The sequence below is a fragment of the Pseudohongiella sp. genome, from assembly GCF_040877505.1.
Lineage (GTDB): Bacteria > Pseudomonadota > Gammaproteobacteria > Pseudomonadales > Pseudohongiellaceae > Pseudohongiella.
Window position 1 is genome coordinate 81,243 of record NZ_JBBDNQ010000010.1, and the last position, 56,524, is coordinate 137,766.

Here is a 56,524-nt window from a genome sequence, read left to right on the forward strand (position 1 = left end):
GAGACCCGCGTGAAAGTGGTGAAGAACAAAGTGGCGCCGCCATTCCGCCAGACCGAGTTCCAGATTTTTTACGGCAAGGGTATTTATCGCATGGGCGAGATCATTGACCTGGGCGTGAAGCTTAATCTGATCGACAAGTCCGGTGCCTGGTATGCCTATCAGGGCGAAAAAATTGGCCAGGGCAAGAAAAACGTTGCTACCTATCTTGAAGAAAACCCTGCCATTGCCAAGGAGCTCGAAGAGCAAATCCGTTCGCAACTGCTGGGTGGCGTCGGGCCCGATGGTGTGGTCTCTGACCAGGACACCACCAGTGTGGCGGAACTGGATTAATACTCGAGCCGCTAATCTTGAGTAAAGGCGTGAGCAATAGATGTGAGCAGAAGGCGTGAGCAACAAACTTAAGAAAGTTGGTTCACAACAACAGCTCAGTGAAAAAGAACTGACAACGGCGTTGCGTCGGCGTGCCATGGATTACCTGGCACGTCGGGAACACAGTCGTTACGAGTTGCAGTGCAAATTAAGGGAGAAGTTCGAGCAGCCCGATGATGCCTTGATTGCCACGGTGCTTGATAAGCTGGAAGCCGACAATCTGCTCAGTGATGCGCGTTTTGCCGAATCATATGTTCGCTCCCGCATCAGCCGCGGATACGGTCCGCTCTATATTCGATTTCAGCTTCGGCAACGGCAAGTGGACGCTGTGCTGGTTGAGCAGAACCTGAGTCTTGATGATACGGACTGGATAGAGCTGCTCGGTGATGTACTGGCCAAAAAAACGGACGGTGTTCCGGAGCGGGGCAGCAAGCTGTGGCTGAAACTGCAACGCTTCAGTCAGTCGCGCGGTTTTACCGTTGAGCATTTTCTGCGCGCTACCAGGCGTGGTTTCTGACGTCAGCCGGTCCGCACGCTGTCAGTGCAGGTTGTCACAGTAGGCTGTCACAGGTCACATTAGGTTGCCACAACAGGCTGCCACAGTAAGTCATCAGATGCCCATGATTTCCGGCCGTAGCGCGGCAAGTCTCTCCAGCAATCGATTCTGCGCACTGACAGGTGTACCAGCCTTGTCCATTGCGTCAATCAGGTCTTCAACAACGGCATTGAATTCAGCCGAATTGATGTCCATGCCGCGATGGGTCAGCACCATGCTGTCGCCGGTATATTCGCAGGGTCCGTCAGCAATAAAACAGAAATGTTCAATTATTTTTTCGCGAAACCGCTCTACATTGGAATCGGCAAAGCGGTCGAACACACGCGGGTCGTAGGCTATCTCCATAATAAAGTTATCGGCGATCTGTTCTATGCCTTGTTGCGCGCCCAGCGCCTGGTAGAGGCTGCTGGGCGCGCCCGAGCCCTGTGGCATGGCGCAGGCACTCAGCGTCAGGACGGTGGCCAGGGCCAGGGCGGTTAACGTCGCTTTTGCCGTCATGATATTCAGTGGCTCCTTAGCTTTCATCACAGATTTGCCTGCAGGGATACATACACACCGCGTTGATCGGGTGCGCCGGCGATAGCGCCCAGGTCTACCCAGGCTGCAGTAAGCGACAGGCGTTTGTTGGGGAAGTACGCCAGGAACAGGTCTTTGGCATCATCTTCTACCAGGGCCGACAGGTTGTCGGGTTTCTGCCGCCACTCGAAACCGACAGCAACACTGCGGTTGAGGAAAACGGCGCCGGCAACTTCCAGATTGATTTTCTGGTCGGCATCATCACCCCCGTACCCCAGAATGCCGAACTGATTGGCATCGCCATAGCGCAGGTTGACGTTCAGTAGCGTTGTGCGATGCGCAATGCCGTTTAGCCAGGCTCTGGCCATACTGATGGTGTAGTCCGTGCCACGTGTTTCTTCAGCACCGACGGACAGCGCCACTGCCGGGTCGCGCAATTCGCCGTGCTCAACCCCGAGGGTTATCTGTGGCAGACGGTCATAAATGATGTCACCGGCCAGTTTGTAACGCAGCCCGATTTTATCCTGGCGAATCTGGACGTCAGCGGCTTTGATAAGGAAATCCTGCCGGGCGTATGACACCTCGATTTTATCGTGGAAATTGAACGCCCCCCCGTAGATGTCAAGCTGATAATCGTCCACGCGTGCCTGGCTGATGAACACGGTACCGCCCAGTTGGTCATCCTCGGCATAGGAGCTTAGCGTTGCCCATGGCGTCAGACCGCCACCACCGGCGCCACTGATGCTTGAAACACCACCAGTGCCTTTGATTTTGCCGAAACGTTCGGTTTGTGCCTCGTCGGCCAGGGCGATTGCTGGCAGCGCAAACGTGAGCAGCGAAGCAAAAACGGCAGGCAGTGCTGTGACAGAAAAACTGGCGGAATATCGTTTCATTGGCTACCACCGGGCAGCAGGGCGCGAAAGCCGAACTGTTGTTCGGGGTTGACCACGGGCAGTGTCAGCTCGATGCGATCACCGTCGGCATGCGCACTGACATCCAGTTCGTAGACATTGTCGGGGGTCTGCAGCCAGGGGTGCCAGATATACAGCGCAGGCGGTTGTTCAGCCATGCCGGTCAGTGTCACCTGGCCCGTATCGTCACTGAGGGCGGTGTCCTGCCAGGCGCTGACATAGACATAAGCGACCATGCTGTCATGAATATTGCATCCGAGCACCGCGATGCCCGGGGTGTCGAACTGCACCGGCTCTACATTTTCATCGGCATACAGGGGCGTCGAGAATTGTTTGATATCGGAGAAGGAATACACGTGATGGCGCACATTATCGCTGTTCGGGAAACTCACCTGTTGCCCGGGATTGATCCGCAACACCATGGGCACAAACTGGCGGTTGACCTGATCGACAATCGCGACCGGCGCCGATGTCTGCACGTCTGCGGGCGCCAGCCGGGCTTCAACAACGGCCATTGAAACAGGATTGCCGTCCTCGTCCTGCAGGCTCAGAGTGAGCTCGGAAGCGCTGAGCGGGCCTGCACACAGGGCGGTTATGGCACATGCGATGAGCTGTTTGAGGCGCATTGGGTGATTTCCGCATTTATCATGTCTAAGTACAGGATAATTCATCAAAAAAAGTCGCTAATTGTTGTCATTGAAGACGATTGTGCCTATCTTAGCGGCTGTGTACAAGCCAATGTTTGCTGGCAGAACTCCATAAATTCTATGACCGCCAAATCACCCTCACAACTCAGGTTTACCAGTATCCGAACGCGTCTGATCGTGTTCCTGCTTATGCTGTTATTGCCCGTGCTCGGCGCTATTTACTGGTTTGTTGATAGGGAGAATACGCTTTATACCGACGAAACGATCAATTCCTATCTGAATATCGGCGCTGATGTATTTGACTTTAGTCGGGAAGAGCACAAGAACACGCTGCTCACCATCAGTAACGCGCTCACCCGCGACTGGGGTTTCCGCAATGCGTTTGGCGCCTCAGACCAACGCACCATTGCCGATGCTGCACAGACACTGCTGACCCGCTCGTTTGGTGCGGCCGACATCATGATCATCACTGACATGTCGGGACAGATTATTGTGGATACCAGCGAGCCGGGGCTGGGAAGCCTGCCGCCTGCCTGGATCGACATGCTCAACCGGGCGGCCAGCACCGGGGACGGTGTTGCTGATGGCATTCTGACGTTGAACGATATTCCGTATCAGATGACCGTCATACCCTTGTTTCTGCCCACGCCGGTGGCATGGATTATTGCCGGGTTCCCGCTGGATAACAGTTTCGCCAATGTGATTAAGTCCAGTACCGCATCTGATGTGTCCATTGTCAGGTATCAGCGGCAGGGACCGGGGCAGGCTGTGGACAAAGAGGTTATTGCGTCGACGCTGCCGAGCGCCGATCTTGAGGCTCTGGCGCAGGGACTGGATGCCGATATTTACCGCGAAACCCAGCGCATCGCGATGAGCGATGCCGACTATGGCACGCTGGTGCGTTCACTCACCGGACGGACGGATGCGGGTGAAGAAATTGTGGCTGTCATTCAACGCTCATATCAGGAGAATCAGGCCAATCTGGCCGTCCTGCGGGAGCGGTTGTTTGATTTTTCCCTGGCTGTGATTTGCATCAGTCTGATTGCTGTGTTCATTCTTGCCAGAGGGTTTACCCGGCCGGTGTTGCAGTTGGCCGGTCGGGTGCAGCGCATTGAACGTGGTGACTATGGCGCCGCCTTGCCTCAGGAGCAGGTCAGGGGGCGCGACGAGGTCGCCGGTCTGGCAGAGTCCATCGACAACATGGCACTGGGCCTGGCTGAAAAGGAAAAGGTAAGGGATTTGCTGGGCAAGGTGGTTTCCCGCGAAATTGCTGATGAGCTATTGAACAACCGGATTGAGCTGGGCGGTGAAGAGCGGGTGGTGTCGGTATTGTTCGCCGATATTCGTGGCTTTACTGCCTTGAGTGAACAGCAGTCGCCTTCGCAGACGCTGTCCATGCTCAATATCTGCCTTGAGCTTGTCTGTTCAGCGATCGAAACGCATGGTGGTGTGGTGGACAAGTTTACCGGTGATGCTGTGATGGCGCTGTTTGGGGCGCCGATCGGGCATCAGGATGATACCGTGCGGGCGGCACGCGCGCTGCTGGCGGTGCAGGACGCGATGGGCGAGGTGAATCGACAACTGCTTGCCGACGCGGGCAATAATCACCCGGCATTGCAGCTGCGTCTTGGGGCCGGCCTGCATACCGGTCTGGTGGTGGCCGGTAATATGGGCTCGCGCAACCGTATGAACTACACGGTAATTGGTGACGCGGTAAATCTTGCGTCGCGTCTGGAGGGTCTGACCCGGTATTACAATGTTGACAACGTCATCAGTGAGGCCAGCCGCCTGGCCCTGGGCGAGCAGGCGCAGCAGTTTGCCTGGCGTGAGCTTGATCTGGTGCGGGTCAAAGGCAAACAGGCACCGGTCCGGATCTATGAGCTTGTGGGCCTGCGCGCTGACCTGAGCCCGGCTGCTGAGACAGAACTGGCACAGTTTGCGCAGGCTCTGCAGTGTTATCGAAGCAGGCAATGGGACGCGGCGCTTGATATACTTCGCGCTTTGTCGGATATCAGGCCCATGACCCTGTACCAGCTGTACAGCGACCGGATTGATGAGCTTCGTGACACCGCGCCCGCAGACTGGGATGGCGTATATGCCTTCAGCACCAAATAACCCGGAACACTGCTTGCCTGGGCGAATTGCACTGATCAACCCGACCAAGTTTCTGGGCAATCTGTTGTTGGCAGGCGGCCTGATGCAGAGCTTGTGCCGGAGTTGTCAGCAGCAGGGTGTGGAGCTGCTGATTGTGCTGGATGAATCTTTCCGCGACCTTTTTGCTGGGGCATTGCCGGGCGCCCGGCTGGTGTATTATCCGCGCCGGGCGCTGAGCCGGGGTTTCACGTTGACGGGTGCTCGTCGCTGGCTTGAGTGCGTCAGCCAGATCCGTGCCTTTGCTGCCGACCTGGCGTTTACCATCGAAGAGGATTCAGTTTGCCATCGCTTGACGCATTTGTCCGGCGCCCGTCGTAAAGTCAGCAGCACCGTGCATCGTTATCACTTCGGTTTCGATCAGGTGCTGGATATTCCACGCAGTGGCCGGACGCCGGGAGAGGGGAGTATCTGGTACAGTTTTCGTGATGTTTTTGCCGCCCTGAAATTGCCGGTCGATGCAAACAAAAGCGGGGAGCCGGGTTACGTAAGATTGTCGCCGCCAGCACCAGATCCGCAACTCCTCGCGCGATTGACCCTGTCGGGTTTCACTGCCACCGGCCGGGTAGCCGTGCTGCATGCCGGTGCCAGTAAAAACTATAAAAAGTGGCCGGAGCAGCACTTCGTGGCACTTGGCAGCGCCCTGATTCAGCAGGGTTATGAGGTGGTGCTGATTGGTGCCGGTGCGCTTGACGCCGAGGTGAACCAGCGTATCACACAGGCGCTGGCAAACAGTGCGCAGGTCTGCGTTGATCTGTGCAATAAAGTGAGCCTGGCGGAACTGGCATCCTTGCTGGGCTTGGTTGATATCATTATCGGCAATGACAGTGGTCCCTCGCATCTGGCATCCGCGCTGGGTGTGCGCGGTGTCGTGATCTTTGGTCCCACGGATCTGGCGATCTGGGGGCCACTCGGGGGGCAGACCACAGCGTTGCAACATAAACAGGCCTGCGCGCCCGATTGCTCCAGGCATCATTGTGACAGGCGATATGCCTGTCTGGATTCGATTACACCGCAGCAGGTGCTGGCAGTGCTTGCTTTGCAAACTACAGCCACCCATATAGATGCACAGACGGACAGACATACAGACAGGATAAAGAAATGAATGGAAACAAGGCCTCAGGGCAGGTATCAGCAAAGTCGGCAAAAGACAGTATTCGTATATTGGTGACCGGTGGCGCCGGGTTTATCGGGTCGGCGGTGGTGCGTCATATTATTCAGCACACCAACGACAGCGTGCTTAATGTTGATAAATTGACTTACGCGGGTAACCTCGACTCGCTGGCGGATGTCAGTGATGACCCGCGTTATGAGTTTGCGCAAATTGATATTTGTGATCGCGCGGCGCTGGATGCAGTATTGGCCCGCTACCAGCCAGCGGCGATAATGCACCTGGCCGCCGAGAGTCATGTGGACCGATCCATCGACGGGCCGGCAGCATTTATCGAAACCAATATTGTTGGCACCTATACGTTACTGGAAGCTGTACGCGCCTATTACGATGGACTGGCAGCAGATTCGCGGGCGGCGTTTCGTTTTCATCATATCTCCACTGACGAGGTGTTCGGCGATCTGAAAGGCCCCGATGAGTTGTTTACCGAAACCACGGCCTATGCGCCCAGTTCGCCTTATTCCGCCAGCAAGGCGAGTTCTGATCATCTGGTCAGGGCCTGGCGGCGAACCTATGGCCTGCCGGTACTGGTCACCAATTGCTCGAACAACTATGGTCCTTATCACTTCCCCGAGAAGCTGATTCCGCATGTGATTCTGAAAGCCATGCAGGGCGAGGCGCTGCCAGTTTACGGCGACGGCTCGCAGGTGCGCGACTGGCTGCATGTGGAAGATCACGCGCGCGCGCTGTACACCGTGCTGCGCAGCGGCAAGGTAGGGGAGACCTACAACATTGGCGGCCATAACGAAAAGCGCAACATCGATGTGGTCAGAGCGATCTGCGCCTTGCTTGATGAGTTGCACCCCCAATCGCCGGTGACGCCGCATGAGCAACTGATTACCTTTGTCAGGGACCGGCCCGGCCATGACTTGCGTTATGCCATTGATGCCAGCAAAATCGCCCGTGAGCTGGGTTGGACACCCACCGAGACTTTTGAATCAGGACTGCGCAAAACCGTGCAATGGTACCTGGACAATCCGCGCTGGTGGCAGCGCGTGCTGAATGGGGATTATCAATTACAACGGCTGGGGTCCTGAGCGCGGGTCCTGAGCGCGAGTGACAAGCATCCGGCACACAACTGGCGTATAATTCGCGCCTTCGCATGATTCAACAGACAGAAAACGACACGTCGTGGCCAATGCCGCGGCGCCGTAACAGGAGAAGAAATGAGCATGATCTACCAGGGTAAAGCGATCACAGTTGAGCAGTTGGAATCTGGTATTGCTCGTTTATGCTTCGATTTGCCGCAATCTCCTGTCAATGTGTTCAATCGTCTGATGCTGGACGAGTTGCGCGATGCCATCTCTGCGGTGGCGGCCAGTGAAGCACGTGGTCTGTTGTGCTGCAGCGCTAAACAGACCTTCCTGGTCGGCGCCGATATCAAGGAATTTACCGGTTACTTCAAACAGAGCGAAGCCGAGTTGCTGGACTGGTGTGAGCGCACCAATGCGGTCTTTAATGCGGTCGAAGATCTCGCGGTCCCCAGTGTCACTGCCATCAACGGTATGGCCCTGGGCGGCGGACTGGAGATGTGCCTGGCCACAGATTATAGGGTAGCGGCCGAATCGGCTGTGCTGGGCTTCCCCGAGGTCAACCTGGGTATCTGTCCCGGATTCGGCGGCACGGTGCGGGCGCCGCGCCTGATGGACGCAGACACGGCCATCGACTGGGTACGCAGCGGCAAGCCGGTGAAGGCGCATCAGGCCCTGAGCGATGGCGCCGTGGATTCGGTCGTCAGCGACGACATGCTGGAAGAGGCTGCGCTGGAAATGCTGGAGCAGGCCATCAGCGGGGAGCTGGACGTGGCTGATCGCCGTGCGCAAAAAACCGGCGCCCTGCCGTTGACGGCAGGCGAGATCAAAAAAATCTTTACCGAAGGCCTGGCGCGGGCCAAAAAAGATGCCGGTGACAACTATCCGGCAGCAGCCACGGCGGTAGAGGCCATGTGGAAAGCTGCAGACAACAATCGCGCCGTGGCACTGATGTTTGAACACAAAGCCTTTGTTACGCTGGCTCGCGGCACGGTTGCGGGTAATCTTGTACAGCTGTTCCTGAATGACCAGTTTCTTAAGAGCCGGGCCAAAAAACAGGCGGCAAGTGCGCAGCCGGTCAAACGCGCGGCAGTGATGGGTGCGGGTATCATGGGCGGTGGTATTGCCTATCAGTCCGCGCTGCGTGGCACGCCCATCATCATGAAAGATATTGCCCGGGAAGGTCTGGACCTGGGTCTTGGCGAAGCCGGAAAATTGCTGGACAAGCAGGTTGAGCGTGGACGCATGGTGCGCAGCAAGGCGGACAAGGTCCTGGAAGCCATCACCCCGACGCTGGATTACAAGGGTTTTGAACAGGTCGATATCATCGTCGAGGCTGTTGTTGAAAACCCGAAAATCAAAAAACTGGTATTGGCGGAAGTGGAACAGCTGGTGCCGGAAACCACGGTGCTGACGTCCAATACCTCAACCATCTCCATCAGTTTGCTGGCACAGGCCCTGAAGCGTCCGGAGAACTTTTGCGGCATGCACTTTTTTAATCCGGTGCCTCTGATGCCGCTGGTGGAAGTGATTCGCGGCGAAAAAACCGGTGACCAGGCTGTTGCGCAGACCGTGGCCTACGCCCTGGCCCTGGGCAAATCACCCATTGTGGTCAACGATTGCCCGGGCTTTCTGGTCAACCGCATTCTGTTCCCCTATTTTGGTGCGTTCTGCCAGTTGCTGCGCGATGGTGCTGATTTTCGTGTCATTGACAGGGTCATGGAAACCTTCGGTTGGCCCATGGGGCCAGCCTACCTGCTGGATGTTGTGGGTATCGATACGGCATCACACTGCATGGTGGTGATGGCGGAAGGGTTCCCGGATCGCATGCAGTATGACTTCACCACTGCCATTGATCACCTGTACGAAGCTGGCAGTTACGGACAGAAGAACGGCAAAGGTTTTTACCGTTACGAGCAGGGCGCCAGCGGTCGACCGACAAAGGTTTTTGACGAGAGTATTCTGACCACCCTGAAACCGCTGCAACTGGATCAGCAGGACATCAGTGAGCAGGCCATCTGTGAACGCATGATGGTGGCACTGTGTCTGGAAGCGGTGCGCTGTCTGGAAGACGGTATTGTCAGCTCCGCCGCCGAAGTCGATATGGGGCTGTTGATGGGCCTGGGTTACCCGCGCTTCCGTGGCGGGGCACTGCGCTACATTGATAACATGGGTGTGAAAGCGTTCTGCCAGATGGCGGACCAGTATGCTCACCTGGGTGCGCTGTATCACCCGACACCTGCGCTGCGCGAGATGGCAGAGCAGGGCAAAACGTTTTACTGAATTTTATCGTCTGGAGTCGTCACCTTGTTAGCTCAGAACGCGCAACCGCAGTCCATGCCAGATCCGTCAGTGCACAGCTCGTCACTGCAGGCCAGAACCGACGAGCAGCGCCTTAATCGCAGCCGCAAAAGCCTGCGCCGGGATGTCGGGCGGGCCATCGCTGACTTCAACATGATTGAAGACGGGGATCTGGTCATGGTGTGTCTGTCCGGCGGCAAGGACTCGTACACCATGCTTGATATTCTGTTGCATCTGCAAAAACATGCGCCGATTCATTTTGATATCAAGGCGGTCAATCTGGATCAGAAACAACCGGATTTTCCCGAGCATATTCTGCCTGAATATCTTCAAGGTCTGGGCGTGGATTACCATATCATCGAGCAGGATACGTTCTCCGTCGTCAAGGACAAAACACCGGAAGGTAAAACCTATTGCGGTCTGTGTTCACGCCTGCGGCGCGGCAGTCTCTACACCTATGCCCGGCAGATCGGCGCCAACAAGATCGCACTGGGACACCACCGTGATGACATCGTGGAAACTCTGTTCCTGAACATGTTTTTTGGTGGCAAGCTAAAAGCCATGCCGCCCAAGCTGCTGAGCGATGACAAACAGAATATTGTGATTCGCCCGCTGGCCTACTGCAGTGAAAAAGACGTGGCACGGTATGCCCGCCTGCGTGGTTTCCCGATCATCCCCTGCAACCTGTGTGGCACCCAGGACAACATGCAGCGGCAGGAAATGAAAGCCATGCTGCAAAGCTGGGAAAAGCAGTACCCGGGACGGATCGACAATATTTTCCGCAGCATCGCGCACATTGAACCGTCGCAGCTGGCGGACACAAAAATGTTCCCGTTTCGTGATTTGCGCCGCGACACTGAAGCACTCAAGCGTATCGGCGCGGTAAACGTAGCCTGATTGGGTTTTGAGGTGAGCATGCAAATACCCTGGCAGCGTTTATCGACAGAAGTGCTGGATGCAGTGATTGAAGAATTTGTCAGCCGCGAAGGCACCGAGTACGGTATGGAAGACTACTCACTGGCAGAAAAGGTTGCCCAGGTCCGTTTGCAATTGCAACGAGGGGAGGCAGTGATAGATTTTGATCCTGATACTGAAACCTGCCACCTGATCGCGGAGCGCTGACATGAATGGCAATGTAACTGGAAATGCCACGTTTGATACGGTCACGGCGGATATCGAGGTCGACGCAAGTGGCCTGTTTTGTCCGGAGCCGGTCATGCTGCTGCACAACAGGTTTCGTGACATGAGCACGGGCGATACCCTGTTGATGATGGCAACTGATCCTTCCACAACACGCGATGTGCCTAAATTCTGTTTGTTTCTGGGGCATGAACTGATCGCGCAGGACGAGCAGGGCGGCACCTATCGCTACCTGTTACGCAAAAACTGATCGTGGCATCGCCGGTTTACCTGATAGACGCGTCCATCTATATTTTTCAGGCGCACTTTTCTCCGCAGCTGCAAGTCTGGTCGCGGCGCTCGGAAGATCGCAGCGCCTTCGCCGGTTTTGCCCGTTTTCTGCTGCGCTTCCTGCAGGTCGCCAGGCCGGAGAAGCTGGCGGTGGCCTTTGATGAAAGCCTGTTCACCGGTTTCCGGCATACGCTGTATCCTGCCTACAAATCCAATCGTGTGTTGCCTGACGCCAATCTTGCTCACCAACTCAGCGCCTGCGCGCGTCTGTGTCACGCGCTTGGTATCGCCGCCTATGGAAGTCGTCAGTATGAGGCGGATGACATCATTGGCACCTTGAGCGCCTGTGTACAACAACAGCACGCAACTGAGCAATTATCGGAGAAAGCTGCCGAGCCGGTTGTCATCGTGACCCGCGACAAGGATCTGTCGCAATTGCTGTATCGAGATGTGGATTATGTGTGGGATTTTAATGCCGGTGCGCGGCGCTATCGACAGGACATTTTTAAGCATTACGGGATCTGGCCGGAACAGTTTCCCTGTTTTCAGGGCCTGACCGGGGACAGCATCGATTGTATTCCCGGTGTGCCCGGCATCGGTCCTGTTGCCGCTCGCCGCCTGCTGCAACATTTCACTGATCTGGACACCCTGTTTTCGCAACTGGGTGCGGTGCCGGGCCTCGGTTTCCGGGGCGCAATGCGCTGTGGCCAATTGCTGGCGGAACATCAGGGGCAGGCGTTGCTCAGCCGACAGCTGGCCCGGATCGCGACCTGTGATGATGCCTCTGAGTCTTTTGTGCTGAACCACAGTGATCAGCTGCTGACCCGGACCATTGATGCCAAGATGTTTTCAGCCCTGCTTGACGAAATGGCGTTGGCCGATGGCGATGTACAGCGCCTGAAAACAATGCTACATGCATTGCAGAAGGTCGAAACCGCATGAAGATGAGAACCGCATGAAGATGGAGAGCGCATGAAGATTGTGGCTGATGAAAACATCCTGGCCGTGGAAGGCTGGTTCGGTAAAAAAGTTGAGCTACTTATGCTGCCCGGGCGCGAGATTCGTGCGCAGCACGTTAAAGATGCCGACGCGCTGTTGGTGCGTTCAATCACGCGAGTAGATAAAGACCTGTTGCAGGGCTCAAATGTGCGATTTGTCGGCACCGCAACCAGCGGTACCGACCACATCGATCGCGACTGGCTTGAACAACAGGGTATCCGGGTTGCAGACGCCGCCGGTGCCAACGCCAACGCAGTGGTGGAATATGTCCTGGCAGCGCTGGCGTCGCTGATCAAAACCGAGGGTTTGCCATTGTGGCAGTGCCGGGTCGCTGTTGTAGGTGTTGGTCACGTTGGCGGTGCTTTGATCCGGCGTTTGCAGAGCATGGGCATTGAATGCGTGGCATGTGACCCTTTGCAGCAGACGCTTGCGACTGTTGAGTATGTGGATCTTGATGCGGCGCTGAAAGCTGACATCGTCTGCCTGCATACACCCTTGAGCCGGCAGGGTGAACATGCAAGCTGGCATATGCTGGACCATGGACGCCTGGCTGCACTGCGCCCGGAAACCGTGCTGATCAATGCCGGGCGTGGCGAGGTGATTGACAGCGTTGCGCTGATTGAGCGGCTGCGACAGGTGCCCGAGCAGAAAGTCATACTGGATGTGTGGGAAAATGAACCGTCACCGTCCATTGATCTGTTGCAGAGGGTGCATATTGCTACGCCGCATATCGCTGGCTACAGCGTCGAAGCCAAGCTGGCCGCAAGTCGCTGTGTGCTAAAAAGCCTGTGTGAGCACTTTGCCCTTAAAGTCCCGGAGATGTTACCGCCGACCAATCTGCCACTGATCGTGCATGATGAGCGTTATACAGCGGCACCGCGTTTTCCCGGTGACAACAAAAAAACCGATGAGCAGGCGTTTGCGGACATTGTGCTGGAGACGTTTTCACCTGCGCAGGTATCGCAACGTTTTGGCAAGCGCTATCGCAAGGCAACAGCAGACAATACGATTGCCGGGCAGGGCGGTGCCCGGGTATTTGACAAGCTGCGCCGTGAACTGGTCATGCGCCGTGAGTTCTCTGCCAGTCATCTGCACGCGGCCGCGTACAGCCCGCAACTGGCGGGCTGGTTACATGCGGCGGGGTTTGTGTTGCAGGCCTGACGCCGGTTCGCGCTCAGGCTCACGTTCAGGCTCACGTTCAGGCTCAGTAAGACGACTGCGCCCACTTGCCGAGAAAACGCTCCACCTTGCTGATGGCCTGCTGCAGGACGTCGGTGGTGGGCAGAAACACAATGCGCAGGTGCTGCGTGTCACTGATATTGAAGGCACTGCCCTGGACCAACAGGATTTTCTCACGCTCGAGCAGGTCCTTGATGAAACGCTGATCATCGGCGATCGGGTACATGTCCGGATCCAGGCGCGGAAACATGTAAATGGCGCCTTTGGGTTTGACACAGGTGACACCGGGGATCTGCGTCAACATGTCCCAGGCGATATCGCGCTGCTCGCGCAGGCGCCCGCCGGGCAGAATCAGTTCGTTGATGCTCTGATAGCCGCCCAATGCGGTCTGCACGGCAAACTGCGCGGGAACATTGGCGCACAAACGCATATTGGACAGAATTTCCAGGCCCTCGATGTAATTGCTGGCCTGTTCCTTGGCCCCACTCAGAATCATCCAGCCAGCGCGGAAACCAGCCAGGCGATACGATTTTGACAACCCATTGAAGGTGGCAATGAACAGGTCATCGCACAGGGACGCGATGGGGATGTGCACGGCGCCGTCATACAGGATCTTGCTGTAAATCTCATCGGCAAACACAATGAGTTTGTGTTTGCGGGCGACACGAATAATATCCAGCAGAAGCTCGGAACTGTACACCGAGCCGGTCGGGTTATTGGGGTTTATAATGACCAGGGCACGGGTTTTGGCGGTAATTTTCTGCTCGATGTCGCTGATGTCCGGAAACCAGTCCGCCTGTTCATCGCAGACATAATGGATGGGATTGCCCCCGCCCAGACTCACCGCTGCTGTCCACAGGGGGTAGTCGGGGGCCGGTACCAGCACTTCGTCGCCATTGTTGAGCAGGGCCTGCATTGCCATCACGATCAATTCGCTGACGCCGTTGCCCAGGTAAATATCGTCAATATCAACGCCATCAATGCCAATTTGCTGACACTCCTGCATAATGGCCTTGCGCGCGGAAAACAGACCTTTGGAATCACTGTAGCCTTGTGCATTGGGCAGGTTGCGAATCACGTCCTGAATGATTTCTTCAGGCGCTTCAAAACCGAACGCGGCCGGGTTGCCGATATTGAGCTTGAGAATGCGGTTGCCTTCTTCCTCAAGTCGTTTGGCTTCTTCCAGTACCGGGCCACGAATGTCGTAACAGACTTTCGCCAGTTTTTCCGACTGCCTGATTTTTTTCATAATGCAATTTCCGGGATGTACGTGTTGGGGCGATATTGTAAACTGACGGCAGAAAAATGATAGAGGAGACAATTGTGGCAAACGACAACTTGAGCCAGTGCAGCGTGCCTTCGGGCAATACGCACAAGATCAGCGACGAAGACAGGAACCGCTTGCGCGCCGAGCTGGACCCGGAGACTTACCACATTGTCTGCGAAGCCGGCACTGAGCGGGCTTTCAGCGGCAAGTACTGGGATTGCAAACTGCCTGGTGTTTACCACTGTGTTGTATGCAATGAGGCGCTGTTTGATTCTGAAACCAAGTACGACTCCGGTTCCGGTTGGCCCAGTTATTACCAGCCGGTCGCTGGTGCAGCGGTCACCGAAATTGAGGATACCAGCCACGGCATGGTGCGCACCGAAGTTGTGTGTGGCAAATGTGAAGCGCATCTTGGGCACGTGTTTAAAGACGGGCCGCCGCCGACAGGTTTGCGGTACTGTATCAATTCGGCCTCTGTCGTTCTGCACGAGAGGTGATGGCGGGCCTCAACAGGATTTACGTCAGCCGCCGGGGCGTCGGGCACTGTGCCGGACCATGGGCATGGGTGGTTTTGTTACTGCCGCTGACCGGTGCGGCGTCGGCGCAGCCGAGCGAGCAGACAGCGTCGACCGCCGCCACACACACCAGCGCGCTGGGGTTTTATTACAGCCGGGGTGGATACGGTGAAAGCAGTGAGACCCGCATTCGTTTTTTACCGTTCTCCCATGAAGTGGCCAGAGGCAGCTGGCGCTTCAAGGCCACTGTGCCAGTGCTTGAGATCAGCGGGCCCGCCAATGTGCTGGTCAATGTGGGCAGTGTCGGTGGTTTTTCCGACTCGCGTGTATCTGCCAGTGGCGCGGGTGATATCAGTTTCAATCTGACTTATGAAGTGCCAGCCTGGTCGGCAGATGCGCCTTTTATCGATATCAGCGCTGATTTCAAGGCACCCACGGCGGACCCGAAGCAGGGCCTGGGTAGTGGACGCATGGACGCGGGTTTACAGATAGATCTGTATCAACTGGCAGGTCCGCTGACAGTGTTCGCGTCGGCCGGTTATCGTTACCGGCGGCCATCACCGTTTTACCCCGGGCTGGAGAACTCGCTCTTCGGATCCGTGGGTGCCAGCGCCAACTGGGGCGATACACTGCAATACGGATTGATTTACGATTATCGCCAGGCGGCATCATCGTTTACCGGTGAAACCCATGAGCTGCTGCCATACCTGTCCTGGGCGATGTCTGCAGACTGGAGTGTGATGTTGTATACGGTGACCGGTTTTACCGAGGACAGCGCCGACTTTGCTGCGGGCATGCAACTGAGTCGACGCTGGTGAAGCGGGTTTAACCCCGGGGGCAGATCACAAACTGTTCAGATCTGCATGGGCCGTGGACGTGGCGGTGTGATGGAGGCCCGGTCAACGGCCGGACGCATGCGCTGGAAGGGCGGCAATTCGGGCCGCTGGATACGCTCAGGTATCAGAGGCCTGCTGCTGTCGCCTGCGTCCAGCTCTTGCAACTGCGCATCCGCCGCGGTATCCGTGTCATTTTCTGCGATTTCGTCGGCGTTCAGCTGTTCCAGCACCAGCGGCGCGTCAGCAGTTTCACGGGTATCGACACCTGAACTGTCCGTTTCAGCGGGCTCAGGCGCTGCCTGGTCGGCGACGTCCATACGATAACGCTCAATGGCATCAGTGCCGGTCGCTTCGGGTATCTGAACCTGAATTTCCAGTGTGGGCTCTTCAATAGTGCGATTGCTGCTCTCGGCCATCTCCAGCACGCGATGGGCATGCTCCGGCATCTCTTCACGCTCTGCGTCCAGAATATCCAGTCTGGGTGTGAGTGGCTGAAACTCCGGGCTTTGCGGTGAGTTGCGCTGCAGCTCTATCAGTGGCTGCATGTCATCGGGGATGCGGGCGGTTTCCTGTTGCTGCTGCAGGAAAGGCGCTATCAGGCTGTCAGGCGGGCTATCAGGGGCGCTGGTGTTGATATCATTGTTGTTTTCGCTGGCATCGTTGTTTTCAACTGCATCGTTGCTGCCCAGGAACGGACTCGGGCCGCCCGTGCCACCGAAGCCGCTGTCACCGTTAAAACCGCCGGTGCGACCAGTGCCGCCCATGCCGCTGCCCTGATCGTCACCACCGTTACCGATTGTGCCTATGCTGCTGGTGGCGATCAGAAAGCTGCACACAAACAATACCAGTGCCATCAAAATGGCGAGCGGGTAGCTGCGGAGTGCGAGTATGGCTTTAGGCATTATCCTGATCCTGCTGCGACTGAGCGCCGTCCTGGGTGTTCGCCTGCGTTTCGTAACGACTATTGTAGTGGAATATACCGAAATTCATACGAAAACGGTTGGGGTTTTTAGATGTTTTTGTTGATTTTGTGACGCTGGACGCTACCTTTTGCTCGTCAGCACGCTGCAAAGCCAGGGCTTCATTGTTCAGAGTGCGCAGTGCCTGCATGCCCAGTTCAGCCGCCAGCTCATTCAAAATCTGGAGAGATTCTTCACTGAGGCGATCGTAGTAGACGCTGCGATCGAAGAAAGCGGGCTTGTTGCCCAGCAGGTTATGGGTCCCGGCGCTGATGTGATCCTGAAGATTCTTGCCGAAGAAGAACACCTTCTCATCAAAGCCCTTGTCCGGCGTGAAGGCACCGGTATTGAGTACAACCCGGCCCTGTTCGTCCTGGTGTGCGACGCCCAGGTGTATCCATTCGTCCAGAATGACGCGGGGACGAATATCCTGACGACAGACCATTTCCACCAGATCATCAAAGCTCGGAGCCTGCTGTGCTCGCCCCGCCGGGGGTATTTGTGCTGAGCGCAAGGGCAGGGGCAGGGGGTCCCCGGCTTCATTCCTGAAACGGGCCGATCCGAGCCAGTTGGCGATTAGCTGGGCACCCACGGATACTGTGGCAGGTAAAACCGGCTCGTTGGTGTGTTCGGCGCGCAGACGCTTCACATCCTTCCGGTGCACGCCGGTGAGCAGGTTAATGCGACTGTCCGACTGACGCTTGCCATCAACGGAAAACTCACTGTCGGCAACCTCAACATAGACTGATTTGAGCAGCGCTGTCAGATACGGATAGCTGACCTGGAACGATAGCAACAGACGCACCAGCGGACGCAACAATTTGCGCAAGGCTGTGACCAGGGCGGCGGGGGGCTGGCCTGGTGATTGGCTGATGTTTTTATCACTCATGGTCATGGAGTATAGCCAGCAGTGGGAAAAAATCCCACAAATATTTTGTGACATGTGTTGACGTGGGAATAATTCCCACTTAATATCGAGTCTAACACAATCAATGACATGCCGAACTGTCCGTCCCGGGCTGGTTCCGGATGTCGCAAGGCCGTCTATGTTCGCACGCTTTAGGGATGACAGTTTCCACACCCCCGGACCGGTAGTAGCACCGGATACAGATGCGCCCCTGAATCAGTCCCCCGCTCGAGTTTTGCGCCTTGATGACGGACGCCGTCTGTCCTGGTGTGAAACAGGTCACCGTCATGGGTTTCCCCTGATTTACTTCCACAGCCAGGCCGGCTCCCGGCTGGAAGCCGAATTCCTGCATGATTCGGCGCTGGCGGCGGGTTTTCGTGTGATTGCGCTGGATCGCCCGGGTATTGGTAACTCTGATTTTAAAAAAATGCGCGGCCATAGCGATTTCGCCCCTGATGTAGCCGCGTTGTTGGCGCATCTGGACATAGCGCGCGCCGGCGTGCTGGGATGGGATGGCGGAGCCGCATTTGCCCTGGCTTTCAGCCATTGTTATCCGGAGCACGTGAAATTTGCCACGTTGCTGGCGCCGGTTGCCGGTCGTCCGGCGACCCGGCGCGGTCTGAGTGTGCGCATGCTGTCAGCCGTGGTGAGTGCGTTTGTCTACAGTCGGCATCGACTGCGCGGCTCGCGCATTGAGCAGTGTCTGGCGCGTCTGCGCGAGGGACTGTGTTATGCCGACCGTAAGCAATTTGATAACCCGTGGATCTATCGCCTGTTGGTCAGAGATGCCACCGAGGCAGTGCGACAGGGCGGACGTGGTGTCGCGCAGGACAGTGTGTTGAGTCTGACGGATTGGGATTTTGAGCCGGCGGAGATTACCGTGCCGGTAGATGTCTGGCGCGGAGGCGCAGACACCCTTAGCGCACTTTGTCATTCTCGCGTGCTGCAGGACACGTTGCCCAATGTCAGCCTGCATTCGGTACCCCGGCAAGGGCATTTCTTTTTTACCGGATCGGCTGCGGATATTTTCCGCCACGCCCGCGCCAGCCTTAATTTCTAGCAGCAACCTTAGACTACGTCACCAGACACTTTGTCAGGCACTTCACCAGACACTTCACCCGTCGTCTGATGGCTGGTATGAAGGCGGATGACCTCAGTTTGCGTGGCGCCGCCCGATTACGCCGCAGGTACGGAAGTGTAATTTGTGCGGCAGCATGGTGCTCTGCTGCAAACGGCCGGTTTCAGCGATGAAGCGGCCCAGCATGGCTTCGGCTTCGCAACGATAGCGGAACGGACCAACGTCCTTGCCTTCCCGGGTTCTGAAGTACCACAGGCCGGAAAGACTGAAGAGCCGGTCGGAACGCTCGTGATGGCGCATACCGGCATCAGTGAGGCGGGCAGTGTTTTGCTGGTTTTCGTCAGAGCGGGAATCAGGACGGGTACGGGTGCTGGTGTTTTGCATGGCGGCGTCTCGACTGTTTGCGCCAGGCTTCAGCGCAGGGTTGTTTTTATTATCGATCACCCAATAGTAGACCACTCTGTATTTGAATAATATCCCCGGGTGACAGAAAAATGTGATCTGTCGCAAATTTGGTGATAAAAGTCGTCGTGCGATTATTTATTGAATAAAACCGGGGCTTGTGGGACAATCGCGCTCTTCAAAATACCCTGATTTCCACTTAACTTGTTGAAATGGTTGATGGAAATTATTTTTGCTGACTTATAACAACTGTTTACACTGACCGTGCGTGAAGGGCGCGCCGGTTCGCGAGGAATTTTCATGCAAGTTTCGATTGAAACCACCACTGGATTAGAGCGCCGGATGACTATCGGCGTGCCTGCTGCTGAAGTAGAAAACGCTGTTGCCGCTCGTCTGAACGAGGCCGCCAGAACCATCAAGATCAACGGTTTCCGTAAAGGCAAAATTCCTCTTAAAGTCATCAAAAACCGTTTTGGTAAAGGTGTCCGGCAGGAAGTGCTCGGCGAGATCATGAGTCGCAGCTACTATGCGGCCGTGACTGAGCAGAAGCTCAAGCCGGCGGGTCAGCCGAAGATCGAGCCCAAGTCACTGGATGAAGGCAAGGATATCGAGTTTGTTGCCACTTTCGAGATCTACCCGGAAGTGACGCTGTCAGACTTCAGCAAGGTCAAGGCTGAAAGGCTCGTCGCTGAGGTTACCGACAAAGACATCGACACCATGATAGAAAATCTGCGCCAGCAGCGGCAGGAGTGGGATGAGGTTAAACGTCAGGCCAAGAATGACGATATGGTTAATATCGACTACGAAGGTACCATCGATGGCGAAGCGTTCGCTGGCGGTACCGGCAGCAACACTAATCTGGTGCTGGGTTCCGGACGTATGATTGAGGGTTTCGAGAAGGGCCTGCTGAAATCCAAGGCGGGTGATGAAGTCACTCTGGAGCTGACTTTCCCGGAAGCGTATCGAAACAAGGACCTGGCCGGTAAACCGGTTGTTTTCAAGGTCAAGGTCAATCAGGTGTCGGCGCCGAAGCTGCCGGAACTGAATGACGAGTTTTTTGCTGCCTTCGGCGTAACCGAAGGTGGTGAGGCGGGCTTCCGTAAGGAAGTGGCTGCCAATATGGAACGCGAACTGAAGAAGGCGAGCAAAAACCGCCTGAAGACCAACGTCATGGACGTGCTGCTTGAGCAGAATGAAGTCGATGTTCCGACGGCGCTGGTTGGCGCTGAAATAGACGTATTGCGACAGCAGGCCCTGCAGCAGTTCGGCGCTGGTGCGCAGAATCTGGATCCGAGCCTGCTGCCTGATGAGTTGTTCCGTGAGCAGGCCGAAAAACGAGTCAAGCTGGGTCTTATTCTGGGCGAGGTTATCAAGCAGAAAGGACTGCGCGCTGATGCAGCCAGGGTCCGTGAAGCCATTGAAGACATTGCGGCAACTTATGAAACGCCGGACGAAGTGGTTAATTATTACTACAGCAACAAAGAGCAACTCGACACGGTTGAGTCAGCTGTGCTGGAAGACCAGGTGTTTGATCTGATTGCCGAGCAGGCGCAGATCAAGGAGCGCAAGGTCAGCTATCAGGAATTGACCAATCCGAAGCAGGCGGCGGAAGAGAGCGCTGACAAGGACACCGGCAAGAGTAAAAGTAAAACCGGCAAAACAGCCACCAAAAAGACGGCAGCCAAGGCTGACGATGGCGAAGCCAAGCCGGCTGCCAAAAAAGCAGCAAAGAAGCCGGCGAAAAAAGCTGACAAAGAGTGATAAAGCGACAGACAAAAAGGCCTGATCATATGTCGAGTGAATCGATGCTTTCGATGATAGAAGCCAACCTGGTCCCCATGGTGGTTGAGCAGAATGCCCGTGGCGAGCGCGCTTATGACATCTATTCGCGCCTCCTCAAAGAGCGTGTCATCTTCCTGATTGGCCCGGTCGAAGACCACATGGCCAATCTGGTGGTGGCGCAATTGCTGTTTCTGGAGTCGGAAAATCCGGACAAGGATATCCACCTGTATATCAACTCGCCTGGTGGTGCAGTGACTGCCGGGCTGTCGATATATGACACCATGCAGTTCATCAAACCCGATGTCAGTACCATGTGCATCGGCCAGGCCGCCAGCATGGGCGCGTTTCTGCTCACCGGCGGCGCGGCCGGCAAGCGCCACGCGCTGCCCAACTCGCGGATGATGATTCATCAGCCCAGTGGCGGCGCGCATGGTCAGGCCTCGGATATCGAGATTCAGGCCACTGAAATTCTGAAGATGCGTCGGCAACTCAATGAAATCATGGCGCATCATACCGGCCGCTCGCTGGAAGAGATTGAGCGCGAGACGGAACGCGACCATTTCATGAATGCCGAAGAGGCAGTATCATACGGTTTGATTGATAAGGTTATTTCACGCAGAGCCGTGTAATATCGGAGCAGAAACGCGCAGTTGATCGCGCAGTCTGACCAGCTCCGATGCCAGATTGGCTGCGGTTACACGTTAGAGGAATTTGAATGTCTGATGATCGCTACAACAAGGGTGATGACAACGGCAAGCTGCTGTACTGCTCGTTTTGCGGTAAAAGCCAGCACGAAGTCCGTAAGCTGATCGCCGGCCCTTCTGTATTTGTTTGCGATGAATGTGTTGACCTCTGCAACGATATTATCCGCGAGGAGATACAGGAGAAAGAGGCGGAGTCCGGGAGCAAGAAGCTGCCGACCCCGGCTGAGATCAAACAAACGCTTGATGAATATGTTATCGGGCAGGAGAACGCCAAGAAAGTTCTGGCAGTGGCTGTGTACAACCACTACAAGCGTCTTGGCTACGACCACCGCAAAGGCGAGGTCGAGCTTGGCAAAAGCAATATCCTGATGATCGGGCCGACGGGTACCGGTAAGACCCTGTTGGCAGAAACGCTGGCGCGACTGCTGGATGTGCCCTTCACCATCGCCGACGCAACGACCCTGACCGAAGCCGGTTATGTGGGTGAGGACGTTGAGAACATCATCCAGAAGTTGCTGCAAAAATGCGATTATGATGTTGAAAAAGCACAAATTGGTATTGTCTATATCGACGAAATCGACAAAATTTCGCGTAAATCCGACAATCCTTCCATCACCCGTGATGTGTCGGGTGAAGGTGTGCAGCAGGCCCTGTTGAAACTGATTGAAGGTACCGTTGCGTCGGTACCACCGCAAGGTGGCCGCAAGCATCCACAGCAGGAATTCCTGCAGGTTGATACTGCCAATATCCTGTTTATCTGCGGCGGTGCGTTTGCGGGGCTGGACAAAATCATTCGCGATCGCTCGGAGAAAAGCGGCATTGGTTTCAGTGCCGAAGTGCGCAGCAAGGATGTTGACAAGATGATTGGCGAATCCCTGCGCAATGTCGAGCCGGAGGATCTGGTCAAATTTGGTCTTATCCCGGAATTTGTCGGTCGTCTGCCCATGATTGCGACGCTGGAAGAGCTCGACCTGGATGCGCTGGTGCGTATTCTCAAAGAGCCCAAAAACTCACTGGTCAAGCAGTACCAGAAGCTGTTTGAGATGGAAGACGTGGAAATCCAGTTTCGTGACGATGCGTTGCAGGCCGTTGCCACCAAGGCCAAATTACGCAAGACCGGCGCACGGGGTCTGCGTTCAATCATGGAAAACGTTCTGTTGGAGAGCATGTACAAAATTCCCTCCATGGAAAATGTTGCCAAAGTTGTTATCGATGCTGCCGTCATCAATGGTGAGTCCGAGCCGCTGTTGATGTACGAAACCGAGCAGCAGCCGTCACGCACGGCGGAATAAACATCTGAACTGCATCTGCACTGTCTGCACTGTCTGCACTAAGAGGACAGCTGAGTAGACAACTTGGTAGTCCGTTGCCCCGGCCGTATTCTTGCGCACCGGGGTTACAGCTCACCCGGTTGCCTGGCTTGCAGTTGCCGGATTCAAACCCGTCTGTCGTTCATTTGACGTGAATCAGCGCCTGCTGTTCATATACCCCTTGAAATCCCTCGCTGCAGGCCTCACATTAACAGGCAATAGCCACTACGATTACGATGAGTATTATTATGGGCGACGCTTCCGATACCCCGACTGACATCAGGTCAAGTCTTCCTTTATTACCCCTGCGCGATGTTGTTGTTTACCCGCAGATTGTGCAACCGCTGTTTGTCGGACGGCCACGATCGATCCGGTCGCTGGAAGTAGCCATGCACAGCCACAAGCAGGTGTTGCTGGTGGCACAAAAGAATGCGTCCGAGGATGACCCGGGGCTGAAGGACATTTTTTCAGTCGGCACTGTTGCCACCATCCTGCAATTGATTCGCTTGCCAGACGGCACCGTCAAGGTGCTGGTCGAGGGTGTGACGCGTGCGCGTATCCGCTCTGTCGAGCTGGAGGAAGATTACTTCCAGAGCGAAGTCATGCCGTTGTACTCCGACCCATTGCCCGACAAACAGTCCCAGTTACTGCTGCGGTCACTGCTGTCGCAATTTGATCAGTACGTGCAGCTCAGCCGCAAGATTCCGCCGGAAGTGATGAGTTCGATATCGGGCATTGATGAGCCTGGCCGCATGGTTGATACCATCGCGTCCCATATGTCACTGCAATTGCAGGAAAAACAGAACCTGCTGGAACTGGTGGGATTGCAGCCGCGTATTGAACATCTGATGGGATTGATTGAGGCGGAAATTGACCTGTTCCAGGTCGAAAAACGCATTCGCGGTCGTGTCAAAAAACAGATGGAAAAAAGCCAGCGTGAGTACTATCTGAACGAACAGATGAAAGCCATCCAGAAGGAAATGGGTGAGATGGAAGACGGCCCCAATGAGGCCGAAGAGCTTAAAAACAAGATCGAAAAAGCCGGCATGACCAAGGAAGCCAAAGACAAGTCACTGGCTGAGTGGAACAAACTCAAGATGATGTCGCCGATGTCGTCAGAAGCCTCCGTGGTGCGCACCTATCTGGACTGGATGGTGAACATCCCCTGGAAAAAGCGTAGCAAGGTGAGTCTGGAGCTGAACAAAGCCGAAGATATTCTTAATGCCGACCATTACGGGCTGGAAGAGGTGAAAGAGCGCATTCTGGAGTATCTGGCGGTACAGAAACGCGTGAAAAAACTCAAGGGCCCGATTCTGTGTCTGGTGGGACCTCCCGGGGTTGGTAAAACCTCGCTGGGGGAGTCCATCGCCAGAGCGACCAATCGCAAATTTATTCGTATGGCGCTGGGCGGGGTCCGCGACGAAGCCGAGATTCGTGGGCACCGGCGCACCTACATCGGTTCCCTGCCGGGCAAGCTGATGCAGAAGCTGTCCAAGGCCGGCGTCAGGAACCCGCTGTTTCTGCTCGATGAGATCGACAAAATGGGCATGGATCACCGCGGCGATCCGGCTTCTGCGCTGCTGGAAGTGCTGGATCCGGAGCAGAACAAGGCATTTAATGACCATTATCTGGAGGTCGATTACGACCTGTCCGAGGTGATGTTTGTGTGTACCTCCAATACCATGAATATTCCCGGGCCGCTGCTGGACCGTATGGAAGTGATTCGTCTGCCCGGATACACCGAGGCCGAGAAAACCAGTATCGCCTCCAAATACCTGCTACCCAAGCAGCTCGAGGCCAATGGCCTGGCCAAGGACGAGCTGGAAGTGCCCGAAGAAACCATCCGCGACCTGATCCGCTACTACAGCCGGGAAGCCGGTGTTCGCGGGCTCGAGCGGGAGATAGCAAAACTGTGCCGCAAGGTGGTCAAGGAAGCAGCGCTGCGCGATGATAAAGTGAAAGGCAAGGGCAAGGCGGAAACACAACAGCTCAAGCTGACCCCGGACCTGCTGGAGAACTATTCCGGGGTGCGCAAGTTCGACTATGGTGTCGCCGAAGAAAGCAACCGGGTAGGGCAGGTTAACGGCCTGGCCTGGACCCAGGTGGGCGGCGAACTGTTGACAATTGAATCGGTTGCCGTCGAAGGTAAAGGCAAAACGGTCAAGACCGGCTCTCTGGGCGATGTCATGCAGGAGTCCATTCAGGCGGCCCTGACGGTCGTCAGAAGCCGCGCTGCGATGCTGGGCCTGAAATCCAATTTCCATGAAAATATTGATTTGCATATACACGTGCCCGAAGGCGCTACGCCCAAGGACGGTCCCAGTGCGGGTGTTGGCATGTGCACGGCCATTGTGTCGGTGTTGACCAATATTCCGGTGAAAGCGGATGTGGCCATGACGGGTGAAATCACCTTGCGTGGACAGGTTTTGCGCATCGGCGGTTTGAAGGAAAAGCTGTTGGCAGCACATCGCGGCAACATCAAGACGGTGATAATTCCGGCTGATAACGAGCGCGATCTGAAAGAGATTCCGGACAATATCAAGGCTGACTTGTCCATCCATCCGGTCAAGTGGATTGATCAGGTGATGGAGCTGGCATTGGAACGCATGCCGCAGCCATTACCGCAGGGTGACGGTCCAATTAGCGGAAAAGACGCTGCAAAAGACGAAAATGCTGTCAGCACCCACTGATTACGGCGTTTTCTGTTGACATGCGTTTCAAGCGCTTGGTATAAAGTGGCGGTTGTTTGCGGCTCTGTGCCGCGCGCCGCCAGACTCATTGGAGTTCGGCGAGGTGGCATACAGCTCCGTCTGGTGGGAAGTAAACCAGATTAAAACCTACACTCCGACACATCATTAACAGGTATAGAAAAACAAGGGGATACTGTGAATAAATCAGAATTGATCGAAGCCGTTGCCGCCAGTGCAGATTTGCCAAAAGCGGCTGCTGCCCGCGTCGTTGATGCGATGATTGACACGATTACAGACTCACTGCAAAAAAGTGAGCCGGTGGTACTCGTCGGCTTTGGTACGTTTGGCACAAAAGACCGTGCTGCGCGCACTGGCCGTAACCCGCAGACAGGTGCAACTATCCAGATCAAAGCGGCGAAAGTGCCGAATTTCAAGCCGGGTAAAGCACTGAAAGATGCGGTAAACAGCTAAGCTGATCTGGCCGGCTATTGCATCCGGTATGCTGTCAGAACCGGATACTGATTAGCAGGAACGTGCGGATTGTGATCATCACGTCCAACTGGCCGATAATCAGAACCGGTAAAAGGGCGCATCATTGATGCGCCCTTTTAGTTTGACGATAACGATCGTGTATTACTGATACCGTGGATCCAACTCAAGATTTTCAGGAAATTGTATGCTGCAGACCATCAGAGATAACTCCCAGGGTGTTATCGCCAAAATCATCATCGGTTTTATTATCGGTATTTTTGCTTTGTTCGGTGCTGAATCGATAATCGGTGGTTTCCTGGGTGGCAATAATGTCGCCAGTGTTAACGGCGAAGACATCACCGAACAGGAGCTGGCCCTAAGTCTGCAGAATCTGATGGCACAAATGGGTGCCAATGTTCAGGATTTTGATGAAGAGTTGTTGCGCGAGATCGCCCTTGGGCAATTGGTCGAAGACCGTTTGCTGATGCAGGCGGCGCAAAACTCAGGCATGACTATTTCAGACGATTCGCTGGATCGTCAGATTGTGCGTACACCGCAGTTTCAGCTAGGCGGTGTGTTTGACGCAGACCTGGCACGTCGTACCATGGGCGCTCAGGGATTCAGTCCGCAGGCATACCGGGCATCGCTGGCCGAGCAGATGATGATGAGTCAGTTGGCGAATGCCTATGCCAGCAGCAGCTTTGTGACTGACAAGGATATTGAGCGCCTGGCAGCGCTGGAATTGCAGTCCCGTGACTTCCGTTATCTGTCTGTTCCACTTGCTAACCGGACCCTTGGCGAAGCAATTGCGGAGGAAGATATCCGGGCTTATTACGACAACAATCCGGCCGAATTCACTGCACCGGAACAGGTATCTGTCAATTACGTCGTGCTGGACAAGGATCGTATCTTTGACGAGGTGGCGGTCGACGATGCCCGTGTCCGGGCACAGTACGAAGAGGAGCGGGAGGCGGCCATTGCCAATGTCGAGCGACGTGCGTCGCATATCCTGTGGGAACTGGGTGGTGATGCCTCGGAAGAGGAATTACTGGCACTGGCGGCTGAGGTAAAGGCGCGACTGGATGCCGGCGAGGATTTTGGCGAACTCGCTCGCGAGTATTCCGATGACACGGTTTCAGCCGAAGACGACGGTGACATTGGTTACACCGACGGCAGCGTGTTCCCCGATGCGCTGGAGCAGGCGCTGGTGACGCTGGACGTGGGTCAGGTATCTGATCCTGTGGTGTCGGAGTTTGGTGTGCATCTGGTCAGGTTGACCGAGTACGATGCGCAGGAATACCCCGAATTCGAAGAAGTGGCAGAGCGAATTGAGCGCGACCTGAATGCGGCTGAAGTTGATGAACTTTATTTCAGCCGTCTCGAAACGATGGCCAATCTGGCCTTTGAGACGTTTGATCTGCAGGCGATCAATGAAGAACTCGGGCTTGAAATTCAGCAAAGTGCGTTTTTTGGTCGTGACGGTGGCAGCACTGATATCACCTCTGACCAACAGGTAGCAGAGGCGGCGTTCTCTGACGATGTTCTGGTCGAAGAACTCAACAGCGAGCTGATCGAATTAAGTGACACCCGCGCAGTTGTGATTCATTTGCGCGAACACCGACCCGAAGCGTTGATGCCATTTGCGGAGGTGCGCTCCGAGATAGCGGTGACCCTGCGCGGCGAGAGAGAGCGACAGATGGCCCGTGAACTGGGTGAGCGCCTGCTGGCAGCGCTGGAAGCCGGTGAAGACATCAGCGAACAGGTGGCAGCCGACTCACTGAGCTGGAATGAACATGACGATGTTCGTCGTAACCAGAGTAACGTCAATACCGAAATTGTACGGAACGTCTTCCAGATGCCGGCACCGCAGGGCGCCGATCCGGTGCGACGTGGCTTCAGCCTGAACAACGGTGCCTACGTGCTTGTCGAGCTGCAGGCGGTTGAAGAGGGCAGTGCCGCAGATATGCCTGAGGAGCAGCGACAGCAGCTGATGACCGCGCTGGTAGAGAATCAGGGGCGTACCAGCTTTGATGCGCTGTTGAGAAACCTGCAGCAAGAGGCGGACATATCAGGGCTGTGAGCCTGAGGTGGGTATGCTGACCAGGGCCTGAACGGGTTGCCTGAGAGCTCATGAACAAGCCGGAGAAGACACGGGTCTGCTCCGGCTTTTTTGTTGGTTTCGACACAGGCGGTGGTGGCATCGCCGACGATTTCGGCATTTTCGAATACGGATTTTCTTGCCAACATTGCCCCGGTTTGCTAGTTTTCACCTTCGATATTTCTGGCTGTCGCATAAAAATCTCTGCACATTGACAGCATGCTGACATCAGCATTGAGGCAAAACAAAAAATGAAACACATGACAGGTCTGTTGTTCTTCCTCGCCCTCTTGTGGTGGGTACTGTCCGGCTACACCAAACCACTTTTGATTTCCCTGGGTATCGTTTCCGTGCTGTTTGCAGCGTTCATGGCGCATCGTATGGACGTTGTTGATGATGAAAGTCATCCGCTGCACCTGAGCGCGAAACTCGTGCGTTACTGGCTGTATCTGCTGTGGCAGATCGTCGTATCCAATGTCAAGATGGTGCAGACCATTCTCAGTCCGACGCCCGATATCAATCCGCGCATTTTGCGTGTGCCAATCAGTCAGCGCAGTCACCTGGGCAAGGTGGTGCTGGGTAACTCTGTCACCCTGACACCCGGTACCGTCACACTGCAGATTGACGGCAACGAGATTGAGGTGCATGCCCTCAATGAAGAGTCGGCGCAAGGTGTAGAACAGGGCGACTTTGATGAACGTGTTCCTGCCAGCATCGAGGTCAAATCATGATTTTAACGTCGGCCGCTCTGGCTATTCTGGTGACCATGACACTCGCCATCACACGCGCGCTGTTGGGGCCTACAATTTACGACCGAATCCTGGCCGTTAACATGTTTGGCACCAAAACTGTTTTGCTGATCGCCGTGATTGCTGCCATTGCCGGGCGTGGTGACTATCTGGATATTGCACTGGTGTATGCCATGATCAATTTTGTTGCCATCATTGCGGTGATGAAGTACTTCGAATTCGGCAGTCTTGGCCATGATGGTCACGATGAGGCAGCCGTTCATGCCGGCAAACGTCAGGAGGACGAGTAACCGTGGATATTCTGCAGATTCTGTCCGCCGTTCTGCTTGGCCTGGGTGCTGTGTTGGGCATTGTAGGTGCCATTGGCATTTTGCGATTTCCGGACTTTTATACCCGCATGCATGCGGCAGGGATCACCGACACACTGTGCACCGGTTTTTTTGTTGGCGGACTGATGCTGCAGTTTGGCTTGACGCTGGCCAGTGTGAAATTGCTGTTGATATTCATGTTCATGCTGTTTACCTGCCCGACGGCGACACACGCACTGGCAAAAGCGGCGCGACATGGTGGCTTGAAGCCCTGGCTGAAAGCAGACGCCGGCCCGGGTAAAAATAGTGAAGGACGGGCCACATGATTCTCGAACAACTTATAGATGTTTTCCTGCTGGCGTTTCTCGCAATCATCTCGATTGCCATTGTGCGGATCCGGGACGTGTTCAGTGCGGTCATGCTGTTTGGTATTTACAGCCTGGTGTCGGCATCTCTTTTCATGATGCTGGCGGCCGCCGATGTGGCGTTCACGGAAGCAGCGGTTGGTGCCGGTATCTCTACCATACTGATGCTGGCAACCCTGGGGCTGGTCGGCCGTGACAGGGAGAAAACACTGGTCAAGAAAAAGATCAGCCTGTTACCTCTTGCCATCGTTGTGGTCACCGGCGCAACACTGGTCTACGGCATCGTGGATCTGCCGCCATTTGGTGCTGCCGACAATCCGGTACACACCCATGTTGCCCCCCGGTATATTTACCAGTCCATGTCCGAAATCGATGTGCCAAACCTGGTGACGGCGGTACTGGCCAGTTATCGGGGCTTCGATACCCTGGGCGAGGTAGTGGTGATTTTTACCGCCGGTATTGGTGTTCTGCTTTTGATAGGCGGGCGTCGTCGTCGCGAAGAGGAAACCAGTGATGAATGATCATGTGATTTTGCGTGTTGTTGGCAAATTCCTGATTCCCTACGTCATGCTGTTCGGGCTTTACGTTCAGTTTCATGGCGATTTTGGTCCCGGCGGCGGCTTTCAGGCCGGCGTGATTTTTGCGTCAGCTTTTGTCATTCATACACTGTTATTCGGGGTGCGGGCGACACAAAAAATCGCGCCGGAATGGATATTGCGAGTGGTGGCCTCGGCGGGCGTTCTGCTGTACGCCGGTGTGGGAGTCGTCAGTCTGTTCCTGGGCGCCAACTACCTTGATTACAATGTGCTGGGCGCCTATCCGGTGGCCGGACAACATCTGGGCATTATTCTGGTGGAGTTTGGCGTAGGGCTGACTGTGACTTCGGTCATCATGCTGATGTTCTTCACCTTTGCTGCCCGCGGTGAATCTGAAGGAGACGCCTTATGAGCGGGCTGGGCATCTGGACGTATCTGATCATCATATTCCTGATGATGACCGGACTTTACATGGTCATCTCCAGCAGTAATCTGGTGAAAAAAATGATCGGTCTGAACGTTTTCCAGACTTCGGTTTTCTTTATGTATATCAGCTTCGGCTACATCAACGGTAGTTCGGGGCCGCTGTACAACGAGAATGTGGATCTGTATTCAAACCCCTTGCCACACGTGTTGATCCTGACAGCGATTGTTGTGGGCGTTGCCACCACCGCTGTGGGTCTGGCATTGACTATCCGTATCAAAGAGTCGTTCGGCACTATTGAAGAAGACGACCTGCATAAAATGGACTCCTCACTCTAATGTTAATGCATCTTCCTGTACTCGTTGTACTGGCGCCGCTGCTGGCGGCGCCGATTGTTGCGCTGACGCGAGGCGCCACGTGGCCCTGGTTGTTGTCAACGCTGGTATCGTGGTTTGCCTTGTTATGTGCTGTGCTTTTGCTGGTTCAGGTGCAGGCGCAAGGCGTCATCATCTACACCATGGGGGGCTGGGAAGCCCCCTGGGGTATCGAATATCGCATAGATTTTGCCAATGCGCTGTTGCTGGTTCTGATCACCGGTCTGGCCAGTATTGTCATGCCTTATGCGCGCCTGAGTGTTGAGCAGGAAGTCGGTGCTGAACGCAGCCCGATGTTTTACGCTGCGCTGTTGCTGCTGAGTCTGGGTCTGTGCGGCATGACGGCAACCGGCGACGCCTTCAACGTATTTGTATTCCTCGAGATTTCATCACTGGCGACCTATACATTGATTGCCATGGGCCGCGACCGGCGTGCGCTGACGGCATCATTCTCCTACCTGGTGATGGGCACCATTGGCGGCACGTTCTACCTGATTGGTATCGGTCTTCTGTATGTGATGACGGGCACCCTGAACATGGCCGATCTGGCCGAGCGCTTGCCGGCCATCAGTGACAGCAGCACTGTACGCACGGGTTTTGCCTTTCTCGTGACCGGAATATGCTTAAAGCTGGCCTTGTTCCCGCTGCATCTCTGGTTGCCCAATGCGTATACCTACGCACCCTCCGCAGTAACTGCTCTGGTGGCAGCAACATCGACCAAGGTGGCGATTTATATCCTGATTCGTTTTGTTTTTACCATCTTTGGTCCCGAATTCAGTTTTGGCGTCGAGCCGCTGGCTGAAGTTCTGATTCCTTTGGCGGTGATCGGATTGCTGAGTGCTTCCACGGTGAGCATTGGTCAGCCCAACATCAAACGCATGCTGGCTTATTCCAGTGTCGCTCAGATCGGTTATATCGTGCTGGGTATTGCCATGGGTACGGCCATGGGGCTGACTGCGGCGCTGTTGCATATGTTCAACCACGGGTTGATGAAAGGCGCCTTGTTTATGGCGCTGGGTGCGGTCATGTACCGACTGGGCGGCACCCATCTTTCTGATATGCAGGGTCTGGCCAAAACCATGCCGCTGACTTTCTGGGCGTTTGTGATCGGCGGCCTGAGCCTCATTGGCGTACCGCTCACAGTGGGCTTTGTCAGCAAATGGCACCTGATACTGGCAGCCGTTGAACTGGGTTGGTGGCCAATCGTGATTGCCATCCTGGTGGGTTCGATGCTGGCGGTGGTTTATGTCGGACGGGTGGTTGAGGCCGGCTTTTTTGGTGAGGCCAAAGATCCGACCCGGCGTGAAGCGCCTGCCAGTCTGTTAATCCCGGTCTGGATACTTATCCTGGCTAATGTCTATTTTGGTATTGATACCCGTTTGACTGTTGATATCGCCGAAGCGGCTGCTGCGCAGTTGATGGCAGGAGGAGTTGTCCAGTGACCGCAAATACTGCGCTGATACTGACCTTGCTGACCCCTTTGTTGGGGTCGGTACTGATTGGTTTGACGGGGCGCTGGCCCAACCTTCGCGAAACCATCACCATGGTTACTGCAGTGAGCCTGTTTGCCCTGGTCATTCGCGTTTTGATCGGACTGAATGCAGGCGAAGAGATCGGTATTGAGCTGTTTACGGTCATGGCCGGTGTTGGCATTGCCTTCAATACCGAGCCTCTGTCCATTTTATTTGCCATGATTGCCAGTGGCCTGTGGGTGGTGACGTCAGTTTATGCCTTTGGTTACATGCGAGGCACGAACGAGAAGAATCAGACGCGCTTTTATGTCTGCTTTGCCATCGCATTGTTCGGCGCCATGGGGGTGGCGTTCTCGGCCAACCTGCTGACGCTGTTTATCTTCTACGAAGTGCTGACTATTTCCACATACCCACTGGTCACCCACAAGGGTGATGCCAAGGCCAAAGCAGGCGGTCGAACTTATCTCGGCATCCTGATGACCACGTCTATTGTGTTCCTGCTGCCGGCCATTATCTGGGTGTATGCCGCTGCCGGGACACTGGACTTCATGCCCGGTGGTATTCTGGAAGGCAACCTGGCCGCCGGTTCGGCGACATTGCTGCTGATGCTGTTCCTGTTTGGTGTAGCCAAGGCGGCGGTGATGCCGGTGCACAGATGGCTGCCGGCAGCGATGGTTGCACCAACGCCGGTGTCGGCCCTGCTGCATGCGGTAGCGGTCGTGAAAGCGGGCGTTTTTACCCTGACCAAGGTGGTCATTTACACCTTTGGTACTGACTATCTGGCGCAGGTGCCATTCCAGGAAATTGCTGTTTACCTGGCTGGTTTCACCGTTGTGGCGGCCTCCTGTATCGCGCTGCGGCAAACCAATATCAAACGCTTGTTGGCGTATTCAACCATAGGTCAACTAAGTTATATCGTGATGGCTGCCATGGTGTTGGCGCCGTTGTCAGAAATCGGCGCGGCCCTGCATATTGCGGCGCATGCCTTTGGCAAGATCACTCTGTTTTTCACCGCCGGCGCCATCTACGTGGCCTCCAAGAAAACCGAGATCACGCAGTTGAACGGTATTGGCTGGCGTATGCCCTTCACCATGACGGCATTTGCCGTAGGCGCATTGTCGATGATCGGTGTACCTCCCACGGCAGGATTTGTGTCCAAATGGTTCTTTATCGCCGGTGCCATGCAGGCGGATAATTACTTTGTGCTTGCTGTGCTGATCGTCTCCACGGCACTGAATGCGGCGTATTTTCTGCCCATCATTTATAAAGCCTTCTTCAAAGCGGAGGATGTCACACTGAAAGACCATAAGGAGGCCCCGGTAACCATGGTGGCAGCCTTGTGCCTGACAGCGACATTAACGTTGCTGTTCTTCTTCCTGAATGGTCCGGTATTGGAACTTGAGTCTCAGATAGTAGGGGGTATGCGGTGATAGACGAGCAGCCTTTGGGCACAGCCGAAACATCAAAACCGGCGGGTTATCATGCGCCGGTTTATGGACAGGATTGCCCTCGCGTGCAGGTACCTGACCTGGTCGATGGCAAGCCCCATTGGCTGGTGCGCCCTGACACCATTCGTAAACTGTGGTGGGGCTTTGGTGTCATTCTGGCGCTGACGGTAGCCGCCCAGTTTGTGGTGGATGTGCATGATTATTTCACCGTCGATGGTTGGTTCGCTTTCTACGCCATCTTTGGTTTTGTCAGTTGTCTGGCCATGGTGGTGTTTGCCAAGGTGCTGGGCATGTTTCTGAAGCGTCCGGATACGTACTATGATGAACATTGATTTAATTTTTCCGCCTGCGTTCATCATGATCGCAGGTGCGTTGCTGGTGCCGATAGTCAGTGCAAAGCTGCGCCCGGCGCTGTTATTGCTGGTACCGTTATTGACGCTGTTCATGATCTGGAATCTGGATGACGGTGTTCTGGCCAGTGCGCGATTTCTGGGGTTTGATATAGAACTGGTTGAGGCCAGCAGTGTCCGCCGGATGTTTGCCACCATCTTTGCCCTTATGGCCATGCTGGGCGGCCTGTTTGCTTATCGACACGCCAGCGTTGTTGAAATGTCGGCGTCCATGGCTTATGCGGCGGGTGCTGTAGGTGTCAGCTTTGCCGGTGACCTCATAACACTGTTTCTGTTCTGGGAATTCATGGCGATTTTCTCCACGCTGGTGGTGTGGAGTGGGGGTACGCCGGAGGCGCGTCGCGCCGGTATTCGCTACGGGATCGTGCATTTCATCGGTGGTGTGATTCTCAAAATCGGCATTGTCGGTGTTGCGATTGAGACTGGATCCATTGAGATCCAGGCGTTGACAGTGGACAGTTTTGCCACCTGGATGATGCTGATTGGTGTGCTGATCAATGCGGCAGCGCCACCGTTGTCTTCGTGGTTATCCGATGCTTATCCTGAAGCAAGCCCGACCGGTTCCGTGGTTCTGTCAGCATTCACCACGAAAACCGCGGTACTGACCTTGCTGCTGTTGTTCCCCGGTCAACAGGTATTGATCTGGGTAGGCCTGTACATGATTTTCTACGGCATCATTTATGCCTTGATGGAAAATGACATGCGTCGCATTCTGGCTTATTCCATCGTCAACCAGGTTGGTTTCATGGTTGTGGGTGTGGGTATTGGCACTGAACTGGCGTTGAATGGGGTCGCAGCACACGCGTTCTCTCACATCATCTACAAAGCCCTGTTGTTGATGAGTGCGGGCGCGGTGATGGTGCAAACCGGTAAACGTAAGTGTACCGATCTGGGTGGTTTGTACCGCACCATGCCGGTCACGGCTATCTGTGGCACCATCGGGGCGCTCGCCATCTCTTCATTTCCGTATACCTCCGGGTTTATCTCCAAATCCATGATCAGTCAGAGTGCGGCATACGGTGAAATGGCGTTTGTCTGGTATGGGCTGGTAGCAGCCTCGGCCGGGGTGTTCCTGCACGCAGGCATTAAGTTCCCGTGGTTTGTGTTTTTCCAGAAGGATTCCGGCTTGCGGCCGAAAGATCCAGGTTGGAACATGCAGGCTGCCATGATCATTTTTGCCGTGGCTTGTGTGGCGCTTGGGGTTTTCCCGTCTCTGTTGTATCAATACCTGCCGTATGAAGTGGAATACGTGCCGTATACCGCAGATCACCTGGTGACACAACTGCAGTTGCTGTTGTTCGCAGGGCTGGCTTTCTTTGTCACCTTGCCGATGATGAAGCGTACATTGACGATCAGCCTGGATACGGATTATTTCTACAGACGGCTGGGGCCAAAAATGTGGACAGCTTTCCTGCACCTGGTTGTGGTGCTGAATGGTGTGCTTCAGTCGTTGGTCGTTGAGCCAGGCAAGCGCCTGCCACAGATGTGGTTGCGTTATCACGGGCCGGAAGGCCCGCTGGCAAGAACCTGGCCCACCGGCAGCATGTTGCTGTGGGTGACAGTCATGCTGGTTGTGATATTGATTGGGGCCCGATTGCTGTAACTGGCAACGGGCTCATTCGAGATACAACAATAATTCCTGTCCGGGATATATGACATTGCTGCGAGCGATCTGGTTCCAGCGAGCGATTTCCTCAATACTGACACTGTGCTCTCTGGCAATTTTTGCCAGAGAGTCTCCGGCTCTTACTACATACTGCAGCATTTGCGGGTCACTGATGGTGTCATGGGTGACAGGGTTGTGAGGAGTAGTGTCACGAGCGGCCAGGGTATCCGGCTCCAGTCGTAAACGCTGCCCCAGCCTCAGTACCGAATCTGTCTCTATATTGTTCCACCTGGCCAGCTCTGCCACGGTCAAACGGTAGCGGTTGGCTATTTTCCACAAACTGTCGCCACTGCGCACGGTATACTGACCGGCGGGCACAGGCTGCGAGTTGGCGGCAGCCAGCACCACGGAAGGTGAGGGCAGGGGTTCTCCGGCGCGGTAGGCACGCGGGATCAAAAGTGAGTCACCTGCGACTATCCGGCTGCCGACAATATCATTGGTTTGCTGCAGGGCGCTTACCTGAGTGCCAAAACGGCTCGCAATGCCGCCAAGAGTGTCGCCGGGTTGAATGACATAACGATCCCAGGTAATACGACTGTCACCCAGAGCGGCCAGATTCTGTTCGAACACCGGCAAACTGTCGACGGGCAACCAGACAGTGTGTGGCCCGTCAGGGTGAGTGGCCCACTGCAGGTATCCGGGGTTGAACTGATATACAAGCTCCGAGTCGAGCTCTGCCAGTTGTGCAACCAGCCCCAGGTCTATTTGCGAGCCGACATCATAAGCGGCCAGATAAGGAAGGTCCGGGATCGGGCTAAGCGTGAGTCCGAATACGTCCGGGTCTGCCATGACATGCGCCAGTCCCAGCAGTCTGGGCACATGGCGCCGGGTCTCCCCGGGCAGAGGCAGGGACCAGAAGTCGGTGTCCTGCCCGCTTTGCTGGTTACGCCTGATGGCCCGCTGCACATTGCCCTGGCCGGCATTGTAGGCGGCCAGCGCCAACAGCCAGTTTTCATCAAACTGTGCATACAGCAATTCGAGGTAATCCAGGGCAGCCGACGTCGACGCCACGGGATCGTGTCTGCCGTCGTACCACCAGTCGCGTTTCAGACCCAGGCTTCGGGCCGTGGGCGCCATAAATTGCCATAAACCGGCTGCGCTTTGACTCGAACGCGCCATGGGATTGAATGCACTCTCGATGACGGGCAGCAGAGCCAGCTCCAGCGGCAGGCCCCGGCGCTCGACTTCCTGCACGATCTGGTAAATAAACGGGGTGGCTCGCTCCGTGACCTCGGCGATGTAACGCGGGTTATCGCGAAACCATTGTATTTCTTCTTCAATCTGCTCGTTGTGATGCTCCAGCGCGAACTGCAATCCATTGCTGACGCGGTACCAGACCGTGTCGGCGTGACTGGGCAGATTCTCTGTATCAGGGGTATTGTGGATGGTCGAGGCGGTGACGGTGGATTGTCGCCGGGACTGACGGTTTTCATGATTGCCGGTGGCAGTGCGTGCTTGCTGGCTGCTGTCGGTTTGGCTGTTGTCATCCGCCTGTGTCAATTCAGGCAGGGTGCTGCAAGCCTGCATGAAAATACCCGATGCTATCAGGATGGCAAGTGGTTTCAGGTGGAATCTGGGCCCGGTTGGTTTGGGGCGCTGCGCGTCGGGTGGCCGGGAAGCCATCGTGAAACGTGTCGCTTTTGTCATGTTCTCGTATATTCCATTGGTATCAAGCCTGATCCTTGAGACGACGCAAAGCGGTAAACAGTTCCACCCCGGTGTCGAGTTTCTGTTTCACGTGTTGCTGTACAGTCGCCTGCAGACTGGGACTGTGACAACGTAAAAACGGATTGGTTCTCTGCTCCAGCAAAATCGTCGAGGGCAACGTCGGGCGCATTTGGTCCCGCTTCCTGCGTTCGGCGATCTGGCGTTCAGCAAGGTCGGCATTGTCCGGTTCGGCACCGGTTGCGAATGCCAGATTAGCGAGTGTGTACTCGTGCGCACAAAATACCTGAGTGGAGCCCGGCAGCGCGGCCAATCGCTGCAGCGAAGTGTACATCATTTGCGGATTGCCCTCAAAGATGCGACCACAGCCACCGGCGAACAGGGTATCGCCACAAAAGAGCAGGGGCCCGGAGGGGCTGTCGTTGTCGTTGCCGGCATGAAAGTACACGATGTGATCAAGTGTGTGACCCGGAGTCTCCATGATGTCGAATACATGGCCGAGAATACTTATCTTGTCACCGTCACTGAGTGTGGTTGTCAGTTGCCTGATATGGCCACGGGCAGGCCCGTAAACCGGCACCTGTGCGGTTGCCAGCAGGCCGTCTATGCCTCCGGTGTGATCGGCATGGTGGTGGGTGATCAGAATGCCGGCCAATATTGCCTGATGACTTGCCAGCCAGGCATTAACCGGCTCCGCATCACCAGGATCCACCACAAATACCTGGCCGTCTCCGTTTTGCAACGCCCAGATATAGTTGTCATTAAAGGCAGGGATGGGCGATATTGTCAGGGACATGGGCAAACTCCGGACTTTCTGCTGTGGATTGTGTTGGCTGCAGAGCGATGATAGCAGATCCTGTTTGTTGCGTTTGCTCGCCAGGTGCTAGAATCCGGTCAGGGGTATTATTATGATCAAGCCGTTTGCTCGACGCCGTGCCATACCGGATCCGGTAGCGCTGGCACCACTGCTCGATGACTGGATGCACAGCCCGTTGGGCAGGGCACTGATTGAGGCCGAAAAGGCACAGTTGGCGCCGATCATCAGTCGTGTTTTCGGTTATCACATGCTGCAGCTGTCCTGCTCCCCGGGTGTTTCCATGCTGGATGAGTGCCCTGTCGGGCATAAGATCCGTTTTGCGCCGGCCTGGGACCCGGAGCGTCAGACCCCGGTGGCGGACAACGAGGCATTACCGCTTGAAACGGACAGTATTGATGCCGTCCTGCTCCACCATGCGCTGGATTTCACTCCGGACAGCCATCGCTTGCTGCGCGAAGCAACCCGGGTATTGATGCCCGGAGGCCGGCTGTTGATTCTGGGTTTTAATCCGGCAAGTTTATGGGGGCTGAACGGGATGATGCGCTGGCACCGGCAGACACCGTGGAATGCGCGTTTCATCTCCCGTCGCCGGCTCACTGACTGGCTCAGTCTGCTTGATTTTCATGTTGAACGGGTATCTTACGGTGGCTTTATGCCGCCGCTCAAACACCCCGGGATGTTGTCCCATGCAGCCAAATTTGAACACTGGTTTGATCGACTGGGCAATCCGACCGGCGCCTTCTATCTTATTGTCGCCAGCAAACAGCGCATGCCATTAACACCTGTGGCACCGCGCTGGAAGAAACTGCGGGCACCGGCGCTCGGAGCGCCGCTGGCTGAAACCGGACGCGTTGCCTCCGGGCGCGGGACAGTCATACCGATGCCGCCGCGCAAGAATTTGCGTCAGGACGACACCTGAATCTACAGTAAAGGATTAGTACATTGCAGGATTTAGTTGAAATATATACGGATGGTGCCTGCAAGGGTAACCCTGGCAAAGGTGGCTGGGGCGTTGTAATGAGCTTTAAGGGAGTTGAAAAGACCCTGCACGGCGGCGAAGCCATGACCACCAATAACCGCATGGAGCTGACTGCGGTGATCAGGGCGCTGGAGGCATTGAAGAAGCCCGACTGCAAGGTTGTGCTGCACAGTGATTCCAAGTATGTGCTTAACGGCATTGAACAATGGTTGCCGGGCTGGAAACAGCGTGGATGGAAAACCGCAGCAAAGAAGCCGGTATTGAACCAGGATTTGTGGCAACGCCTGGATGCCCTGAGCCAGGCGCATGACATTGACTGGCGCTGGGTCAAAGGACACAGCGGCGACACAGGCAATGACCGCGCTGATGAGCTGGCCAATCTTGGTATCGCGGAGCTTTAACCGCAGGGCTTAAACAGCAGCGCTGTACTGCGGGGATTAACGGAGAATTATGCGTCAGATTGTATTGGATACGGAAACCACCGGCCTGGATCCGGTCAGCCACCGGATCATCGAGATTGGCTGTGTTGAACTTGAGCGTCGGCGCCTGACCGGTCGGCACTATCATCAATACACCAACCCGATGCGGGACGTCGATGAAGCCGCCCAGGAAGTGCACGGCATCAGCAATGAGTTTCTCAATGACAAGCCCGAGTTCTCCGCGATCGTGGACGAATTCCTGGCTTTTGTCACCGGTGGTGAACTGCTGATTCATAACGCACCCTTTGATATCGGCTTTCTCAATGCAGAATTGGCACGTCTGGGTAGCGCCTACGGGCGCATGGAAGACTACTGCACAGTGACCGATACACTGGGCATGGCGCGGCGCAAGCACCCCGGTCAGCGCAACAGTCTGGATGCCCTGTGTAAACGCTACGGTGTCGATAACTCGCAGCGTGACCTGCACGGCGCGTTGCTGGATGCGGAAATCCTTGCTGATGTGTATCTGATGCTGAGTGGGGGGCAAACCGATCTGTCACTGGCGGCCGATGAATCAACTGAGCGGAAAGAGCAAAGCCCTGACCAGGGCCTCAGTCGTGAAGGACTGGTATTGACAGTGATTCAGCCCAGTGCCGAAGAGCTCAGTGCACATGATTCCCTGCTGTCACAGATCAACAAAGTCAGTGGCGAGCGCTGCCTCTGGCTGCTGGGTGAGCAGACCTTGCCGGCCGCCGGTGTTGAAACTGGCAGCGCGGCCGGGTTGCATGAGTTGAATGATGGCCTGGATGATGACGACCTTGAAGATGATCTTGCCCGGGAGCTTGTTTGACCACTGATTCTCACCGCCCTGCGAGCGGGCATAATCTGATTCTGTTCTTCGACGGCTGTCTGCTGTTGAATGGCGAGTCGCCGATGTGGCCCTCGGCCGCACTTGACGGCTGGGATGCCTGCACCCGCTCAAGAGTGCACGTGGCACCATTGCAGGCGGAACATCCACCCTGTGATGCGGTGCAATTGGCCAGCGTGCCACCACCGTTGACACATGTTGAAGCCATGCCGGTGCGGCAATTTCTCCTGCACCAGGGTTTTGATGCCTTTGTGCTAGCAGGGCGGGCGAGTCAGTTGCTGAACTGGCAGCGAACACACCGGTTCTGCGGCTCCTGTGGGGCGGCAAATGCCTTTCGATCGCCGGGGCAGATTCTGTATTGCCCGCACTGTGAAGTGGACTATTACCCCAGAATCAATCCCTGCATTATTGTACTGGTAACCCGTGGTGATAGAATCCTGCTCGCCCGAAGTGTCCGGCGGGGCGCGACTTTTTTCAGTTGTCTGGCCGGGTTTATTGAACCCGGTGAGAGTGCCGAGGAAGCTGTGGCAAGAGAAGTGTATGAAGAGGTGGGTATTAAAATAACCAATATCCGCTACGTTAAAAGTCAGCCATGGCCATTTCCGTCGCAGTTGATGCTGGGGTTCTACGCCGACTATGTCAGCGGTGACATCGTGCCGGAAGCGGCCGAAATTGCCGAGGCGCATTGGTACCCTGTGGACAGTTTGCCGGAGACGCCTGCGCCGGCAATCAGTGTGGCAGGGCAATTGATACAGGAATATTGTGATGCCGCGAGGGCATCTGCAGATCTGTAAAAGGAGTTGGGACATTGGAATACGTGATTGAATATGGGGTTTTTCTGGCCAAGACAGCAACGATTGTTGTGGCCGTGTTTGCTATTCTCAGCATGATGATTGCTGCCGGGCAGCGTAATCGCCGGCATCTGCAGCGTGGTCAGCTCAGCGTGACACACGTCAACAAGGAGCTGGAATCGCTGCAGCAGGGTTTGCAGCGTTCCATTCTGGACAAGTTTTCCCTGAAGCGCTTTCACAAGGCAGAAAAGAAGCGGCTGAAAGATGAAGAAAAGAAACAAAAGACCGACAGTGGTGAAACCCGCCGGCGCCGTGTTTATGTGTTGAGCTTTGACGGTGACCTGGAAGCCTCGGGGCTGGATTCCCTGCGTCAGGAGATCACTGCGGTGTTGACCATGGCAGAACCGCAGGATGAAGTCATGTTGCGCCTGGAAAGTCCCGGTGGCATGGTGCATGCCTATGGCCTGGCATCATCACAATTATTGCGTTTTAAACAGAAAGAAATTCCACTGACCATTTGTGTAGACAAGGTGGCCGCCAGTGGCGGCTATATGATGGCCTGTGTCGCCGACCGTATTATTGCGGCGCCGTTTGCCATTCTCGGCTCGATTGGCGTACTGGTACAGCTGCCCAATATTCACCGTTTGCTGAAAAAGAACGATGTTGATTTTGAGATGATTACCGCGGGTGAATACAAGCGCACCCTGACACCGTTCAGTGAAATTACTGAAAAAGGCCGTGAAAAAGTGAAGCAGGATGTCGAGGAAATGCATGACCTGTTCAAGCAGTGGGTCAAGCAGTATCGTCCTGTGGTGGATATTGATGTGATCTCCACAGGTGAAACCTGGGTGGGATTGCAGGCGCAGGAGCGCAAGATGGTGGACGCCATAAACACCAGCGATGATTACATTGTTGATGCCTGCAAAGAGTCAGATGTTTATGAAGTGAACTACGAAATCCGGGTGCCCCTGGGCGAAAAACTGGGGGGCGTGCTGCAAAAGGCCATGGACAAGACATTGTTGAACTGGTGGCAGCGCTTGCGCGAACAGCGCCAGTTCTGAGATTGTTCGGGCTTATCTGCAAGCAGGACATTTAACAGGGTCGGCATCCGGCGATGCCTTGACCACCATTCAGCAAAAGACGGGAAACATTATGAAACTGGATCAGGAAATTTTTGACGCCTTTGTGGTGCAGGACACAGCCGCCCAGGGTGACAAACCAGTCTATCGCGGCGCTGTTGAGCAGCGTAAAGTAGCCGACCTGCCAGCCGGTGATGTGTTGATTCGTGTTGCGTATTCGTCGCTCAATTTCAAAGACGCGTTGTCGGCAGCAGGTAACAAGGGCGTAACACGACAGTATCCGCATACCCCCGGCATTGACGCGGCGGGCGTGGTGGCTGAATCGGGTGTTGCTGGTTTTGCTGCCGGTGATGAGGTCATCGTGATTGGTTACGACCTGGGCATGAACACGGCAGGCGGTTTTGGCCAGTTCATTCGTGTACCTGCCGACTGGGTGGTGAAACGACCGTCGGGCCTCAGCCTGGCGGAAAGCATGATTATCGGCACTGCCGGTTTTACCGCAGCTTTGTGCGTCGACAAGCTTTTGCAGAATGGACTGCGGCCGGAACAGGGGCCGGTGCTGGTGACCGGCGCCAGTGGCGGCGTTGGCAGTTTTGCGGTAGCACTCCTGGCGCAGCTGGGTTATGACGTCACCGCCATGAGTGGTTCAGAGTCGTCACACGAATTTTTGCGAAGCCTGGGCGCCAGCGACATTATTGGTCGGAGTGACTATACCGAGGTGTCGCCCAAGCCCATGTCGAAAGAGCTATGGGCAGGTGCGGTGGATGTTGTGGGTGGCGATATTCTGTTCAATGTCATCAAGTCACTGCAGTACGGTGGCAGTGTTGCCTGTTGCGGGCTGGTTGCCTCGCCGCAGTTTCAGGCCAGTGTGTTTCCGTTTATTTTGCGCGGGGTGAATCTGCTGGGTGTGGATTCGGTGAATCTGCCACTAGAGCATAAGCGCCAGGTTTGGCAGAAACTGGCTACACAATGGAAGTTATCGCATCTGGCCGAACTGGAAACCCGTTTGGGTATGAATGAGCTGGCTGATGCACTGGCCCGTGTATTGCGCGGGGAGAGCACGGGTCGGCTGGTGCTGGATCTGTCGGCTTGAGGCCGACAGATCCGACCAAAGACCAGGGAATCAGGCCCGGCGACGAAACAGTGGCACGGGCCTGTCTACACTGGCCTGATAGGCGTCCCTGAAGTCGTCAAAGGCGCCAAGTGCCGCTTCAATATCCTGGTCTTCACGCAGGGCAAAGGCATTAAAACCGCAACGTGCCATGTAAAACAGTTGATCGCGCAGAACATCGCCAATAGCCCGGATCTCACCCTCAAATCCCATGTTCTGGCGTAATTCGCGGGCGCTTGAGTAGGCCCGGCCATCGCTGAAAGCGGGAAAATCCAGCGCTATCAGTGGCAGTCGCGACAGATCCTCAGCAAGATCGGCCGGTGTTTCCTTGCTTTGCAGCCAGACACCGGTTCTGCCTGATCTTGCCAGCAGTTGTTCGCGGATTTCCAGCCAGCAGGTCAGGGGCACGATGATGTCGTCGCTCTCGTGTTCTGCCAGTTTGTCGGCCTGGGTGTCGCCCAGCGTGTCCGCTGCCAGCAGATGCCAGGTGTCGGTGCAGATGGCGCCATCCTTGATAATCTTTTTACTCATGAACTGGCTCCTTGCCGACCGGCTCTTTTTTGCCATACAGGGCATCCTTGAAGGGTTCCATACCGACACGTTGGTAGGTATGCAGAAAGTTCTCCTCAGGCTGGCGACTTTCTTTATACACGGCAACAATCTTTTCGATAACCACGGGAATTTCGTCCTGGGAAAACGCAGGGCCAACAATTTTACCCAGTGACGTATCATTGTCAGCAGAGCCGCCCAATGATACCTGGTAATATTCCTCGCCTTTTTTGTCCACGCCCAGAATGCCGATGTTGCCGACATGGTGATGACCACAGGCGTTCATGCAGCCGGAAATGTTCAGCGACAGGGCGCCGATGTCGCGCAGTTCCTGGTGGCTGAAACGGCGCTGAATGGATTCCGCAATCGGGATTGATTTTGCATTGGCCAGCGCGCAGAAATCGCCGCCGGGGCAGCAGATCATGTCGCTGAGCAAACCCAGGTTGTCGGCTTCCAGGTCATGTGTTTTCAGATCCTGCCAGAGTTGGTAAAGCGCATCCTGAGTGACATCGGCAAACACGATGTTCTGGGTATGGGCGATACGCATTTCGCCGAAGCTGTAGCTGTCGGCCAGGTCGGCAACAAAGCGCATCTGATCTGAATCCAGATCGCCCGGCGCAAAACCGGTTTTCTTGACGCAGATAGTGACGATGGCGTAACCGGGTTGTTTGTGTGCGGCAACGTTTTGCTGGTACCAGGCGGCAAACAGGACATCGGTGCTCAGCGCCTGTGCCAGGGTGTCGCTGTGTGTCGGCAAATCCCTGTAGTCCGGATCGTGGAAAAAGGCGCGGCAGCGTTCGACTTCATCCTGGGTCAGTGTCATCGGACCATCCTTGATGGCCAGCCATTCAGCCTCGACCTTGTCGCGAAAATCGTTTACCCCGGTCTCCTTGACCAGAATCTTGATGCGCGCCTTGTATTTGTTGTCACGACGTCCTTCACGGTTGTAGACCCGCAAAATGGCGTCGAGGTATGTCAGCAGGTGCTCCTGCGGCAGGAATTCACGGATTTCACTGCCGATGACCGGGGTGCGGCCCAGGCCGCCGCCGACCAGCACACGGAAGCCGATCTCGCCGACCTGGTTGCGAACGATGTACAGGCCGATATCGTGCACCTGGGTCGCCGCCTGGTCACGCCGGGTGCCACAGACCGCGATCTTGAATTTACGTGGCAGGTAAGCGAATTCAGGGTGAAAGGTTGACCACTGGCGAATGATTTCACAGTAGGCGCGAGCGTCCTCGACTTCATCAGCAGACACGCCGGCAAACTGATCGGTGGTGGTATTGCGAATGCAGTTACCACTGGTCTGGATGGCATGCATCTCGACCTCGGCCAGATGCTCGAGAATATCGGGTACCTCGGCCAGCGCAGGCCAGTTGAACTGAATGTTCTGTCGCGTGGTCAGGTGGGCATAACCTTTATCGTAGTAGTCTGCAATATGGGCCAGTTTGCGCATCTGCGTGGACGAGAGCATGCCGTAGGGAATGGCAATGCGCAGCATCGGCGCCAGGCGTTGAATGTACAGGCCGTTTTGCAGGCGCAACGGCAGGAACTCCGGATCGCTGAGCTGGCCTGCCAGATAACGGGTGGTCTGGTCCCGGAATTGTGCTACACGATCAGCCAGCATCTGGTGATCGTAGTTGTCGTATCGGTACATAGCTGTTATTGCCGCCTTGTTGGTCGTGTTTCGCTTGATTCTCTTGATTCTGGGCCGGAAGTCATTAAAATGCGCCTCCGAAAGTTTTTATATCCTGTTTGCATCGTCTAAACTGCTTAAACGCCAATTGAACTGAGTTGAGAGAGACACTATGAGCAATGTGAGTAATGACAGCCCTGAGAGCTGCTATACCGAAGAAGAAATTCAGGCCAACAGCCGCGCCGATGCGCTGGCGATCTTCTCGTTGGTTGTGATTGTGGTCGGTCTGGTGGTTTTTTACGTTGCCAGCTAAGCCGGTATCGGTCTAGCTGTTTCGATCTAGCCCAACACCACATTAACCACCACAACCAGCGTCAGTACAAATAAGACAGTGAAGATCAGCGCGGCGGCGACAAAGCCCTTGATGGAACCTTTTTCAAAGTCGCGCTCTTTGTTTTTCTGATTCTGTACGCCAAAGCTGGCCTGGCCCACGCTAAGCATCGTTTGCCAGAACGACAGCTTTTCCCCACCTTGCTCTTGTTTGTTCAAGTGTCTGTTAAAGGCCTCATCTGCGGGCTTGTCAGCCGATTCCTGCCCGTTGTGCTGAGTCATAAGTGCTCCCGGATGGCAACAAAGCGAACTCTGTTGGCATCTTACTGTTTATCTATTGTATCAATAAGATCCAGACAAACTAACTCAATTTATCGATAAGCTAATCCAGCAGATTAGGTCGTAACAGACGGCGGGCGTCGTCATCACTGAGTTGACGCCTGTCAGCAAAATCGGCGACCTGATCATCGTTGATTTTGCCTACTGAAAAATATCGCGATTCGGGGTGAGCAAAATAGAAACCACTCACAGCCGCCGCCGGCAGCATGGCGTAACTTTCTGTCAATTCCATGTTTATCGACTTTTCCACACCCAGCAAATCAAAAATCGCGACTTTGTCGGAATGTTCGGGGCAGGCGGGGTAACCGGGGGCCGGGCGGATGCCGCGATATTTTTCCTTGATCAGGGCGTCGCTATCAAGCTTCTCGTCCGGGGCATAAGCCCAGTATTCGGTACGCACGCGTTCATGCAGGTGTTCTGCAAACGCTTCAGCCAGGCGATCAGCGAGCGCCTTGACCATCAATGAGTTGTAGTCATTGTTTTCTGCCGCGTAACGTTCAGCCAGTTCCTGGGCACCGATACCGGCGGTGACCGCAAATGCACCAACGTAGTCACTGACAGGGTGGTCGGCCGGGGCAATAAAGTCAGCCAGTGACAAATTGGGAATATTGGTCGCTTTCGCGGCCTGCTGGCGCAGGAAGCTGAAGGTATGCAGCTTGTTTTTGTGTGCGGTGTCGTCATACAACGTGACGTCGTTGCGCCCGGTGCGTGCTGCCGGCCAGAAGCCGAAGACACCCTGTGCGCGCAGCAGTTTTTCATCAATCAGCTTTTTCAGCATGGCCTGGGCATCGGCAAACAGATCGCGTGCGGCTTCGCCAACCACCTCATCCTGCAGAATGGCCGGATACTTGCCTGCCAGGCTCCAGGTGATGAAAAACGGTGTCCAGTCGATATAGGGCACCAGCTTCTCCAGCGGGTAATCATCCAGTACCTTAGGCCCGGTAAAGGCGGGCGGGGTGATGGTACTGTCGTTCCAGCTGAAGTCCCCGGCATTGTTGTTGGCTTCGGTGAAGGTCAGCAGGCTTTTGCGCTGGTCGCGTCCCGAGGTCCGCGCACGCACGGTGTCATACTCGGCTTTGACGCCGGCGACAAAACTGTCGCGGGTTTCATCGCTGAGCAGGTTGCTCACCACGGTGACGCTGCGCGAGGCATCGGGCACGTACACCGTCGCGTTGTTGGTGTAGTTCTGCTCGATCTTGACGGCGGTGTGTGCTTTGGATGTGGTGGCCCCGCCGATCAGCAAAGGTACTTTGAAATCAAGCCGTTGCATCTCTTTTGCAACGTGAACCATTTCGTCCAGTGACGGGGTGATCAGGCCGCTGAGACCGATGATATCCACCTTGTGCTCTTTGGCTGCCTGCAGGATTTTGTCGCAAGGCACCATGACCCCCAGGTCGATGATGTCATAGTTGTTGCAGCCCAGGACAACGCCGACAATATTTTTGCCGATGTCGTGAACGTCGCCTTTGACGGTTGCCAGCAACACTTTGCCCTTGGCTTTGCTTTCGCCACCGGCCTGTTCATGTTTGAGCTTTTCAGCCTCGATATAAGGCAACAGGTACGCGACCGCCTGCTTCATGACACGAGCGCTTTTTACCACCTGAGGCAGAAACATTTTGCCGCTGCCGAACAGATCGCCCACGACGTTCATGCCGTCCATTAGCGGGCCTTCGATGACCTGAATGGGACGATCGAATTGCTGCCTGGCTTCTTCAGTGTCGTCGTCAATGTAACGGGTGATGCCTTTGACCAGGGCGTGGGTAATGCGCTGGCCCACCGGAGCGTCGCGCCAGGCCACATCTTCAGTGGATTCATGGCTGCTGCTGCCACTGTATTTGGCGGCAATTTCCATCAGGCGGTCAGTGCCATCGGCGCGCCGGTTAAGCACAATGTCTTCCACCCGTTCTTTCAGTTCAGCCGGAATGTCATCGTAGACGGTCAACTGGCCGGCGTTGACGATACCCATGTTGAGCCCGGCCTTGATGGCGTGGAACAGGAACACCGAGTGAATGGCTTCGCGCACCGGGTCATTGCCGCGGAATGAAAACGACACGTTGCTGACACCACCGGATATCAGGGCGTGCGGCAGATTCTGGCGAATGTACTGGCAGCTTTCGATAAAGTCGACGGCGTAGTTGTTGTGTTCGTCGATACCGGTGGCGATGGCAAAGATGTTGGGATCAAAAATGATGTCTTCAGGCGGAAAATCGACCGCACTGACCAACAGGTCGTAACTGCGTTTGCAGATATCACGTTTCTTCTGCAGGGTGTCGGCCTGACCATTCTCGTCGAATGCCATCACCACGACAGCAGCGCCGTAGCGACGACACAGACGGGCCTTGGCGAGGAAATCTTCCTCACCTTCCTTCAGGCTGATGGAGTTGACAATGCCTTTGCCCTGGATGTTTTTCAGGCCGGTTTCGATAACCTCCCATTTGGACGAATCGATCATTACCGGTACCCGGCTGATATCCGGCTCGGCCGCGATCAGGCGCAGGAATTTTTCCATGGCTGCGCGCGAATCCAGCATGCCTTCGTCCATGTTGATATCGATAACCTGGGCGCCGGACTCAACCTGTTGCAGGGCCACATCGAGGGCTTCGTCATACAGGCCCTCCAGAATCAGGCGCGCGAATTTGCGCGACCCGGTGATATTGGTGCGTTCACCCACATTGACGAACAGGCTGTCGGCGGCAATGTTGAAGGCTTCCAGGCCGCTGAGTCGGCATTTCACCTCAAGCTCGGGTATCGGGCGGGGCGGATATTTGTTGACGGCATCGGCAATGGCACGGATGTGCTGTGGTGACGAACCGCAACACCCACCAATAATATTAAGGAAGCCGCTGGCGGCAAATTCTTCAACAATGTCAGCCATTTCCCGTGCGCTTTGATCGTACTCGCCGAACTCGTTGGGCAGGCCTGCATTGGGGTGCGCGGACACAAAGGTATTGGCCAGACGCGAGATTTCCTCGATGTGCGGGCGCAGCTGTGCAGCCCCCAGAGCGCAGTTAAAACCAATGGAAAGCGGGCGTGCGTGCGACAGTGCATTCCAGAAGGCTTCGACGGTCTGACCGGACAGGGTGCGACCGCTGGCATCGGTGATGGTGCCGGATATCATGATGGGCATTTCGATGCCCAGCTTTTCCATGGTGCTTTGCGCGGCAAAGACAGCGGCTTTGGCGTTCAGGGTGTCAAAAATGGTCTCGAGCAGCAGAATATCTGCGCCACCGGCGATCAGGCCCTCAACCGCGACTTCATAGTCTGCCACCAGGGCGTCAAAATCGGTGGCACGATACCCCGGGTCGTTGACATCCGGTGACATGGACGCCGTGCGGCTGGTGGGCCCGACCACACCAGCGACAAAACGCGGGCGTTCCGGATTCTGTTGTGTCACCGCATCGCAGCATTCACGAGCCAGCTGCGCCGCTGCGTAGTTAAGCTCCCGAACAATGGCCTGCAGGCCGTAATCGGATTGTGAGACGGCGGTTGAGTTGAAGGTATTGGTTTCAACGATATCGGCGCCGGCATCAAGATAGGCGTGATGGATTTTCCTGATCACGTCCGGGCGGGTCAGTGTCAGCAGGTCATTGTTGCCCGCCAGATCACTGGGATGTTCGATGAAGCGCTCACCCCGAAAATCAGCCTCTTTCAGTTTCTCCGCCTGGATCATGGTGCCCATCGCACCGTCCAGCACCAGTATGCGCTGGCTGAGGGCTTGGCGAAGGGTGGCGAATGCTGGGTGCTGTTTCATGATCAATTCCATGGTTCGAATGACCGGCCAGGGTGTTTAGTTGGCAGCCGACGTCACTGTTGTGGCAAATTCAAGGAGGCGCAATTCTACCAGAAGGAGAGCACGCCCGGATAAATTTGTGCCTTTTCCATGGCGGGAGCTGCAAAATCCATAATAACCGAGTAAAATGGTTGGTTATTAGGTCTGAGCAACGACAGAGAAACAACTGAGGCTCAACAACTACAGTCAAGCAAGACAAGAGGCATGCCGTACTTATGGTCACGATTACAGAACCCGCACAGGAATATTTGGCAGAACTGTTAAAGAAACAGGATTGTGAAGGCATTGGTATCCGCGTGTTCATCCTGGATCCGGGGACGCCCAAGGCCGAAACCTGTATCTCTTTCTGTCGCCCGGGCGAGGAGAAGGAAGAGGATGAGCAAAAATCCTACCCCCACTTTGATGCCTGGCTGGAGCAGCGCAGCATCCCGTTTCTTGAGGATGCCGTGGTGGACTATGCGAAAGACAGCATGGGTGGGCAATTGACTATCAAGGCACCCAACTCGCGCCTGCCCAAGATTCGTGATGACAGCCCGCTGGAAGACCGCATCAATTATGTCCTGTACAACGAGATCAACCCATCACTGGCGTCGCATGGCGGCGTGGTCAGCCTGGAAGAGATCGTCGAGGATTCCATTGCGGTACTCAAGTTCGGTGGCGGTTGCCAGGGCTGTGGCATGGTTGATGTAACGCTGAAAGAGGGCGTGGAAAAAACCCTGGTCGAGAATGTGCCGGGTTTGACCGGTGTTCGCGATGTCACGGATCACAGTAATCGAGAGAATGCGTATTTTCAGTAACTGAGTATGTGCAGGCGTCGGCGATGGCCCTTGCTCTTCAGGCCGGGTAGCGTTGGCTGAGCGCCTGGTACAGCTGGGCGGGGTAATCATCTGCACTGGCAGGCAGGCTCGCCATTACCTCGACCAGATGCTCATTGTCTTCCTTGCCGTGCCATATTTTCTGATAGCTGCCTTCCTTGTAACCATGATCCTGGCGAAAGAAGTTCAACACGTTCTTGCTGACATATTGAGCGAACAGGTCATCCCAGCTCATGTTGCAGTCCTGCATGATGCTGGCAAATACCGGGATTTCGATACGCCTTGCGGCCGCCAGTGCCGTCAGTAGCTCGAGCTTGTCGAGCAGGGTCATCGATGTCAGTTGATAGGAATGGTTGTCGAAACTGATATCGCTGCGATTGCTTTTGCAGTCCTGCAGCAGAATCTGACTGGCGAGTTTTTCGTTGCCTTGCTGCCTGAGCAAAATCTCGGACAATACAAAATGCCAGATGTCGATGACTTCCATCTGCAGCTGTGCCATGTCCATATCCTGCTTCTTCCACCACTTCCAGCCATGATGCTCTATGGCTTCTGCCGCTTCTACAACAACGGCCCTGAGGTAGGGGTAGGCTGCCGTGACCCAGTCAGGATCGACTTTGCTGTTCATGGCGGATTGCAGTGACAACATGGTATTGATCTGCTGTTGCGACGGCATCAGTGGTGCTGGCTGAGACATGGAGGTCGTGTTTCCTGGCTGCGATATTCTGACGGAGGGAGCTTAACGTAAAAGATCGGGGCGTGAAAGCTGAGGTATCAGGCCTGTTGTCTGTGCGTGGCTATTTTCTGGCTGACAGGTCCGACTTTTGCTGCTGCAGAGACTGCAGCATCTCCTTGCGACTTTGCAACATGTCTTTGTAGGAAACACGCTGCTCAATGTCATTGGCATCGAGGTTATGCAGCCAGGCACTCAGGATTTCGATTTCCATGTTGAGCTGGCAAATACCTTGATCGAGCAAGTCAGGCTCTATATCAGGCGTCCTTGACCGTTTGCGCTTGTCTGTAAAGGTCATTCCGGTGATCCTTGATCTTATTGGCAGCTACTATATCCTGTTTAAGAGTATCGGCCACCTACCCGAATGCATTAGATGCCTTCGCAGCCGGTCTATGCATAAGTCCCGCGAGCACACAAACCCCCGCGGGCGCTGGTCAGCTGATCCGTTAGCGGTATAGCACCGCTTGGGTATCATGGTCAATTGTAAGCGAAATGTGAACAGGTTCGCATATTGCCATCAAAAGGGTCAAGAGATTGATGTTAGCCATTGTTTGTCATGAAAAATTCGGGCACTTTTGTTAGTTTTCGGTTCGCCGAGCATTGCCAGCAACTGTTTGCGATCTGACTTGGTCAGAAGCCTGAGCTCTCGATAGCCAATGTCCGACCAGGGCATACTGAGTTTTTCAAGCGCCTGCGGATTAAATCTTTCCCCCAGGGTTTGCCGGGTCGGCGCTGGCAAACCATCAATCTTGTCATGCAGAAAACTAGCCTGGGCAGCCAGGCGGTACAGCCGGTGCAACCATTGCTGGTATTCTGCTGAGTCCTTGTCCGTGTTGCGGATGGCTGCGCGGATAACGCGTGCAGCATGGTCAAAGCTTTGCCATTGCGGCCATGCCTGTTGGCAGGCTGCCAGTGCTGCGTCATATTGCCCCTGGTCCCGGAGTATCTGGCAGCGTTGGCGCCAATCGCCCCCGGAGGTCGCTGCGGTTGTCTCCGTGCTTGTGGTTACCGGCGTGACTTCGCGGACCAGAGGGGGAAGGGGCTGATCCCGCTCAACAACGTCCTGCCGTATTCGCTCGTGATGCCGACGCAGTATGTAAATGATGCCCACCAGTAACATCAGTGCCAGCACAAGACTGAATATAACCATCTATGCAATGCCCTCCAGTTTCTGGCTACTATATCAGGTCAGGCGAGATCAGGTCAGATGGGTAAGCCGGTCAAAAAGTAGGCGCACAAAAGACTATCACCGGCATGACAGATTTGTTATTATGCGCGCGCTGTCTGTTTGACCGGTTCCGATCGGAATAAGCAACGCTGATCGGAAAAGTCAGAGTAGATCAAAATAGACAAAAAATACCTTGACTGCGACAACGAAGCTACTTAAAATTCGCGCCGCTTTCTGCAATAAGGCAGAAAAATTTTTTTCTGTCCCCTTCGTCTAGAGGCCTAGGACACCGGGTTTTCATCCCGGCAACAGGGGTTCGAAACCCCTAGGGGACGCCATATTTTAAGCCTGGCTTTTGCCAGGCTTTTTTTTTGGAATTTGAGAAGCGACCATGTCACATGCCGATTCACAAAATGCCATCTCCATCCGCAATCTCTGTAAAACCTATGCCAATGGGCATGTTGCCCTGAAAGGCATTGATCTGGATGTCAAAGAAAACGATTTCTTTGCCTTGCTGGGTCCCAATGGTGCAGGCAAGTCGACCATCATTGGAATCATTTCAACACTGATCAATCCCAGTGATGGCAACATCAAAATATTTGGCAAAGATGTTGCCAGCCATGTCTACGAAGCGAAACTGTCGCTGGGTGTGGTGCCGCAGGAAATCAACTTCAGTCAATTTGAGAAAGTGGCCGATATAGTCATGACCCAGGCTGGCTATTACGGTCTTAAAGGCTCCCTGGCGCGCGAGCGCACCGAAAAATATCTGAAGAAGCTGGATCTGTGGGACAAGCGCGACAACCGCTCCCGTATGCTGTCCGGTGGCATGAAGCGCCGATTGATGATTGCGCGCGCCCTGGTGCACGAGCCGCGGTTGCTGATCCTGGACGAGCCCACGGCCGGCGTTGATATCGAATTGCGACGCTCCATGTGGACGTTTCTGCAGGAGATCAACCGTAAGGGCACGACCATCATTCTGACCACGCACTACCTGGAAGAAGCGGAAAGTCTGTGCCGCAATATTGCCATCATCGATCAGGGGCAGATCGTGGAAAATACCAGCATGCGGGCGCTGCTCGGCAAACTGGCCATGCAGACCCTGGTGTTTGATACGGTCAATGAAATTTCCACTGCACCTCAATTCAATGATCCGGAGGTCAGCTGCCAATGGATTGATTCGCACAGCTTTGAGGTCACCATGAGCACGGACCGGGATATTAACGCTTTGTTCACGGCGCTCAATCAACAGGGTGTGCTGATCAAAAGCATGAGAAACAAGACCAACCGGCTGGAAGAATTGTTTTTGTCCCGTTTGAAAAGTCAGTAAACCAAAATCAGTCAATCATCATCGGTCTATCCTCAAGGGTGTTCGCATGTTTGCCAACCACAAGTACATAGCCTTTGAAACCATCCTTGTAAAAGAGGTCCGGCGCTTTACCCGTATCTGGTTGCAGACTCTGGTGCCGCCAGCCATAACCATCGGTTTGTATTACCTGATCTTCGGAAATCTGATCGGTCGGCGTATTGGTGAAATGGGAGGTTATGCCTACATCGATTTCATTGTCCCTGGCCTGATCATGATGGCGGTCATTCAGAATGCATATGCCAACGTGTCTTCGTCATTTTTTAGCAACAAGTTTCAACATTGCATCGAAGAGATACTGGTGTCGCCTGTGCCCAATTATGTCATTCTGCTGGGTTTTGTTGCCGGCGGCATGGCACGGGGGCTGGCAGTGGGTGTGATCGTGACGTTGATGTCATTCGTGTTTACCTCGCTGAGTATTGAACATGTCTGGCTGACAATACTGGTCGTCCTGTTGACGGCGATGGTATTTTCACTGGCGGGATTTATCAACGCTTTGTTCGCCAACACCTTCGATGACATTTCCATAATTCCAACGTTCGTGTTGACTCCGTTGATATACCTCGGTGGCGTGTTTTATTCGATAGAATTGCTGCCCACGGCAGGGCAATGGGTGTCAGCACTGAACCCGGTTCTGTATATGGTCAACACGTTCCGCTTTGGCATTCTGGGCAGCAGCGATGTCAACATTTACTGGGCATTGTTCATGCTGGTTATGTTCAGTGCGCTTTTGTTTGCGGTGGCGCTGATATTGCTGCGCCGTGGCACGGGCTTGAGGCATTGACATTCTGATGAAGGCAGTTCGCCCCGTTCAGCGTTCGGGTAACGTTGTTGTTGAGTCACAGTTGAGTAACAGTTAAGTAACAAAGGTCTTTGGTGCCATGTCTGACAATCCTCTGGGCAAACAAACTGTTTATCCGAGCACATACGATCCGGATCTGTTGTTTCCGGTTTCGCGCGCCGAGAATCGCAGCAAAATCCTGAATGCACCAGACCAACTTCCGTTTGGCGGATTTGATCATTGGCGCGCCTATGAATTGTCCTGGTTATCGCCGACCGGGCAACCGGTAGCGGCGTTAGCGGATATTCTGGTGCCATGTGACTCGCCTTTCCTGATTGAATCAAAGTCGATGAAACTTTATTTCAATTCCCTGAATATGAAAATGTTCAAAAATACAGAGTCGGTACGCGCACGGATCGCGCTGGACCTGGGTGAGGTCGCGGGTGCGGCGGTGCAGGTCAGTCTCTATGCGTGTGACGATGCACTTATGCATACCAGTCATGTGCCTGATGGCTGCCTGCTTGATGACTTGACAGTGAATGCCTCAGTTTACCACCCGGATCCGGCGTTACTGCAATGTCAGCCAGACACTGAGGTCAGCGAAACCTTGTACAGTCATTTGTTCCGGTCCAACTGCCCGATTACCGCGCAACCGGACTGGGGCAGCATCAGGATTCAGTATCAGGGTTCCGCGATTGATCATCACAGCCTGCTGTTGTACCTGATTTCGTATCGACAGCATGAAGGTTTTCACGAACATTGTGTGGAGCAGATATTTCAGGATCTGTCTGCGGCTTGCCGGCCGCGGGAACTGCAGGTCAGTATCAATTTTCTGCGTCGCGGCGGGCTGGAGATCAACCCCTTGCGTAGCAGCAACAAATCCGTTGCGCTTCAGCCACTGCCGCGACTGCTGCGACAATAGGGGATTGAAGCCTGTCGATAGTGTTTTCCTGACAACAGCGCTGCTGCGTGCAGTGAAGTTGCTTGTAATTGAAATAGCCCTGATATAAAGTTACGCGCCTTAAAACGGTGAGGTGTCCGAGAGGCTGAAGGAGCACGCCTGGAAAGTGTGTATACGGAAACGTATCGAGGGTTCGAATCCCTCCCTCACCGCCATATTTAAGAAAGCAGGTGCCCAAGCGGCCTGTGATCTGTAGCAAAAAAGCTGAAGCCAGCCCGGGAGGGAGGCGAACCCGATAGAGGGTCGAAAAGTTGCGCAGCAACTTAAAACGAGCGCGCCAGCGCGAAGCCCGCAGGGTCAAACAGCCGGCAGGCTGTTTGA

The 56,524-nt window shown here is 55.1% G+C and carries 57 protein-coding genes, 2 tRNA genes and 1 pseudogene (1 of these 60 running past the window's edge); 44 read left to right on the top strand and 16 right to left on the bottom strand.

Going from position 1 to position 56,524, the window contains the following annotated elements; genetic code table 11:
* Positions 1-330 carry the end of a recombinase RecA gene (gene recA / locus WD071_RS03555; protein WP_368046951.1) on the top strand. The gene continues 735 nt to the left of window position 1, outside the view, so the window shows 330 of its 1,065 coding nt (coding positions 736-1,065); its start codon lies beyond the left edge, outside the window; the stop codon is at positions 328-330.
* Positions 331-385: 55 nt separating this feature from the next.
* Positions 386-886 (top strand): regulatory protein RecX, encoded by a 501-nt coding sequence (locus tag WD071_RS03560; RefSeq protein ID WP_368046952.1) that lies wholly within the window; start codon positions 386-388, stop codon positions 884-886.
* A 93-nt stretch (positions 887-979) separates the two neighbouring features.
* Here the strand turns inward: WD071_RS03560 and WD071_RS03565 are convergent, their stop codons facing one another.
* Genes WD071_RS03565 through WD071_RS03575 form a run of 3 tightly spaced genes read right to left on the bottom strand, consistent with a single transcriptional unit; the run spans position 980 to position 2,978 of the window.
* A complete protein-coding gene (locus WD071_RS03565) occupies positions 980-1,450 on the bottom strand; it encodes a group 1 truncated hemoglobin (protein WP_368046953.1) in 471 nt (156 codons plus the stop codon).
* Positions 1,450-2,334: a DUF3034 family protein gene (locus WD071_RS03570; protein WP_368046954.1), complete on the bottom strand. Its 885-nt coding sequence runs from the start codon at positions 2,332-2,334 to the stop codon at positions 1,450-1,452. The genes WD071_RS03565 and WD071_RS03570 overlap by 1 nt, the downstream gene beginning before the upstream one ends.
* Entirely contained in the window at positions 2,331-2,978 is a 648-nt protein-coding gene (locus tag WD071_RS03575; RefSeq protein ID WP_368046955.1) for a methylamine utilization protein, read from the bottom strand. The genes WD071_RS03570 and WD071_RS03575 overlap by 4 nt, the downstream gene beginning before the upstream one ends.
* A 141-nt stretch (positions 2,979-3,119) precedes the next feature.
* On the opposite strand from WD071_RS03575, the gene WD071_RS03580 reads away from it, so the two are divergent.
* The 9 genes from WD071_RS03580 (at position 3,120) to WD071_RS03620 (ending at position 13,223) form a co-directional block, all read left to right on the top strand.
* Positions 3,120-5,114, top strand: coding sequence for an adenylate/guanylate cyclase domain-containing protein (locus tag WD071_RS03580; protein WP_368046956.1), 1,995 nt, complete (start codon positions 3,120-3,122; stop codon positions 5,112-5,114).
* A 13-nt stretch (positions 5,115-5,127) separates the two neighbouring features.
* On the top strand, positions 5,128-6,255 hold the full coding sequence (locus tag WD071_RS03585) for a glycosyltransferase family 9 protein (protein WP_368046957.1): 1,128 nt from the start codon (positions 5,128-5,130) through the stop codon (positions 6,253-6,255).
* Positions 6,256-6,305: 50 nt separating this feature from the next.
* The gene (gene rfbB, locus WD071_RS03590; RefSeq protein WP_368047012.1) at positions 6,306-7,358 is read left to right on the top strand and encodes a dTDP-glucose 4,6-dehydratase; all 1,053 of its coding nucleotides are present in this window, start codon (positions 6,306-6,308) and stop codon (positions 7,356-7,358) included.
* Between the two features lie 135 nt (positions 7,359-7,493).
* On the top strand, positions 7,494-9,635 hold the full coding sequence (gene fadB, locus WD071_RS03595; protein ID WP_368047013.1) for a fatty acid oxidation complex subunit alpha FadB: 2,142 nt from the start codon (positions 7,494-7,496) through the stop codon (positions 9,633-9,635).
* Positions 9,636-9,689: 54 nt separating this feature from the next.
* Positions 9,690-10,550 (top strand): tRNA 2-thiocytidine(32) synthetase TtcA, encoded by an 861-nt coding sequence (ttcA, locus tag WD071_RS03600; protein ID WP_368047014.1) that lies wholly within the window; start codon positions 9,690-9,692, stop codon positions 10,548-10,550.
* An 18-nt stretch (positions 10,551-10,568) separates the two neighbouring features.
* A complete protein-coding gene (locus WD071_RS03605) occupies positions 10,569-10,775 on the top strand; it encodes a YheU family protein (protein ID WP_368046958.1) in 207 nt (68 codons plus the stop codon).
* 1 nt (position 10,776) lies between these two features.
* Complete coding sequence (gene tusA, locus WD071_RS03610) at positions 10,777-11,043, top strand: sulfurtransferase TusA (RefSeq protein WP_368046959.1); 267 nt, start codon at positions 10,777-10,779, stop codon at positions 11,041-11,043.
* Positions 11,044-11,045: 2 nt separating this feature from the next.
* Positions 11,046-12,005 carry a 5'-3' exonuclease H3TH domain-containing protein gene (locus WD071_RS03615; RefSeq protein WP_368046960.1) on the top strand — a complete coding sequence of 320 codons (960 nt, stop codon included), beginning with the start codon at positions 11,046-11,048 and terminating at the stop codon, positions 12,003-12,005.
* A gap of 30 nt (positions 12,006-12,035) precedes the next feature.
* Positions 12,036-13,223, top strand: a complete 1,188-nt coding sequence (locus WD071_RS03620) for a 4-phosphoerythronate dehydrogenase (protein ID WP_368046961.1) — start codon at positions 12,036-12,038, stop codon at positions 13,221-13,223.
* Between the two features lie 43 nt (positions 13,224-13,266).
* Here the strand turns inward: WD071_RS03620 and WD071_RS03625 are convergent, their stop codons facing one another.
* Entirely contained in the window at positions 13,267-14,490 is a 1,224-nt protein-coding gene (locus tag WD071_RS03625; RefSeq protein ID WP_368046962.1) for a pyridoxal phosphate-dependent aminotransferase, read from the bottom strand.
* 128 nt (positions 14,491-14,618) lie between these two features.
* Between WD071_RS03625 and msrB the strand changes: the two genes are divergently transcribed.
* Together msrB and WD071_RS03635 are read left to right on the top strand one after the other, a co-directional pair.
* The gene (gene msrB / locus WD071_RS03630) at positions 14,619-15,005 is read left to right on the top strand and encodes a peptide-methionine (R)-S-oxide reductase MsrB (RefSeq protein WP_368047015.1); all 387 of its coding nucleotides are present in this window, start codon (positions 14,619-14,621) and stop codon (positions 15,003-15,005) included.
* Entirely contained in the window at positions 15,005-15,841 is an 837-nt protein-coding gene (locus tag WD071_RS03635; protein ID WP_368046963.1) for a transporter, read from the top strand. The genes msrB and WD071_RS03635 overlap by 1 nt, the downstream gene beginning before the upstream one ends.
* A gap of 35 nt (positions 15,842-15,876) precedes the next feature.
* Here the strand turns inward: WD071_RS03635 and WD071_RS03640 are convergent, their stop codons facing one another.
* Positions 15,877-16,761, bottom strand: a complete 885-nt coding sequence (locus WD071_RS03640; RefSeq protein WP_368046964.1) for a hypothetical protein — start codon at positions 16,759-16,761, stop codon at positions 15,877-15,879.
* Positions 16,754-17,707 carry a DUF6502 family protein gene (locus tag WD071_RS03645; protein ID WP_368046965.1) on the bottom strand — a complete coding sequence of 318 codons (954 nt, stop codon included), beginning with the start codon at positions 17,705-17,707 and terminating at the stop codon, positions 16,754-16,756. Before WD071_RS03645 ends, WD071_RS03640 begins: the two co-directional genes overlap by 8 nt.
* A gap of 157 nt (positions 17,708-17,864) precedes the next feature.
* Here WD071_RS03645 and WD071_RS03650 point away from each other — a divergent pair, with 157 nt between their 5' ends.
* Positions 17,865-18,785 carry an alpha/beta fold hydrolase gene (locus WD071_RS03650; RefSeq protein WP_368046966.1) on the top strand — a complete coding sequence of 307 codons (921 nt, stop codon included), beginning with the start codon at positions 17,865-17,867 and terminating at the stop codon, positions 18,783-18,785.
* A 93-nt stretch (positions 18,786-18,878) separates the two neighbouring features.
* On the opposite strand, the gene WD071_RS03655 is transcribed toward WD071_RS03650, so the two are convergent.
* A complete protein-coding gene (locus tag WD071_RS03655) occupies positions 18,879-19,187 on the bottom strand; it encodes a DUF6316 family protein (protein ID WP_368046967.1) in 309 nt (102 codons plus the stop codon).
* Positions 19,188-19,505: 318 nt separating this feature from the next.
* Here WD071_RS03655 and tig point away from each other — a divergent pair.
* From tig to WD071_RS03740, 17 genes and pseudogenes are all read left to right on the top strand, one after another.
* Positions 19,506-20,789, top strand: a pseudogene (gene tig / locus WD071_RS03660) (trigger factor); the annotation flags it as partial.
* A gap of 206 nt (positions 20,790-20,995) precedes the next feature.
* The gene (gene clpP, locus WD071_RS03665) at positions 20,996-21,616 is read left to right on the top strand and encodes an ATP-dependent Clp endopeptidase proteolytic subunit ClpP (RefSeq protein ID WP_368046968.1); all 621 of its coding nucleotides are present in this window, start codon (positions 20,996-20,998) and stop codon (positions 21,614-21,616) included.
* Positions 21,617-21,702: 86 nt separating this feature from the next.
* Positions 21,703-22,983 (top strand): ATP-dependent Clp protease ATP-binding subunit ClpX, encoded by a 1,281-nt coding sequence (gene clpX / locus WD071_RS03670; RefSeq protein WP_368046969.1) that lies wholly within the window; start codon positions 21,703-21,705, stop codon positions 22,981-22,983.
* Positions 22,984-23,249: 266 nt separating this feature from the next.
* Positions 23,250-25,691, top strand: coding sequence for an endopeptidase La (lon, locus tag WD071_RS03675; RefSeq protein WP_368046970.1), 2,442 nt, complete (start codon positions 23,250-23,252; stop codon positions 25,689-25,691).
* 195 nt (positions 25,692-25,886) lie between these two features.
* On the top strand, positions 25,887-26,162 hold the full coding sequence (locus WD071_RS03680) for an HU family DNA-binding protein (protein WP_368046971.1): 276 nt from the start codon (positions 25,887-25,889) through the stop codon (positions 26,160-26,162).
* A gap of 205 nt (positions 26,163-26,367) precedes the next feature.
* Positions 26,368-28,242 carry a SurA N-terminal domain-containing protein gene (locus tag WD071_RS03685; RefSeq protein WP_368046972.1) on the top strand — a complete coding sequence of 625 codons (1,875 nt, stop codon included), beginning with the start codon at positions 26,368-26,370 and terminating at the stop codon, positions 28,240-28,242.
* Between the two features lie 50 nt (positions 28,243-28,292).
* On the top strand, positions 28,293-28,475 hold the full coding sequence (locus WD071_RS03690; protein ID WP_368046973.1) for a hypothetical protein: 183 nt from the start codon (positions 28,293-28,295) through the stop codon (positions 28,473-28,475).
* A gap of 36 nt (positions 28,476-28,511) precedes the next feature.
* The gene (locus tag WD071_RS03695) at positions 28,512-28,991 is read left to right on the top strand and encodes a Na+/H+ antiporter subunit E (RefSeq protein WP_368046974.1); all 480 of its coding nucleotides are present in this window, start codon (positions 28,512-28,514) and stop codon (positions 28,989-28,991) included.
* Positions 28,988-29,299 (top strand): monovalent cation/H+ antiporter complex subunit F, encoded by a 312-nt coding sequence (locus WD071_RS03700; RefSeq protein ID WP_368046975.1) that lies wholly within the window; start codon positions 28,988-28,990, stop codon positions 29,297-29,299. The genes WD071_RS03695 and WD071_RS03700 overlap by 4 nt, the downstream gene beginning before the upstream one ends.
* A gap of 2 nt (positions 29,300-29,301) precedes the next feature.
* Positions 29,302-29,643, top strand: a complete 342-nt coding sequence (mnhG, locus tag WD071_RS03705) for a monovalent cation/H(+) antiporter subunit G (RefSeq protein ID WP_368046976.1) — start codon at positions 29,302-29,304, stop codon at positions 29,641-29,643.
* A complete protein-coding gene (locus tag WD071_RS03710) occupies positions 29,640-30,203 on the top strand; it encodes a DUF4040 domain-containing protein (protein WP_368046978.1) in 564 nt (187 codons plus the stop codon). Before mnhG ends, WD071_RS03710 begins: the two co-directional genes overlap by 4 nt.
* Positions 30,196-30,630: a Na(+)/H(+) antiporter subunit B gene (locus WD071_RS03715; RefSeq protein WP_368046979.1), complete on the top strand. Its 435-nt coding sequence runs from the start codon at positions 30,196-30,198 to the stop codon at positions 30,628-30,630. Before WD071_RS03710 ends, WD071_RS03715 begins: the two co-directional genes overlap by 8 nt.
* On the top strand, positions 30,627-30,980 hold the full coding sequence (locus tag WD071_RS03720) for a cation:proton antiporter subunit C (RefSeq protein WP_368046980.1): 354 nt from the start codon (positions 30,627-30,629) through the stop codon (positions 30,978-30,980). Before WD071_RS03715 ends, WD071_RS03720 begins: the two co-directional genes overlap by 4 nt.
* On the top strand, positions 30,980-32,458 hold the full coding sequence (locus WD071_RS03725) for a monovalent cation/H+ antiporter subunit D family protein (protein ID WP_368046981.1): 1,479 nt from the start codon (positions 30,980-30,982) through the stop codon (positions 32,456-32,458). Before WD071_RS03720 ends, WD071_RS03725 begins: the two co-directional genes overlap by 1 nt.
* Positions 32,455-33,918 (top strand): proton-conducting transporter membrane subunit, encoded by a 1,464-nt coding sequence (locus WD071_RS03730; protein WP_368046982.1) that lies wholly within the window; start codon positions 32,455-32,457, stop codon positions 33,916-33,918. The genes WD071_RS03725 and WD071_RS03730 overlap by 4 nt, the downstream gene beginning before the upstream one ends.
* Before the next feature lie 83 nt (positions 33,919-34,001).
* On the top strand, positions 34,002-34,268 hold the full coding sequence (locus tag WD071_RS03735) for a hypothetical protein (RefSeq protein ID WP_368046983.1): 267 nt from the start codon (positions 34,002-34,004) through the stop codon (positions 34,266-34,268).
* Entirely contained in the window at positions 34,255-35,949 is a 1,695-nt protein-coding gene (locus WD071_RS03740; protein ID WP_368046984.1) for a Na(+)/H(+) antiporter subunit D, read from the top strand. Before WD071_RS03735 ends, WD071_RS03740 begins: the two co-directional genes overlap by 14 nt.
* A gap of 12 nt (positions 35,950-35,961) precedes the next feature.
* Here the strand turns inward: WD071_RS03740 and WD071_RS03745 are convergent, their stop codons facing one another.
* Entirely contained in the window at positions 35,962-37,659 is a 1,698-nt protein-coding gene (locus tag WD071_RS03745) for a LysM peptidoglycan-binding domain-containing protein (protein WP_368046985.1), read from the bottom strand.
* A 22-nt stretch (positions 37,660-37,681) separates the two neighbouring features.
* Positions 37,682-38,473 carry a hydroxyacylglutathione hydrolase gene (gene gloB / locus WD071_RS03750; protein ID WP_368046986.1) on the bottom strand — a complete coding sequence of 264 codons (792 nt, stop codon included), beginning with the start codon at positions 38,471-38,473 and terminating at the stop codon, positions 37,682-37,684.
* Positions 38,474-38,585: 112 nt separating this feature from the next.
* On the opposite strand from gloB, the gene WD071_RS03755 reads away from it, so the two are divergent.
* The 6 genes from WD071_RS03755 (at position 38,586) to WD071_RS03780 (ending at position 43,723) form a co-directional block, all read left to right on the top strand.
* Complete coding sequence (locus WD071_RS03755; RefSeq protein ID WP_368046987.1) at positions 38,586-39,413, top strand: class I SAM-dependent methyltransferase; 828 nt, start codon at positions 38,586-38,588, stop codon at positions 39,411-39,413.
* 23 nt (positions 39,414-39,436) lie between these two features.
* Positions 39,437-39,874: a ribonuclease HI gene (gene rnhA, locus WD071_RS03760; protein WP_368046988.1), complete on the top strand. Its 438-nt coding sequence runs from the start codon at positions 39,437-39,439 to the stop codon at positions 39,872-39,874.
* A gap of 49 nt (positions 39,875-39,923) precedes the next feature.
* Complete coding sequence (dnaQ, locus tag WD071_RS03765; RefSeq protein ID WP_368046989.1) at positions 39,924-40,742, top strand: DNA polymerase III subunit epsilon; 819 nt, start codon at positions 39,924-39,926, stop codon at positions 40,740-40,742.
* Complete coding sequence (gene nudC, locus WD071_RS03770) at positions 40,739-41,554, top strand: NAD(+) diphosphatase (protein ID WP_368046990.1); 816 nt, start codon at positions 40,739-40,741, stop codon at positions 41,552-41,554. Before dnaQ ends, nudC begins: the two co-directional genes overlap by 4 nt.
* Positions 41,555-41,568: 14 nt before the next feature.
* On the top strand, positions 41,569-42,612 hold the full coding sequence (gene sohB, locus WD071_RS03775; protein ID WP_368046991.1) for a protease SohB: 1,044 nt from the start codon (positions 41,569-41,571) through the stop codon (positions 42,610-42,612).
* 91 nt (positions 42,613-42,703) lie between these two features.
* A complete protein-coding gene (locus tag WD071_RS03780; RefSeq protein WP_368046992.1) occupies positions 42,704-43,723 on the top strand; it encodes a YhdH/YhfP family quinone oxidoreductase in 1,020 nt (339 codons plus the stop codon).
* A 30-nt stretch (positions 43,724-43,753) separates the two neighbouring features.
* Here WD071_RS03780 and WD071_RS03785 read toward each other — a convergent pair whose 3' ends face one another.
* Together WD071_RS03785 and WD071_RS03790 are read right to left on the bottom strand one after the other, a co-directional pair.
* A complete protein-coding gene (locus WD071_RS03785) occupies positions 43,754-44,272 on the bottom strand; it encodes a DUF934 domain-containing protein (protein ID WP_368046993.1) in 519 nt (172 codons plus the stop codon).
* The gene (locus tag WD071_RS03790; protein WP_368046994.1) at positions 44,265-45,947 is read right to left on the bottom strand and encodes a nitrite/sulfite reductase; all 1,683 of its coding nucleotides are present in this window, start codon (positions 45,945-45,947) and stop codon (positions 44,265-44,267) included. Before WD071_RS03790 ends, WD071_RS03785 begins: the two co-directional genes overlap by 8 nt.
* A 151-nt stretch (positions 45,948-46,098) precedes the next feature.
* Here WD071_RS03790 and WD071_RS03795 point away from each other — a divergent pair, with 151 nt between their 5' ends.
* Positions 46,099-46,239 (top strand): hypothetical protein, encoded by a 141-nt coding sequence (locus WD071_RS03795; RefSeq protein ID WP_368046995.1) that lies wholly within the window; start codon positions 46,099-46,101, stop codon positions 46,237-46,239.
* Positions 46,240-46,265: 26 nt separating this feature from the next.
* Here the strand turns inward: WD071_RS03795 and WD071_RS03800 are convergent, their stop codons facing one another.
* Together WD071_RS03800 and metH are read right to left on the bottom strand one after the other, a co-directional pair.
* On the bottom strand, positions 46,266-46,538 hold the full coding sequence (locus tag WD071_RS03800; RefSeq protein WP_368046996.1) for a DUF2970 domain-containing protein: 273 nt from the start codon (positions 46,536-46,538) through the stop codon (positions 46,266-46,268).
* Between the two features lie 100 nt (positions 46,539-46,638).
* On the bottom strand, positions 46,639-50,346 hold the full coding sequence (gene metH, locus WD071_RS03805) for a methionine synthase (RefSeq protein ID WP_368046997.1): 3,708 nt from the start codon (positions 50,344-50,346) through the stop codon (positions 46,639-46,641).
* A 254-nt stretch (positions 50,347-50,600) separates the two neighbouring features.
* Here metH and nfuA point away from each other — a divergent pair, with 254 nt between their 5' ends.
* On the top strand, positions 50,601-51,182 hold the full coding sequence (gene nfuA / locus WD071_RS03810) for a Fe-S biogenesis protein NfuA (RefSeq protein WP_368046998.1): 582 nt from the start codon (positions 50,601-50,603) through the stop codon (positions 51,180-51,182).
* A 37-nt stretch (positions 51,183-51,219) separates the two neighbouring features.
* Here nfuA and WD071_RS03815 read toward each other — a convergent pair whose 3' ends face one another.
* The 3 genes from WD071_RS03815 to WD071_RS03825 all read right to left on the bottom strand — a co-directional run bounded on the left by WD071_RS03815 (position 51,220) and on the right by WD071_RS03825 (position 53,080).
* Positions 51,220-51,894 carry a dUTP diphosphatase gene (locus WD071_RS03815; RefSeq protein WP_368046999.1) on the bottom strand — a complete coding sequence of 225 codons (675 nt, stop codon included), beginning with the start codon at positions 51,892-51,894 and terminating at the stop codon, positions 51,220-51,222.
* A gap of 100 nt (positions 51,895-51,994) precedes the next feature.
* Positions 51,995-52,228 (bottom strand): hypothetical protein, encoded by a 234-nt coding sequence (locus WD071_RS03820; protein WP_368047000.1) that lies wholly within the window; start codon positions 52,226-52,228, stop codon positions 51,995-51,997.
* A 228-nt stretch (positions 52,229-52,456) separates the two neighbouring features.
* Positions 52,457-53,080 (bottom strand): hypothetical protein, encoded by a 624-nt coding sequence (locus WD071_RS03825; protein WP_368047001.1) that lies wholly within the window; start codon positions 53,078-53,080, stop codon positions 52,457-52,459.
* A gap of 280 nt (positions 53,081-53,360) precedes the next feature.
* Here WD071_RS03825 and WD071_RS03830 point away from each other — a divergent pair.
* The 5 genes from WD071_RS03830 to WD071_RS03850 all read left to right on the top strand — a co-directional run bounded on the left by WD071_RS03830 (position 53,361) and on the right by WD071_RS03850 (position 56,358).
* A tRNA-Glu gene (locus WD071_RS03830) sits at positions 53,361-53,436 on the top strand.
* A gap of 53 nt (positions 53,437-53,489) precedes the next feature.
* On the top strand, positions 53,490-54,425 hold the full coding sequence (locus WD071_RS03835) for an ABC transporter ATP-binding protein (RefSeq protein ID WP_368047002.1): 936 nt from the start codon (positions 53,490-53,492) through the stop codon (positions 54,423-54,425).
* 46 nt (positions 54,426-54,471) lie between these two features.
* A complete protein-coding gene (locus WD071_RS03840) occupies positions 54,472-55,245 on the top strand; it encodes an ABC transporter permease (protein WP_368047003.1) in 774 nt (257 codons plus the stop codon).
* 97 nt (positions 55,246-55,342) lie between these two features.
* Entirely contained in the window at positions 55,343-56,164 is an 822-nt protein-coding gene (queF, locus tag WD071_RS03845) for an NADPH-dependent 7-cyano-7-deazaguanine reductase QueF (protein WP_368047004.1), read from the top strand.
* Positions 56,165-56,270: 106 nt separating this feature from the next.
* Positions 56,271-56,358 (top strand) — tRNA-Ser (locus WD071_RS03850).
* The last annotated feature ends 166 nt before the right edge of the window (positions 56,359-56,524 follow it).

Coding starts and splice junctions, on each gene's coding strand:
- WD071_RS03565 (WP_368046953.1), bottom strand. CDS start 1,450: ATGAAAGCTAAGGAGCCACTGAATATCATGACGGCAAAAGCGACGTTA.
- WD071_RS03655 (WP_368046967.1), bottom strand. CDS start 19,187: ATGCAAAACACCAGCACCCGTACCCGTCCTGATTCCCGCTCTGACGAA.
- WD071_RS03685 (WP_368046972.1), top strand. CDS start 26,368: ATGCTGCAGACCATCAGAGATAACTCCCAGGGTGTTATCGCCAAAATC.
- WD071_RS03745 (WP_368046985.1), bottom strand. CDS start 37,659: ATGACAAAAGCGACACGTTTCACGATGGCTTCCCGGCCACCCGACGCG.
- tusA (WP_368046959.1), top strand. CDS start 10,777: ATGAATGGCAATGTAACTGGAAATGCCACGTTTGATACGGTCACGGCG.
- WD071_RS03625 (WP_368046962.1), bottom strand. CDS start 14,490: ATGAAAAAAATCAGGCAGTCGGAAAAACTGGCGAAAGTCTGTTACGAC.
- WD071_RS03800 (WP_368046996.1), bottom strand. CDS start 46,538: ATGACTCAGCACAACGGGCAGGAATCGGCTGACAAGCCCGCAGATGAG.
- WD071_RS03640 (WP_368046964.1), bottom strand. CDS start 16,761: ATGCCTAAAGCCATACTCGCACTCCGCAGCTACCCGCTCGCCATTTTG.
- WD071_RS03755 (WP_368046987.1), top strand. CDS start 38,586: ATGATCAAGCCGTTTGCTCGACGCCGTGCCATACCGGATCCGGTAGCG.
- WD071_RS03840 (WP_368047003.1), top strand. CDS start 54,472: ATGTTTGCCAACCACAAGTACATAGCCTTTGAAACCATCCTTGTAAAA.
- queF (WP_368047004.1), top strand. CDS start 55,343: ATGTCTGACAATCCTCTGGGCAAACAAACTGTTTATCCGAGCACATAC.
- WD071_RS03725 (WP_368046981.1), top strand. CDS start 30,980: ATGTTAATGCATCTTCCTGTACTCGTTGTACTGGCGCCGCTGCTGGCG.
- WD071_RS03740 (WP_368046984.1), top strand. CDS start 34,255: ATGATGAACATTGATTTAATTTTTCCGCCTGCGTTCATCATGATCGCA.
- WD071_RS03645 (WP_368046965.1), bottom strand. CDS start 17,707: ATGAGTGATAAAAACATCAGCCAATCACCAGGCCAGCCCCCCGCCGCC.
- WD071_RS03620 (WP_368046961.1), top strand. CDS start 12,036: ATGAAGATTGTGGCTGATGAAAACATCCTGGCCGTGGAAGGCTGGTTC.
- metH (WP_368046997.1), bottom strand. CDS start 50,346: ATGAAACAGCACCCAGCATTCGCCACCCTTCGCCAAGCCCTCAGCCAG.
- clpP (WP_368046968.1), top strand. CDS start 20,996: ATGTCGAGTGAATCGATGCTTTCGATGATAGAAGCCAACCTGGTCCCC.
- WD071_RS03820 (WP_368047000.1), bottom strand. CDS start 52,228: ATGACCTTTACAGACAAGCGCAAACGGTCAAGGACGCCTGATATAGAG.
- WD071_RS03790 (WP_368046994.1), bottom strand. CDS start 45,947: ATGTACCGATACGACAACTACGATCACCAGATGCTGGCTGATCGTGTA.
- WD071_RS03785 (WP_368046993.1), bottom strand. CDS start 44,272: ATGAGTAAAAAGATTATCAAGGATGGCGCCATCTGCACCGACACCTGG.
- WD071_RS03690 (WP_368046973.1), top strand. CDS start 28,293: ATGAACAAGCCGGAGAAGACACGGGTCTGCTCCGGCTTTTTTGTTGGT.
- ttcA (WP_368047014.1), top strand. CDS start 9,690: ATGCCAGATCCGTCAGTGCACAGCTCGTCACTGCAGGCCAGAACCGAC.
- WD071_RS03710 (WP_368046978.1), top strand. CDS start 29,640: ATGATTCTCGAACAACTTATAGATGTTTTCCTGCTGGCGTTTCTCGCA.
- clpX (WP_368046969.1), top strand. CDS start 21,703: ATGTCTGATGATCGCTACAACAAGGGTGATGACAACGGCAAGCTGCTG.
- gloB (WP_368046986.1), bottom strand. CDS start 38,473: ATGTCCCTGACAATATCGCCCATCCCTGCCTTTAATGACAACTATATC.
- WD071_RS03715 (WP_368046979.1), top strand. CDS start 30,196: ATGAATGATCATGTGATTTTGCGTGTTGTTGGCAAATTCCTGATTCCC.
- dnaQ (WP_368046989.1), top strand. CDS start 39,924: ATGCGTCAGATTGTATTGGATACGGAAACCACCGGCCTGGATCCGGTC.
- nfuA (WP_368046998.1), top strand. CDS start 50,601: ATGGTCACGATTACAGAACCCGCACAGGAATATTTGGCAGAACTGTTA.
- WD071_RS03780 (WP_368046992.1), top strand. CDS start 42,704: ATGAAACTGGATCAGGAAATTTTTGACGCCTTTGTGGTGCAGGACACA.
- WD071_RS03580 (WP_368046956.1), top strand. CDS start 3,120: ATGACCGCCAAATCACCCTCACAACTCAGGTTTACCAGTATCCGAACG.
- WD071_RS03635 (WP_368046963.1), top strand. CDS start 15,005: ATGGCGGGCCTCAACAGGATTTACGTCAGCCGCCGGGGCGTCGGGCAC.
- WD071_RS03570 (WP_368046954.1), bottom strand. CDS start 2,334: ATGAAACGATATTCCGCCAGTTTTTCTGTCACAGCACTGCCTGCCGTT.
- WD071_RS03695 (WP_368046974.1), top strand. CDS start 28,512: ATGAAACACATGACAGGTCTGTTGTTCTTCCTCGCCCTCTTGTGGTGG.
- WD071_RS03795 (WP_368046995.1), top strand. CDS start 46,099: ATGAGCAATGTGAGTAATGACAGCCCTGAGAGCTGCTATACCGAAGAA.
- WD071_RS03835 (WP_368047002.1), top strand. CDS start 53,490: ATGTCACATGCCGATTCACAAAATGCCATCTCCATCCGCAATCTCTGT.
- WD071_RS03700 (WP_368046975.1), top strand. CDS start 28,988: ATGATTTTAACGTCGGCCGCTCTGGCTATTCTGGTGACCATGACACTC.
- WD071_RS03825 (WP_368047001.1), bottom strand. CDS start 53,080: ATGGTTATATTCAGTCTTGTGCTGGCACTGATGTTACTGGTGGGCATC.
- WD071_RS03815 (WP_368046999.1), bottom strand. CDS start 51,894: ATGTCTCAGCCAGCACCACTGATGCCGTCGCAACAGCAGATCAATACC.
- WD071_RS03575 (WP_368046955.1), bottom strand. CDS start 2,978: ATGCGCCTCAAACAGCTCATCGCATGTGCCATAACCGCCCTGTGTGCA.
- lon (WP_368046970.1), top strand. CDS start 23,250: ATGGGCGACGCTTCCGATACCCCGACTGACATCAGGTCAAGTCTTCCT.
- fadB (WP_368047013.1), top strand. CDS start 7,494: ATGATCTACCAGGGTAAAGCGATCACAGTTGAGCAGTTGGAATCTGGT.
- WD071_RS03650 (WP_368046966.1), top strand. CDS start 17,865: ATGTTCGCACGCTTTAGGGATGACAGTTTCCACACCCCCGGACCGGTA.
- WD071_RS03605 (WP_368046958.1), top strand. CDS start 10,569: ATGCAAATACCCTGGCAGCGTTTATCGACAGAAGTGCTGGATGCAGTG.
- WD071_RS03720 (WP_368046980.1), top strand. CDS start 30,627: ATGAGCGGGCTGGGCATCTGGACGTATCTGATCATCATATTCCTGATG.